This window comes from Paraburkholderia unamae (genome assembly GCF_003096875.1).
In the GTDB taxonomy this organism is placed as follows: Bacteria; Pseudomonadota; Gammaproteobacteria; order Burkholderiales; family Burkholderiaceae; genus Paraburkholderia; species Paraburkholderia unamae.
Genome location: NZ_QEOB01000007.1, coordinates 1 through 57,671 on the forward strand (window position 1 = coordinate 1; position 57,671 = coordinate 57,671).

Below are 57,671 nucleotides of genomic sequence, written 5' to 3' on the forward strand. Positions count from 1 at the left end.
CTGGTCGACGCCTCACGCGAGCGTGCGCGTCAACTAGGGCAGAAATCGGACATTTCTAATGAGCCAGAACCGGACATTTCAAAAAAGCCATAACACAAAAAAGTTCGCTAATTTGTCTTATGTTAAATACGAAAAATAGACATCGATAACCCGCCAAACCGGCCCGCGCCCCAACCAGCCGGCCTCGACCCGATTGTCGAGACCGGCTGTGCGCGCCACATTACCGCGGCGCCGTCACCACGACGTACTGAACCTCCGTGCCGACATACGTCGGCTGATACTACGTCGATCCACACTGCTCATACGCCACGCCGTCGATCACGACCGTCGCGCACGACGGCGGCAACGTCGCGACCATGGAACCGACCACGGCAGCCGTCACGCCCACGGTCACGGCGGCTGCCACCGGGTCGACATACCAACCTCCGCCCCAATAGCCTGGTGGCGGCGGAGGCGGCCCGGGTGGATGAGGACCGGGCGCGGGCGGCGGCCCCGGCGGCGGCCCCGGTGGATGCGGTCCTGGCGCCGGCCCAGGGCCCGGCGGACGCGGACCGGGCGTCGGCCCAGGTGGCGGCCCGCCATGAAACTGCTCGCCGCCGCCGTTGAATCCGGGGCGTCCGTGAAACCCTCCGCCGCCAAATCCTCCCCCCATCGGATGAATGCTCGTGCGCGCCATGCCGCGAAACGCGAGCGCCTCGGGCGCTGCCGCGGCCAACGCCACGACGATGCCGGCCGCAATGACTTGCTGCGTGCGCTTGATCGTCATTGAGCCTCCTCGAACGAAGGCCGCGCGGCCGCCGGCTTGAGCTCGATCTGCTTCGCGCCGGCTTGCGGATGAAACACGAACGTCGACGCCCCGAAGGCCGGAGCCAGATTCCAGTGGTAGGTCACCTCATGACGCGGCCGCGTAGGCTGGGTCGTATCGGTGATCACCATGTGGCACGGCAGCGGGCGCTTGCCCTGCTCGATCCACAGTTCCCAGTCGGCGCCCGGCTGCTGATACGCGTAATGCGTGCACCAGCGCGTATCCACCTTCTCCACGCCGAGCACCTGCGCCGAGGTAATCGCCGCGTTGTCGTCCTTGCCGTTGCCCCAATAGAACAGATCCGCGAGCGGTGCTTCGATGTGCCAGGTATTCGCGAGTTCGCGCACGAGGCCATCGAGCGTTGGCGGCGCGTCGTTGCGTGTGTAGTAGCCCTTCTTCTGGTTGAAGATCGTGAAATGACGCCCGTCGTAGACGAGGCCGCGCACATTGCCGTTGCCCGTCACCTCGGCGCGCATGCGGTCGGGCCGCTTGACCTTGAGCACCGTGTGGCGCAGCAGCGCGGCATTCTGGCCGTTGTCGAGCACGACGTCGGTCGAGGTGTCCGCGCTGACCTCGAATTGATGCAGCGTGCGCAGATAAGCACCCATGGCGTCGAGCGCGTCGGTGGCCTGTGCATCGACGGCCGGTGGCGCACTCGCGGCCGCCGCCCCGCTCGCGCCACTGTCGAGATCGGCGAGCGGCGACGGGACGTTCGATTGCACGGGCGCATGCCCGGCATTTTGCGGATGCGCGCAGCCGGCGAGCACGGCGGCTGCGCAGACCGACACGGCGAGCGTGGCGGGAATGACTCCAGGAAAGACTCTTTTCTTCACGGCGTCTCCTTGGCGAACACGGACGGCTCGATCGAGCTTATCAGCGATGCGGCCCCGCATGCCGCGAACCCGCCCTTCCTCGCTGCGCGGGCTCAGTAAAAGCCCTGGTCGGTTCGCGCATCGCCACACAGTATCATCGAGCCATTATTTTAGAACGACGTTCTGTTAGATAGAACGTCGAAGAACAACAAACCTCAGCCAAACAGAGAGTCCAGGAGAGTCCGATGTCCAGCCTGCCAGTCGAAGCGACAAGCGAGTCGCTCCGGGGTTATGCCGCCGCCAACGCCAGCGCGGCCGAGATCAACGCGCGCATCGACCGCCTGCCGGCCACGCGCACCATCTGGACGCTCGTGCTCCTGCTCGCCATGGGCGGCTGGTTCGAGTTCTACGATCTGTTCTTCACGGCTTATGTGGGGCCGGGTCTCGTCAAAAGCGGTCTCTACTCGACCACCACGGCCTCGTTCTTCGGTTTTTCCGGGCTGGGCGCTTTCGTGGCGGCCTCGTTTGCGGGGCTTTTCATCGGCACGTTCTGCCTGACCGGACTTGCCGACCGCTACGGCCGACGCACGATGTTTACGGCCTCGCTGCTCTGGTATTCGGTCGCCACCTGCATCATGGCCTTGCAGACGAGCGCGCCCTCCATCAACCTGTGGCGGCTCATCGCGGGCATTGGCGTGGGGGTCGAACTCGTCACCATCGATACCTACGTGAGCGAGCTCGTGCCCAAGCACATGCGCGGGCGCGCATTCGCGTTCGTGCATCTCGTGCAATACACGGCCGTGCCCGCTGTCGCGCTGCTCGCCTGGTGGTTCGTGCCGCGCGCGCCGCTCGGCTTCGACGGCTGGCGCTGGGTCGTGATGTTCGGCGCGTTGGGCGCGCTCATCGCGTGGGCCATTCGCCGCCGCGTGCCCGAAAGCGCACGCTGGCTTGCCCAGCGCGGGCGTACCGAAGAAGCCGCGGGCGTGCTCGCGAAACTCGAAGCGAAGATCGAGGCGCAGTACGGCCGCCCTCTGCCCGCGCCCGCCGTGGAGCCCGCCGCGCCGCAAGCCACGACCAAGGCGCGTTTCGCCGAAATCTGGCAGCCGCCTTACCGCCGCCGCACGATCACGCTGCTCGTGTTCAACCTCTTTCAGGCCATCGGCTTCTATGGCTTCGCCTCGTGGGTGCCGACCCTGCTCGTTTCGAAGGGCGTCACGGTCACGCACAGCCTGCTCTACTCGTTCGTGATCGCCGCGTCCAATCCGTTCGGCCCGCTCCTCGGCATGGTCATTGCCGATCGCATCGAACGCAAGACGCTCGTCGTGCTCTCCGCGCTCGCCATCGCCGTGTGCGGCACGCTGTTCGCCATGCAGACCACGGCCGCCATGCTCATGTTCCTCGGCGTGCTCATCACGCTTGGCGGCACGCTGCTTTCGGTCGGCTATCACGCGTATCAGGTCGAGCTTTTCCCCACGCGCATGCGCGCCACGGCCGTGGGCTTCGTCTACTCGATGTCGCGCCTCTCCGCCATGTTCTCGGGCTTCATGATTGCGTTCGCCCTGCGTCACTTCGGTGTGCCAGGCGTCTTCGCACTCATCACCGGCGCAATGATCGTGGTGATGGCGGCCATCGGCATCTTCGGGCCGCGCACGAAAAATCGCGCGCTCGACGATATCTCCCGTTAATCCTTTATTTTCGAGGCTGCAAACATGCTCCCGTTAGCCGGCGTGCGCGTCCTGGATCTGTCGAATGTGCTCGCGGGTCCGTTCTGCGCCTATCAACTTGCGCTCTTCGGCGCCGAAGTCACCAAGGTCGAGCATCCTGAAGGCGGCGATCTCGCGCGGCGTCTCGGCGCAGACAAGGACGCCGCCGCGCGCAACATGGGCGCATCGTTCGTGGCCGTGAACGCGGGCAAGCGCTCGGTCACGCTGAACCTGAAAGAGCCGCGCGGCAAAGCCATTCTGCTCGATCTCGTTCGCGACGCCGACGTACTCGTCGAGAACTTCCGGCCCGGCGTGATGGATCGCCTCGGCCTTGGCTACGATCAGCTATCCGAAGTGAATCCGGCGCTCGTCTACTGCGCGATTTCCGGCTTCGGCGACGAAGGCGAGCTTTCGAGCCGTCCCGCCTATGACCAGATCATCCAGGGCATGTCGGGCGTGATGAGCGTGACGGGCGACGCGCTGAGCGCGCCGCTGCGCGTGGGCTATCCCGTCTCCGATACAGTGGGCGGACTCACCGCCGCGTTCGGCATTTGCGCAGCGCTCGTCGATGCGCGCACGAGCGGGCGCGGCCGGCGGCTCGACGTGTCGATGCTCGAAGCCACGCTCGCGACCATGGGCTGGGTCGTGTCGAATTACCTGAACGCGGGTGTCGAGCCCGCGCCGATGGGCAACGAAAACTTCACGGCCGCGCCCTCCGGCACCTTCCGCACCGGCTCGGGCCTGCTCAACATCGCCGCGAACGAAACGCGCCAGTTCGACAGTCTGTGCGACGTGATCGGCCGCCCCGACCTGCCCCGCGACGAACGCTTCGCCGCGCGCCATACGCGCAAGCAGTATCGCGCCGAACTCAAGGCCGAGATCGAGACGGCGCTCGCACAAGACAGTGCGGCGAACTGGGAGGCACGCCTGCTCGCGCGCGGGGTGCCCGTTGGCCGCGTGCTCTCGGTGCCGGAAATTCTCGCGCACCCGCATCTCGCCGAACGGCGCTTCGTGCGCGAGTTCGACGCCGCGCACGGCGAAGCGGCTCAGCGCGTGACACGCGCGGGACTGCGTCTGGCCGACGCCGACGCGGCCCCCGCCACACCCGCGCCCACGCTCGGCGCCCACACGCGCGAGACACTCGCCCAACTCGGCTTCGACGCCGCCCAAATCGACACGCTGCACCACGACGGAGTGATCTGACATGCCGACGACGAACCCCGCCACCGCCGCTCCCGCAGCTCCCGATCTGGCCGCCCTGTGCGCCGACTACTGGAGCACGTCGATCATCGACATCCATCCGGGCTCCATCAAGGTGCGGGGCTATCCGATCCAGGAACTGATCGGCAATGTGAGCTTCCCGCAGATGATCTGGCTGATGCTGCGCGGCGAGCTACCCGGCGACGACGAGGCCACGCTGCTCGAAGCGGCGCTCGTGGCCTCGGTGGACCACGGCCCGCACGCGCCTTCGATTGCGATTTCGCGCATGGCCACGAGTTGCGGACTGCCGATCAACGGGGCGATGGCCTCGGCGCTCAACGCGCTCGACGACGTGCACGGCGGCGCGGGCCAGCAGGCAGTCGAGCTTTACGCCGACATCGCGGCGCGCATCGTGGCGGGCAGCACGCTCGAGGCCGCCGTGGAAGCCGGCGTCGATGAGTTCATCGCCGTGCACGGCAAGTATCTGCCCGGCTTCGGTCATCGCTTTCATCCCGTCGATCCGCGCGCCGGGCGGCTGCTCGCGCTCGTCGACGCACGCGTGGCGTCCGGCACGATCAAGGGCCGCTACGCGGCGATCGCGCGCGGTATCGAAGCGCTGCTGAAAAAACGCAAGGACCGGCCCGTGCCGATGAACATCGACGGCGTGACGGCTGTTATTTACGCGGAACTGGGCTTCGCGCCGGAACTGGCGCGCGGGGTGTTCTGTCTCGCTCGCGCCGTGGGCATACTCGCGCACGCGTGGGAGCAGCGCGGACGCGGCGAGCGCAACAAGGGGCCGATGCCGCGGCAGATTGCCTACGCTTATACCGGTGCGCAGGAGCGCCATCTCGACGAGTCTTGAGCGCCGCGCCGTGAAGGCACCCGCGTGCAAGCGCCGCCCGGCCCTCCCCGCCGCGCGCGGCCTCAGGCGTCTTGCCGGGCGCGCGCAGCGTGGGCGCGTTGAGCGGCGCGCAATGCGCGCGAGTCGCCGCCGAGCGCGTCCGTAGCGCGCACCGCGCAGTCGAACAACGCGTCGAGGTGGCGCTCGACGAAGGCGCCGTCGATACGCGAACTCGGCCCCGCGAGCGTGAACACGCCGCGCAGCGTCTCGTGCACGCCGAACACGGGCATGGAAACGCCGGCGGTCTCGCGATCGCGCTCGCCAATGGAGATGCAGTAGAAGTCGCGCCGGATGCCCTCGAAGGGCTCGCCCGGCGCGCCGCCGAACGCCAGCAGCGCGCGCCCGCCCGAGCCGCTTTCGAGCGGCAGCACATCGCCTTCGCGCACGTGGTGGCGCACCACGTGCAGCGAATCGACGCGATGCAGGCATACGCGCACGGCGTTGTCGCGCACGTAGAACGAAACGCTCTCCCCGCTCGTCGCGGCCAGTTCGCGCATGAGCGGCAACAGGATGTCGCCCAGATTCAGGCTGCGCTGATAGAGCGCGCCCAGCGCGAACGTCGCGGGGCCGAGCTGATAGCGCCCGTCGTCGAGGCGCAGCAGCAGGCGATGCTGGATCAACGCGCCGGCGAGGCGCAGCAAGGTGCTCTTGTAGAGCCCGGTGCGCGCCGCAAGCTCCGCGAGCGTGAGCGCGTTGTCGTCCGGGCGGAACGCAAACAGGATCGCACACGCACGGTCGATGACAGCGACGCCCTCTTCTTTCTTGACCGGAGTGAGCGGATCTTGCGCGGGCATGGGCATGAATGGCGGGGTTGGGAACGACTCAGATTTTACGCGATCTCGCCGGGCTGCCGCGCGCCGTTCGCAGCCCCCGCACGCCGCCTTACTTCGCCCGCACCACCGACGCGCGCATCGTCACGGTCACGGGAAAGCTGCGCTCGATCGGCCATTGCGTGCCATAGCATTGATTGGTCAGCCAGCGCACCGCATTGCGCGTGAGTTCCGCCGTGGGAATATGCACCGAGGTGAGCGCGGGCGCCATATAAGCGGCCGAATAGTCGTCGTCATAGCCGATCACCGAAACGTCGTGCGGCACGCGCAAGCCCGCTTGCTGAAGTCGCGCGAGCGCGCTCATGGCCATCGTGTCGTTCGCGCAGAAGAGGCCAGTGAAACGTCGCCCTTGCTCAACGAGCGCGCCGGCCGCCGCATAGCCGCCTTCGGGCGAGAAGTCCGAGACGATGTGCGGCACCGACTTGCGATCGATGCCGTGGCGCCCCAGTTCCGCGAAGAAGCCGTGCAGACGCGCCGCATTGTCCGACGACGTGGACGGCCCGCCGATCACCGCAAGTTCGCGATGACCGTGCTCGATGAGCGTGCGCGCGGCGAGCTCGCCGCCGTGAAAGTGCTCGGCGCAGAACGATGCTTCGGGCAACTGATCGAATGCGCGGTTCAGGAACGCCATGCGCGGGTGCATGGCGTGCAGCATTTGCAGGTCGTCGTCGTAGAGATCGTGGCTGATCACCACCACGCCATCGCAGTCGCGGCCGATCAGAAAGCGCACCGCCTCGATGGCCTGCTCGCGCGGCGAAGCCTCGCCGCAGCCGGTCGCCACCACCACGTGACGGCGCACGGCGCGCAATTGCGTATCGGTTTCCTTGAGGATGGTGCCGTAGTACGAGCCGAAAAAAGTCGGCACGAAGATGCCGATGATGCCGAGCGACTTGGTGGCCATCGCGCGGCCGATCGACGAAGGCCGGAAGTTCAGTTGCTCGATGGCGGCCTGTACGCGCGCGGCCGCCTCCGCCGACACCGGTCCGTTGCCCGAGATCGCGCGCGAAGCCGTCGAGAGGCCCACGCCGGCCAGCGCCGCCACATCTTTCAGGGTCGCCACGATTCGTTCCTTGTTGTCGATGGGAGGTGTCATCAAAGTCTGTCGCCCGTCGCTTCGTCGAAGAGGGAAATATGCGCGCCGTCGATCGCGAACGGCACCGTCGCGTCCGTGGTGAGCGGCGTCTTGTCCTGATCGATCGAGGCGATCTGCACGCCCGCGTGATCGATCCACAGCACGCGGTGATTGCCCATGGGTTCGACGAGCGTCACGCGCCCCTGCCATACCGTTTCGTGCGCGCGCGCCGTGCCGCCTGCATGCACGTCCTCCGGGCGCACGCCAAGCACGCAGGCGCGCGTCGGGTCGGGCGCGGCCTTGAACGGGTAGCCCGAGACATCGACGTCGAGACCCGGCCCGCGAAAGCGCAGGCGGCCTTCGTCGGCTTCGAGCCTGCCGTGCAGCAGGTTCATGGGCGGCGCGCCGAGGAAGGTCGCGACGAACAGGTTCTCGGGGCGCGCGTAGACTTCGGCGGGCGTGCCGAACTGCTGGATTGCCCCGCCCTTCATCACCGCCATGCGGGTAGCGAGCGTCATGGCTTCGACCTGATCGTGCGTCACGTAAATCATCGTCGCGCCCAGTTGCTGGTGCAACTGCTTGAGCTCGCGGCGCAGTTCCGTGCGCAGTTTGGCGTCGAGGTTCGACAGCGGCTCGTCGAACAGGAACACGTCGGCCTCGCGCACGATCGCGCGCCCGATCGCCACGCGCTGGCGCTGGCCGCCCGAGAGCTGCGCGGGCTTTCGCGAGAGCAGCGGCCCGAGTTGCAGCATGTCGGCGGCGCGCTTCACGCGGCGCTCGATCTCCGGCTTCGGCGTGCCGTTGATTCGCAGTGCGAACGAAAGATTGCGCTCCACGTTCATGGTCGGATAGAGCGCGTACGACTGGAACACGAGCGCCACGCCCCGGTCCTTCGGATCGGCCCAGGTCATGTCCTCGCCGCCGATCTCGATGCTGCCGTCGGTCACATCCACTAGGCCCGCGATGCTGTGCAGCAAGGTGGACTTGCCGCAGCCCGAAGGCCCGAGCAGCACCACGAACTCGCCCGCGCGCACGTCGAGGTCGAGTTCGTCGATGATCGTGTTGGCGCCGAGATCGATGCGCAGGTTGCGCACCGCAACGTTGGTCAGATTGCCCATGCCATGGCTCCTAGCCTTTCACCGCGCCCGAGGCGATGCCGCGCACGAACCAACGCCCCGAGACGAAATAGATCGCGAGCGGCACGAGCGAGGTGAGGATCGTGGCCGCCATGTTGACGTTGTAGAGCCGCTCGCCCGTGGTCGTGTTGATGATGTTGTTGAGCTGCACTGTCATCGGCAGGTTTTTGGTGCCCGCGAACACGAGGCCGAGAATGTAGTCGTTCCAGATGCCCGTGACCTGCATGATGATGGCCACAACGATGATGGGCACCGACATGGGCAGCATGAGCTGCGTAAAGATGCGCCAGAAGCCGCCGCCGTCGATGCGCGCCGCCTTGAACAACTCCTGCGGCAGAGATGCATAGTAGTTGCGGAACAGCAGCGTCATCACCGGCATGCCGAAGATCGTGTGGATCACGACGATGCCCGCCAACGAACTGAAAAGATGCACGAAGGCGAGCACGCGCACGAGCGGATACACCATCACCTGCACGGGAATGAACGCGCCCGCGAGCAGGATGCCGAACAGCACGCCCGCGCCGCGAGGCCGCCAGAACGAGAGCGCATAGCCGTTCACGGCGCCCACCGCGATCGAGAAGAGCGTGCTGGGCACGACGATGCGCACCGAGTTCCAGAAGCCCACGCGGATGCCCGCGCAATCGAGGCCCGTGCACGCCGAAGCCCACGCGTCGCGCCACGGTGCGAGCGTGAAATGCACGGGCAGCGCGAGCAGATGCCCGAGGCGGATCTCTTCCATCGGCTTGACCGACGTCACGAGCATCACATAGAGCGGCAGCAGGAAGAACAGCGCAGCGGTGAAGAGAAACGCATACACGCCAAGGCGTGCGGGCGTGAAAAGGCGGCGCGGCTTGCGCCCTCTTCGCGCGGGACGCGCGCGTTCGGGCGCGCGGTGCAGCGAATCGGCCAGTGGCGTGCTCATGCCCGGTCTCCCTTGAGCGCCGCGCGGCTGCGCGCATAAAAGAACGGCACGAGGATCGCGAGCACGGTGGCGAGCAGCACGATCGACGCCGCCGACGCCAGCCCGATATTCGCGCGGTTGAACAGATAGTCCATGATGAATTTCGCGGGCACCTCGCTCGCGGTGCCGGGGCCGCCCTGGGTCATGGCGACGACGGCGTCGTAGAGCTTCACGACCATCACGAAGAGCAGCACGAACGCCGTGGAAAGCGACGTCTTGAGCATCGGCACGACGATGCTCGCATACACGCGCCAGCGCGGAATGCCGTCGAGACGCGCGGCTTTCCAGATCTCGTCGTCCACGCCGCGCAGGCCCGCGAGCATCAGTGCCATCACGAGGCCCGAGGCCTGCCACACCGTCGCGATCACGAGCGTATAGATCGCGAAGCGCTGCGTGACGATCCAGTCGAAGCGCGCATGCGTGAAGCCCATGTGCCGCAGCACCGCCTGCACGCCGAGCTCGGGGTTGAGGATCCACTGCCACACGAGCCCGGTCGCGACGAACGACATCGCATAGGGATAGAGGAACACTGTGCGCAGCGCGCCCTCGGCCGCAACGCGCTGGTCGATGAAGATCGCGAGCAAAAGCCCGATCGCGAGGCACGCGAGGATGAAACACGCCCCGTAGATCACGAGATTTTGCAGCGAAAGGATCCAGCGGTCGTTCTGGAACAGCCGCACGTACTGCGTCGCGCCCGCGAAGGTGTTCGTGGGCAGCGAGCGCGAGTAGCTCAGCGAGACGCGCGCTGTCCACAGCATCGTGCCCAGGTACGCGAACACGACCGTGGCCGCCATGGGCGCGAGCGCGATCCATGCCGCGAGCGAGAGCCGCTTGCGCATGGGGCGCGCGCTGCGCGCTTGCGCCGCCTGACGTTTGGCCGGATGCAGCTTGAGGGCGTACATGGCGCGGCTCAGCTCTTGATGGCGGTGGCGAAGGCCTTCTGGGCTTCCTCGATCGGCTGGTTCTTGTTCCAGAAGTTCGTGATGACGTCCTGGAGCGCGCCCTGCACGTCGGGCGGAATCAGCATTTCGGGGTTCGGCAGTTGCCTCGACTTGTCCTTCATGATCGCCATGCCCTCTTTCGCGCAAATGTCGAAGCTCGAGGTGTCCACGTCCGGGCGGATCGGGATCGAGCCCTTGCGCAGGTTGAACGCGACCTGCGCGGACGGCGACGTCATCACCGTGGCGAGCAGTTGCTGCGCCTTGACCTGCTGCGCGTTGTCGGTCTTCGGAAACACGAACACGTCACCCGCGATCATGTACGGCGACTTGGGGAAGCCGGGGAAGCATCCGAAGTCCTTGCCCGCGACCTGGTGGGCGGCCGAGAACTCGCCCTTGGCCCAGTCGCCCATGATCTGCATGCCCGCCTTGCCGGAAATCACGAGCGCCGTGGCGTCGTTCCAGTTGCGGCCCGGCGAGCCCGGGTCGACATAATTATGCAACCGCTTGAAGGTCGTGAGCACGTTGCGAAACGCCGGCGAATTCACGGCGTTCGCATCGCGGTCGCGGTAGACCTTCATGTAGAGATCGCGGTCCATGTCGGCGAAAATCGCGTCGAAGGTGATCTTCTCCTGCCACGCCTGGCCGCCCAGCGCGAGCGGAATCAGGCCCGCGGCCTTGAGCCTGTCGAGATCGGCGAAGAGTTCGTCGAAATTCTGCGGCTCTGCCTTGATGCCCGCCTTCGCGAAAGCGGGCTTCGAATAGAAGAACCAGTCCTGCATGTGAATGTTCACGGGCGCCGCGTAGTAGTGCCCGTTGACCTTGATGGCGGTGAGAATCGACTCGGGGAAGATGGCGCTCCAGTTCTCCTTGTTTGCAACCGAATCGACGTTATTCAGGAGTCCCTGGTCGATCAGATCGTGAAACTGTTTGGACGTATTGAACTGGGCGGCCGTGGGCGGATCGCCACCCACGATGCGGTTGATTGCCGTGGCGCGCGCCTGGTCCGCACCCGCGATCGCGTTGTCGACCCACTGGCCCCCTGCCTGATCGTAGGCCTGCGCGAACTGCTTGATCGCGGCCGACTCGCCGCCCGAGGTCCACCAGTGAATCACGTTGGCCTTGAGCGGTTCGGCGGCGTGGGCGGCCAATGCGCCGGCCAGCGCTAGCGCGGCCGCGATGCCGCGCAGAACGGGTGCGTTGTGCTTCATTGCGTCTCCTGTCGATCTGAAGTCGGCGCTTCAGTTGTCGGCCGGTGTCAGGCGCTCAGGCACTGACTCCGGCCCATGCGGAGCGTTGGCGGCCCCGGGTTGATTTGCACATGCGCTGCAAAAGCACTGCAAAAGCATCAGCGGCTTGCGTCAGGCACCGTCGAGCGCGCGCCGCCGCGCGAGGAAGCGCGCAATGAGTTCCGCGCTGCGTTTGGGCGTGCGCACCTGGGTGTCGTAATCGACGTGCACGACGCCAAAGCGCCGCTCGTAGCCAAAGGCCCACTCGAAGTTGTCGAGCAGGGACCACACGAAATAACCGCGCACATCCACGCCCGCCGCGATCGCCGCATCGACCGCCGCGAGATGGCGCTTGAGGAAGGCAATGCGTTGCGCGTCGTCCACCTGGCCGTCGCGCACGCGGTCGTCCGAGGCCATGCCGTTTTCCGTGATGTAGACCGGCGGCAGGTTTTCATACGTGCGTGAAAAGCCGATCAGCAGATCGCGCAGGCCGTCGGGGTGAACCTCCCAGCCCATCTGCGTGCGCTCGACGCCTTCGAGCGGCACCTCGATGAAACCATTCGCGCCGTCGCTCTTCACGTTGGTGCGGAAATAGTAGTTGATGCCGAGAAAGTCGAGCGGCGCGGCAATCGTCTCCATGTCGCCTTCCAGCACCAACGGCTCGGCGCCGGGCCAGAGCGCGAACAGTTCCTCGGGATACTCGCCCTTGAGGAGCGGGTCGAGAATCCACGCGTTGTGCTGCACCTCGAAGCGGCGCGCGGCTCGCACGTCGGCTTCGGACGGCGAATCGGGCGTGCCGCGCCCTACGTTCGCGACAATGCCCTTGGCGGAAGCCGGATCGTTTGCGCGCAGCGCCGAGGTCGCGAGGCCGTGACCGAGCAGCAGATGGTGCATGGCTTGCGTGGCGTAGCGGCCATTGGCGAGGCCCGGCGCATGGTGGCCGTTGCCGTAGCCGAGATACGCTGAGCACCACGGCTCGTTGAGCGTCATCCATGCGTCGACGAGGCCCGACAGCTCGCGGCTCATCAGGTCCGCGTAGTCGGCGAAGCGGTAAGCGGTGTCGCGGTTGAGCCAGCCGCCACGGTCCTCCAGATGCTGTGGCAGGTCCCAGTGGTAGAGCGTCGCGAAGGTGCGGATGCCCTTCTCCTTCAGACGCTCCAGCAAGCGCTTGTAGAACGCAATGCCTTTTGCGTTGGGCCGCCCCGCCTCGTCCATCACGCGCGGCCACGCGATCGAAAAGCGGTACGCCTCGAAGTTCAGGCGCGTGAGCAGGTCGAGGTCGGCTTCCCAGCGGTGATAGTGGTCGCAGGCCACGGCGCCCGTGTCGCCCGCGAGCACCTTGCCAGGCGTTGCGCTGAAGGTGTCCCAGATCGACGGCAGCCGGCCGTCTTCGTTGACCGCACCCTCGATCTGATACGAGGCCGTGGCCGCGCCGAGCAGGAAATCCCGCCGCCAGAGTGCGGAGCCGGCGGGCGGCGTGAAGGGGTCGTCGGCTATGGCTGCGAATTCGGCAACATCAGCGTCTGCGGTGGCGTGCGGCAAAGTAACGGTGTCCTGAGTCACGAAACCTCCTGCGCGGGAACGCCGGCGCGCGTCCTGCGCGCAGCCGGTTCCGGGTGAAGTGGAAGCGCTTCCACAGCGCTCCAGCGCACGATATCAGCGGCTAATTCGACCGGGCAATCGGGGTTTTTCTGGACATTATTATGTAGTCGCTACACATGCCACAGACCGCTCAAAACGACTACATTTGTATTATTGCTACACGCGCATCAATCTTCCGTGCGCGTGCCCAGTTCGGGCCGCACCGCTGCGAGCGCCTCATGTAACGTAGGATAGATGTTCGCCACGCCGATCACGGGCGTGATGCCATGCCGGTCCATGTCCGCATGCAAATAGCGGTTCACGCGCCCGAAAATCACCTTTACGCCGCGCTCGGCAAGCGCCGAGCAGAGGTCGATCACCGCCCGCCCCGCCGAATAATCGAGGTCGGTGATCGCCGCCGCGTCGACGACGACGCAACGCACCGGCGACGGCGCCCTGTCGATCAGCAACCGCAGTTCGTCCACGAACAGATGGTCGTTTGCATAGAACAGGTCCGCGCCGAAGCGATAAACGATCAATCCGGGCGCGGTGATCTGGCCGGCCTGCGCGGGTTCGGGCAGCCAGTGGCCCTCCTCGTTCGGCACGAGCACCATGGTGTGCGGGCGATAGCTGTGGCGCACATGGCGCAGCAGCGACAGGCCGATTGCGATGAGGATGCCGTTCTCCACGCCGATCACGACCACGGCGAGCGCCGTCGTCACTGCGAGCCGGAATTCGCCGGGACTCTCGCGGCGGATATCGACCAACTGGCGAATGTTCACGAGCCCCACGGCGATCGTAAACACGATCGCGGCCAGCACGCAGTGCGGCAGGTATTGCAGCAGACGGCTGAAAAACAGCAACACCACGAGCACCACGCCCGCGAACACGAGTTGCGCGAACTGGCTGCGCGCGCCGGCCTGGTCGGCCATGGCGGTTTGCGTGAGGCTGCCGTTCACGACAAAGGCGCCGCTCATCGAGGCCGCGACGTTCGCGGCAGCGAGGCCGAGGATGTTCGCGTCCTCGTCGGTGCGCTCGCCGTAGCGCTCGGCAAACGCGCGGCTCGTGGCGGCGCTCTGCGCGACGATGATGACGAAGCACGAGGCCGCCACCTGCAAGAGGTCGATCATCTGGAACCAGCCCACGGCGGGAAAGCTCAGTCGCGGCATGCCGCCCTGCACCGGACCGATCACCGAGATGCCGTGGCCCGCGAAGTTCATCGCGGCGCTCAAGGCAATGCTGCCCGCCACGGCGACGAGCGGCACCGGCCAGCGCGGCCGGTAGCGCTTGAAGATCAGAATGGCGGCGACGACGGTCACGGCGATGCCAAGCGTGGGCCAATGGATGACGGACAACTGCATGACGATCTGCTTGACCTGAAGCACCGTGCGCCGCGAATTGACGGTAAGGCCGAGCATGTCGCCGAGCATTGCCACGCCCACCTGCACGCCTACGCCCGTGAGAAAACCCGCAAGCACGGTGCGCGAGAGAAAGTCGGCGAGAAAGCCCAGCCGGAACACGCGAGCGATCAGCAGCATGATCGCGGTGAGCAAGGCGGTCATGCCCGCGAGCGCGACATATTCCGCGCTCGAAGGCGTGGCCATGGTCGTCAGGCGGCTCGCGAAAATGGTGGCCGTGGCCGAATCGGCGGCCACCACGAGATGCCGCGATGCACCGAAAAGTGCGAACGCAACGAGTGGCAAAAAGCCGGTATAGAGGCCGGTGACGGCAGGCATGCCCGCGATGCGCGCATAGCCGAGCAGTTGCGGCACGTTCATCGAGGCGAGCTGCACGCCGGCCAGCGCGTCGCGTATTGCCGAGGCGCGCGAAAGCGGCCGTACACCACGAAACAGTTCAAACGCCATTACGCCATCCTTTCGAATTCCACATCTGCGTGCGGTCCTTTTTCTGCGGGTTCAGTGGCGCAGTATGTTAGCGCGTGGGGGCGTTGCGGCGCCTGTTCGATTGCAGCGTCGTTGCACGCGCATCAATGAAAAGAGGCCAGCCCGCAGGCTGGCCTCGTGACTTACACGCTCAATCCGGCGACGGAGGCAGGCGGCTATACCCGCACCGGCGGCGGCATGTAACGGCATTCATAGCGCTTTCTCACCGTGCCGTTCTCGTCCACGCTTTCGAGGAACACGTCGAACTGCCAAAGACGCGCCATGTGGCGCAGCACTTCGTCGGAGTCGCTCGACAGGTGGCGATTGTCGCTCATGAAGTGACGCAGCGTGAGACTGCGATCGCCGCGCGTGTTCACCGACCACACCTGGATGTTCGGCTCGCGGTGATGCATGTCGTACTGCCGCGAGAGCGCCTGGCGCACGTACTGGTAGCCGCTTTCGTCGTGAATGGCTGAGACTTCGAGCGCGTCGCGCATGTCGTCGTCGAGCACCGAGAAGAGGCGCATTTCGCGGATCAGATGCGGCGACAGATACTGCGCAATGAAGCTCTCGTCCTTGAAGTTGCGCATGGCATAGTGCATCGCCTTGAGCCACGGGCTGCCCGCCAGTTCGGGGAACCACTTGCGGTCCTCCTCCGTGGGGTTTTCACAGATGCGGCGAATGTCGCTCATCATCGAAAACCCGAGCGCATACGGATTGATGCCGCTGTAATACGGCTTCGTCACCGGCGGCTGATAGATCACGTTGCTGTGCGAGTGCAGGAACTCCATCATGAAGCCGTCTTCGAGCTTACCCTGCGCATAGAGCGTATTGAGCAGCGTGTAATGCCAGAACGTGGCCCAGCCTTCGTTCATGACCTGGGTCTGCCGCTGCGGATAGAAGTACTGACCGATCTTGCGCACGATGCGAATGACTTCGCGCTCCCACGGTTCGAGCAGCGGCGAATTCTTCTCGGCGAAGTACAGCAGGTTCTCCTGCGGCTCGGGCGGAAAGCGCTCGTCGATTTCCTCGGCAATCGGCATTTGCTGCTTGGGCAGCGTGCGCCACAGTTCGTTGACCTGCGACTGAAGGTAAGCCTCGCGTTCGCGCCGCATGGCGGCTTCGCGTTCCAGCGAAAGCTTTTGCGGACGTTTGTAGCGGTCCACGCCATAGTTCATGAGCGCGTGGCACGAGTCGAGCAACTCCTCCACGCGGTCCAGACCAAAACGCTCCTCGCATTCGGCGATGTAGTTCTTCGCGTAGACGAGGTAATCGATGATGGCGTGCGCGTCCGTCCACAAGCGGAACAGGTAGTTGCCCTTGAAGAACGAGTTGTGCCCGTACGCGGCGTGCGCGATCACGAGCGCCTGCATCGTCATGGTGTTCTCTTCCATGAGGTACGCGATGCAGGGGTTGGAGTTGATGACGATCTCGTACGCGAGACCCATCTGGCCGCGGCGGTAGCTTTTCTCGGTCGAGAGAAAATGCTTGCCGAACGACCAGTGGCGATAGTTCACCGGCATGCCGACGGACGCATACGCGTCCATCATCTGCTCGGCGCTGATCAATTCGAGCTGAATGGGGTAGACATCCAGTTCATATTGCTCTGCAACATGCGAGATATGTGTGTCGTACTCCTCGATGAGTTCGAAGGTCCAGTCAGATGGGCACGGCAACGGCCGTCGGTCGGCTACGTTCATTTGCACTTCCCTTTGCTGGGCGAGCCCATGCTCCTTGTGGCGAGCAGCCCCGGCGGCATGTCCGGGCGCTTCGGCGTCTTCGCGATGGCCGGGCGTGTGCCCGGCATCGTGATCGCCATGATGCCCTTTTTCGTGGCCGCTCGTTTTGCGGCGCTCCGGCTCGTAGCCGCGCGCCTCGTTGTGCAGGTGGCGTGTCGTCATGAGTGCTCCACCTGTTTTTCAAACAGCTCCCGGAACACCGGGTAGATGTCCGCCGCGGTGTCGACCTTCTTCATCGCCAGATGCGGTTCGGTGAGGGCCAGTTGAGCATATTCGAGCCAGAGGTTCTGCTCTTCCGGCGTAACCTGAATATACGCAAAATAGCGCACCTGAGGCAGGATGTCATCCGCGAGGATCTTCCGGCACTTGGGCGAATCGTCTGTCCAATTGTCGCCGTCCGAAGCCTGTGCGCCGTAGATGTTCCAGTCGCTCGGCGAATAACGCTCCTCGATCACTTTTTTCATCAGCTCCAGCGCGCTCGACACGACCGTGCCGCCGCTTTCGGTGGAATGGAAAAACGTGTCCTCGTCCACTTCCTCGGCGCGCGTATGGTGGCGGATGAAGACCACCTCGATCTTCTCGTAGTTGCGCTTGAGGAAGAGATACAGAAGGATGAAGAAGCGTTTGGAAAGGTCCTTGCGCTGCTCGTCCATCGAGCCCGAGACATCCATCAGACAGAACATCACGGCCTGGCTCGACGGCTGCGGCTGCTTCACACGGTTCACGTAACGCAGGTCGAACGGATCGATAAACGGAATGCGCCAGATGCGCCCGCGCAGATGGTGGATCTGCTCCTCCAGCAACGCGATCTCTTCGCGCCGGTCGGCCGGATCGGCCTTGAGCACTTCGAGCTGCTCTTCGAGCACGTGCAGCTCGTTGACGAGCGGCGCGCCGAGCGCGATACGCCGCCCGAGCGCGCTGCGCAGCGAACGTACGACGTCGATGTTGTTGGGCGTGCCTTCGGCGGCCCAGCCCGCGCGGATGCTCTTCCACGTGGGCACGGCCATGAGATGCGTCTTGACGAGGCGCGGCAGTTCGAGGTCGTCGAAGAAGTACTGCATGAACTCTTCGCGCGAGAGTTCGAACACGAAGTCGTCCTGACCTTCGCCTTCGTTGCTCGCCTGGCTGCCGCCCCCGCCCCCGCCGCCTTGCGGCCGCGGAATGCGGTCGCCGCGCACGTAGTCCTCGTTGCCGGGATGAACCATTTCGCGCTTGCCGCCGGGGCCGTGACGGAACGACGGCTCGGCAATGTCCTTGCGCGGAATTGTGATGCTCTGGTTACTCTGTATGTCCTTGATGCTGCGGTCACGCACCGCTTCCGAGACGGCGTGACGAATATAGTTCTTCACGCGGCGCAAAAAGCGCTCGCGGTTAGCAATGCTCTTGTTCTTGCCGGCTAGCCTGCGGTCGATGATTTGATGAAGCACATCCAGTCTCCCGCTCCAGTTTCGAATGGGCGAGGTGCGCAGTGTTTGCTTGCCGCGTATGCCATCGTGCGTGCCGCGTTCACCCGCTCACGGCCACGCGGCCTGCGCCCCGCCGGAGGTCCTGGCGCGCCGCCGCGTTCGCCTATGCGGCGCGGCGGCGCACCTGGACGGTAAAGCCTCTTCGTTCACGACGACTTGCGCACGCGCAGATACCAGTCGCAGAGCAACCGGACCTGCTTCGGCGTGTAGCCCTTCGCCACCATGCGATTGACGAAGTCTTCGTGCTTGCGCTGCTCTTCCGCCGATCCTTTCGCATTGAACGAGATGACCGGCAAAAGTTCTTCCGTATTCGAGAACATTTTCTTCTCGATCACCACGCGCAGTTTCTCGTAGCTGATCCAGGCCGGGTTCTTGCCGGCGTTGGCCGCTCGCGCGCGCAGCACGAAGTTCACGATCTCGTTGCGGAAGTCCTTCGGATTACTGATGCCCGCGGGCTTCTCGATCTTCTCCAGCTCCGCATTCAACGCGGCGCGATCGAAGCTTTCGCCGGTGTCATGGTCGCGGAACTCCTGGTCCTGAATCCAGAAGTCGGCGTACGTGACATAGCGGTCGAAAATGTTCTGCCCGTATTCGGAATACGATTCGAGGTAAGCGGTCTGAATCTCCTTGCCGATGAACTCGGCGTAACGCGACGCCAGCACGTCCTTCACGAACGAGAGATACTTCTGCTCGGTTTCCGGCGGGAACTGCTCGCGCTCGATCTGCTGTTCGAGCACGTACATGAGGTGGACCGGATTCGCGGCGACTTCGGTCGAATCGAAGTTGAACACGCGCGAGAGGATCTTGAACGCGAAACGCGTGGAGACCCCGTTCATGCCTTCGTCCACGCCGGCGAAGTCGCGATACTCCTGGTATGACTTCGCTTTTGGATCGGTGTCCTTGAGGTTCTCGCCGTCGTACACCTGCATCTTCGAGAAGAGACTCGAATTCTCGGGTTCCGCGAGGCGCGTGAGCACCGAGAACTGCGACATCATCTTGAGCGTGCCCGGCGCGCATACGGCCTCGGCCAGCGACGAATTGCGCAGCAGCTTCTCGTAGATCTTCATCTCTTCCGAGTAGCGCAGGCAGTACGGCACCTTCACCACGAAGATACGATCGAGCAGTGCCTCGTTGTTGCGGTTGTTGCGGAACGCCTTCCACTCCGACTCGTTCGAGTGCGCGAGGATGATGCCGTTGAACGGGATCGCGCCGAATCCTTCGGTGCCCTTGAAGTTGCCTTCCTGGGTGGCGGTGAGCAGCGGGTGCAACACCTTGATCGGTGCCTTGAACATTTCCACGAATTCGAGCAAGCCCTGATTCGCGAGACACAGGCCGCCGGAGTAGCTATACGCGTCCGCGTCGTCCTGGGCGTATTGCTCGAGCTTGCGGATGTCGACCTTGCCGACGAGCGAGGAGATGTCCTGATTGTTCTCGTCGCCAGGCTCGGTCTTCGCGATGCCGATCTGGCGCAGGATGGAAGGATAGCGGCGCACCACGCGGAACTTGCGGATGTCACCGTTGTACTCGTGCAGGCGCTTGACCGCCCACGGGCTCAGGATGCTCTTCAGGTAACGGCGCGGAATCCCGTACTGCTCTTCGAGTATGGGACCGTCCTCGTCGTAATCGAAGAGACCGAGCGGCGACTCGTTCACGGGCGAGCCCTTGATCGAGTAGAACGGCACGCGCTCCATGAGCTGCTTCAGACGCTCGGCAATGGAGGACTTGCCGCCGCCCACCGGACCAAGCAAATAGAGAATCTGCTTCTTTTCTTCGAGTCCTTGCGCCGCATGGCGGAAGTACGCGACGACCTGCTCGATCACGTCTTCCATGCCATAGAACTCGCGGAATGCGGGATACACCTTGATGACCTTGTTCGCAAAAATACGCGACAGGCGCGGATCGTTACGAGTGTCGATCTGTTCGGGTTCGCCGATTGCCGTCAGCATGCGTTCGCCAGCCGTGGCGTACGCATTGGGATCTTCCTTGCAGAGCGCGAGATACTCCTCGAGCGAGAACTCCTCCTCTCGCGTTTTTTCGAAGCGGGTCGCGAAGCTGCTGTAGATATCCATGCTACCTCCTCGCCGAGATCTGCGACCGATGTCGTGCGCGGCGCGCTATTCGGAAACGACATCGCTCAAATTCATCCTAAACCCTTTTGAAATTTTTCGCACCGTAAAATCGCGCCGGATGTGCCCTTCAAAGCTAAGCATTTTTGAGCGCTTGGAGGTCGTCATAGTACGCCTTACAATGATCTTCCCCACTGGTGCAAATTTCAGACCGGGCTCGCTTTCCCTCACTCCCGCCGCGACAAAACGGCTTGCCTGGCCTCTTCGCCGCAACACACCATTTCGCCTTGCTCCGCACACCTTTCGGCGCGACGGCATACGCAGCGCTTCTTCCTCAAACGCATCAGCACAGCGTCGGTGCACAACGACCCGTAACGTTTTGTTCGTTACCTCGCGCAGCGCGCGGCGGCATGGCTGTTGTGAGTACGCGTCAATGCGATTTTTTTCCCTTTTTACGCGTCGATTTCGCCAGGGTCGGTGAGTTGGCGCGCATTGCGCGTCGTGTTCCGATAAGCGCGAACGGGACGTCATGACTTCGGCAAACAATCCCTTTCGGCCGTAGTGGTTTTCCCGCTGCCATGAGTTTGCTGTGATAGCAGCCAAAGACAAATGCGCCGTCAAAATGACGCGCGTGACAGATTGCGCAAGCGCCCGTTCGCGAGGCGTGTAACACGCAGAAAAAAAGGCCGCCACGCAGTGCGCATGGCGGCCTTTCATTACAGCGATTGTGACAGGCGCGACGCGTATCTGTTACACACCGCGCACCCGCTTATCAGCTAGATAAATTCGATTTCGACTTCCCCGAGCCCGTCGATATGGCCGTGCAGGAGGCCCGGCTTGTCGATGCGATGCGCACCGACATAGGTGCCCGTCGTAACGGTCCATTCGGGCTCGATCGTGATGCCCATCGCCGCGCAGTGATTGACGAACCAGACGAGCAACTCGCGCGGGTCGCCCGCCGGGTTGCCCGGCGCCTCGGGCACGAGCGAGGCGCCGTCGAACGTCAGTTCGAGTTCGGGCGCGACGAAGTCGAGCGAGCGCGCCAGCGCCGGATACGGCAGCGCATGGCCCGTGATCAGCGCGCCATTGTTCTGCGCGTCGGCGAGCTGCGCGAGCGGCGCGACGTTGGGCCACTGGGCGAAACGGCTGTCAACGACCTCGATGGCCGGCAGGATCTGGCCCACGCGCGCCAGCACCTCGTCGCGCACGTAAGCTTCGGCGCGCGGCGCGATCGGTTCCGAAAAGCGAAAGGCGATCTCCAGCTCCACCAGCACGCGGAAGAACGAATGGCGCTCGAGGCGCGCGGGCGAGGCGTGCACGAGCGGCGCCGGGATCGGCGCGCCGGAGGCGGGGCCGCCCGGCGCGCGTGCGCCGATTTTCCATCCACCCGTGGTGGTGTCGAGCCCGGCGATCACCGCCTGCTGGATCGCATAAGCCGTTGCTGCGTCCGGCGGCACCCGCTCGGGCTCCAGGGTCTCGATCAGATGATGATGCCGGCGCGCTTGCACGAGGCGTTGCGCGAGATCGTCGTGCGTCATGTCTGGTTCCTTGTTTGTGCTGTCGTGCGACGCCGGCGCTCGAAGCCGGCGCAATCCATCCTGCCTGGCGCAGTGCGCCCTCCCATGCCCGGCGGCCCGGACCGTCGTCCGCCCCGCGCCGCCTGCCCCGTACGGCCCGCACTCGTCCCGGCGCGGGACAACTCCCGCCCTGGGCCCTCGCGAGCGCCGCAGTGTAGCGCGTTCACCCGGCCACGCGAATGACACGGCTGACAATGTACCGTAACCGCGCGCGCGTGGCGCATCGCGGGGCCGCTTGCCAGGGGCAAAGTCTCAAAAAAAAAAGCCGCTGCATTGCAGCGGCCGGAGGTTGTGTCGCGCGTGGCGGCGCATGACTGTCATGCCCGCGCCGTGGGTCAAGCTCAGAACGTCTCCCAGTCGCCGTTCGATCCGGCAGCGGCCGGCGCCGCACTCACGCCCGCCGCTGCCGTCGCGGCGGCCGGGCGAGCGGTCGGGGCAGCGGCGCGCGCCGGCCGCGCCTTCGCAGGAGCGCTGGCCGCAACGGGCCGCGCCGCAGCCCGCGCCGGCGGCTTGGGCGCCGCCGCACCTGCCCCCTCGTCGAGGCTGAACACTGCCACGGCTTCGCGCAGCCGCCCCGCCTGGTCTTCGAGCGACTGCGCCGCGGCGGCCGCCTGTTCGACGAGCGCCGCGTTCTGCTGGGTCACCTCGTCCATCTGCGTCACGGCGCGCGCGACCTGCTCGATGCCACCCGACTGCTCCTGCGACGCCGCCGCGATCTCGCCCATGATGTCGGTCACGCGCCGCACCGCGCCGATGATCTCGGTCATCGTGCGGCCCGCCTCGTCGACGAGCGCCGAGCCCGCCTGCACCCGCTCGACCGAGGTGTCGATGAGCCCCTTGATTTCCTTGGCCGCCGCCGACGAGCGCTGCGCGAGGCTGCGCACCTCGCCCGCCACCACGGCGAAACCGCGCCCTTCCTCGCCCGCGCGCGCCGCCTCGACGGCCGCGTTCAGGGCCAGGATATTGGTCTGGAACGCGATGCCTTCGATGATGCTGATGATCTCCGCGATCTTCGCCGAGCTCTCGTTGATGTCGCCCATCGTGCCGACCACCTGGTTGACGACGGCGTTGCCCTTGTTGGCGATCTCCGAGGCGTTGGCGGCAAGCGCGCTCGCCTGGCGCGCGTTGTCGGCGTTCTGCTTCACGGTGCCCGTGAGCTGCTCCATGCTGGAGGCGGTCTGCTGGAGCGCCGTGGCCTGCTCCTCGGTGCGCGACGACAGGTCGATATTGCCCGCCGCGATCTCGCGCGTGGCTGTCGCGATCGAGTCCGTGCCCGTTCGCACCGAGCGCACGGTTTCGGTCAGGCTGCGCTGCATCTGCGCGACGCCGCCGAGCAGTTCGCCCATCTCGTCGTTGCGGCGCACGACCACGGGCCGGCGCAGGTCGCCCGCGGCGATGGCCTGGAAGGCGCCGAGCGCTTCGCCAAGCGGCTGGGCGATGGCGCGGCGCAGCGAGAAGAACGAATAGGCGGCCGCGCCGATGCCCACCAGCAGTGCGGCGATGCACACTATGCGCAGTTCCGAGAAAGCAGCCTGGGCGTTGTCGAAGCCCTGTTGCGCCTGCGTCATCTGGTACTTGTCGAGCACGGCGTCAGCTTTGGAGAGCCCGTCGTAGGCTTCCTTGAGCGCCTTGGCGCCCGCCACCACCTTGACCTGGTCGCCCGACTGGACGGTGCTCACGAACTGGTCCGCGATCTGGTGCAGGGCGTCGCGCCGGGCCGCCACGTCCTGGGCGAGCCGGGCTTCGTCCTCATCGCGCGGCAGCGCCATGTACTTCTTCCAGAAGTCGTCCGACACGCCACGCAGCATGCGCGCGCGTTCGATCGTCGCGGCGGCGTCCGGCGTGCCTAGCTCGAATGCGGCGCGGTCGAGCGCGAGACGCTCGCGTGCGGCATAGATTTCGGCGAGATTCACCGCGTGCGAACTCGGCATCTGGTCCGTGAACGTCTCGCGGTACGCGTCGTTCGAGCGCGTGAGGCCGAGCAGCCCCACCGCGCTGATGGCGACGATCAACGCCGCCAGAAAGCCCATCGTGATGCCGATGCGCGCCTTGATGCTGATGCCCTTGCCCATGACTCCCCCAATAGATTTGTCGTGTGCTCGGGCGCTGGCGCCCGAAGGTGAGACGTCTCCTCAAGGCAAGTTAACGGCAGGGGCTTTCGTGGTCTTGAAATATGTATATGGTATGAAGGATGGACGGCTTGCGCGCGGTCAATATTGCAAATGGCCGACAGCGAGGTCGGCCATTGCTGCGGCTTTTGCGGTAACTTTTGCCGCTCCGCCCCGCTCAGCGGGGCACTTCGGCGAGCGTCGGAATCGACGGCTGGGCACCCGCGCGCGTGACGGAGATCGACGCCGCGCGCAGCGCGAAAGCGATTGCCTCCAGCGCGGGTTCGCCGGCGGCCAGCCGCGCCGCCAGGCCACCGATGAACGTGTCGCCGGCCGCCGTGGTGTCCACGGCGCTCACGCGCGGCGCGGGCAAATGCGCGGGCGCGTCGCCGTCGAGCAGCGCGCACACCCCCTGCGCCCCGAGCGTCACCAGCACGTTGCGCGCCCCCGCCTCGCGCAAAGCCAGCGCGGCGCGCGCCGCGTCTTCCGGTGTGCTCGCGGGCAGCCCGGTGAGCGCCGCCGCCTCCAGTTCGTTCGGCACGAGATAGTCGACGAGCGCCAGCCACTGGGCGGGCAACGGCCCGGTGGCCGGCGCCGGATTGAGGATGGTGATCTTGCCCAGGCGCCGCGCGGCGGCGAGCGCGGCCGCCACGGCGTCGGTGGGCGTTTCTAGCTGGCAAACCACGACATCGGCTTGTGCGAGCACCGCCTCATGGCGCACGAGCGTGTCGGGCGTGACCTCGCCGTTGCTGCCCGCCACGATGACGATGGCGTTCTGGCTCGCGTCATCCACCACGATGAGCGCCACGCCCGTTGGCGCGTGCGGCGCCGTTTCCAGCGCGCCGCAATCGATGCCCTCGGCCAAAAGCCCCGCGCGCAGGATTTCGCCGTTCGCGTCGGCGCCCACGCAGCCGATCATCGCCACCTGCGCGCCCAGACGTGCCGCCGCCACCGCCTGGTTGCCGCCCTTGCCGCCCGCCACCTGGGCGAACGCGCTGCCCGCGAGCGTCTCGCCGGGGTTCGGCAAACGCGGCGCGCGCGCGACGAGATCCATGTTCAGGCTACCGACCACGGCGACCCTGGCGTGGGCGCCGGCCGGCTTTGCTGCATCAGTCGTCACAATGGCTCCTTGAGATCCTCGACACCCTTGCGGTCGCCCGGCCCGCTCCCGGCTCAGGCCGCGAGCGGCGCGAAATCTTCCGAGCCCACCCACGGTCCCGTCGATTCGCGCGCGAACAGCGTGGGCGGCATCACCCGGCGGCGCACGGTGACCCCTCCGGCGCGCGCGTTCGCAATGCGCTCGATCAGCGTGAGCGCGGCCATTTCGCCGAGCGCACGCGCGGGCTGGCCGACCGTTGAAAGCGCGGGCCAGGTGAAGTTGCCAAGCTCGATATCGTCGAAGCCGATGATCGAGCAGTCGCCCGGCACGCGCAAGCCGCGCTCGGCCGCCGCGCGCAACGCACCGATGCCCATCATGTCGTTGCCCGCGAAGATCGCGGTGGGCCGCACGGTGTCGAACAACTGCGCCGCCGCCCGGTACCCGCCCGACCCCGAAAAATCGCTTTCGACGATCGCACCCGGCGCGATCTCGACGCCGCGCTCGGACATGGCGCGCAGGAAGCCGTGCATGCGCATCGCGCTGACCGCGGTTGCGACCGGCCCCGTGATGCAGCCAATGCGCGAGTGCCCCAGTTCCAGCAAATGACGCGTGGCAAGCCAGGCGCCGCGCTCGTGGTCGATCTGCACGAGATCGGCGTCGAGCCCCTCGATGTTGCGGTCGATCACGACGAGCGGCTCGCGCGCGTCGGCGAGCGTCGCGGCCAGCACGGCGTCGTCGCCGGCCGAGGCCACGATCAACCCGTCGATGCGCTTTTCCTGCAAGACGCGCAGGTAGTTTCGCTGCTTGACCGGGTCGTCGTCGGAGTTGCAGAAGAACACGCAGTAGCCCTTGCGCGCGCACGCGTCCTCGACGCCGCGCGCGAGCTCGGCGAAGTACGGGTTGGTGCCGTTCGGCACAAGCAGCCCCACGGTCGCCGTGGCGCGCGCCTTGAGCGAGCGCGCCACCGCCGACGGCACGTAGTTCAGGTCGCGGATCGCGCGTTCGACCTTGGCCCGCACGTCCGCCGACACCGGACGCGAGTTGTTCACCACATGCGACACCGTCGTGAAAGACACCCCCGCCACGGCGGCCACATCCTTGATCGTCGCCATATTTATGTTGCTCCTGCCTTTTTTCCTGCCTGTTGCTGCCGGCTCTCAGTGCGCCCGTTGTTGGAATAGTCAGGCGCCGCATTCCCGGTCATTTCCTGCGGCCCGCGTTGCACTGCGGACCGCGCCCTCGTCAAAATTGTTATGCGCTGCTACGTCTGCTGCTTCGCCGGCTGCGGTATGTGTCGAGCACGACCGCAACCACGATCACCGAACCGGTGATGATGCGTTTGGTGGGCTCGTTCGCGCCGATCTGCGCGAGTCCGGCGGCCAGCACCGAGATGATCAACACGCCGAAGAACGTGCTGATCACCGAACCGCGCCCGCCCATCAGGCTCGTGCCGCCGATCACCACGGCCGCGATCACCTGGAGTTCGAGGCCCACGCCTGCGTTCGGATCGGCGGCTTCGAGGCGCGATATCTGAAAGAGCGCCGCGAGCCCCGAAAGCGCGCCCATCAGCGCGAACACGATCACCTTGTACGGCCGCGGATCGACGCCCGCGAGGCGCACCGCCTCCTCGTTGGTACCGATACCAACCAGGTAGCGGCCGAATACCGTGCGCGTGAGCGTGAGCTGTGCGATCACCATCACCGCCACCGCGATCAGGAAGGCCGGCGAAATGCCGAACGCGATCGGGTTGGAGAGGAAATCGAACGCGTCGCCGATATACGCGGTGCGCGAATTCGTCATCTGGTACGCCAGCCCCCGCGCCGCTTCGAGCACGCCGAGCGAGACGATGAACGAAGGGATGCGCCAGCCCACCGTCACCGCGCCGGTGAGCGTGCCCGTGGCCGCCGCGGCCACGAGGCCGAGCAGCGCGGCCGGCAACGCGCCCCAGCCCCACTTGAGCGACGCCACGCTCACTACCGAAGCGCCGAGCGCGAGCACCGAGCCCACCGAAAGATCGATGCCCGCGATGATGAGCACGAATGTCATGCCCACGGCCATCACCACGAGATCGGGTATCTGGTTCGCAATCGTACTGAACGTATCGTAAGTGAGAAAGTGCGAACTGAGCAGCGAGAACAGCACGATCATCGCCACGAGCGCGAGCGCGAGGCCCAGATAGTTCGAGAAGCCGAAGCGCGTGCCCACGGGCTTCGCACTTGCGGGCGACACGGGCGCATGGGTGGGCGAACCGGTTCGTCCACCGCTGTCATCGCCTTGGGCCACCGGTTGCCCGCGCAACGGGTCGTTCGTCATGAAGCGCTCCCTCGTGGGTCGTCGTTTGCTTGCTGCTTCGGTTGCGCTGCCGCGCCTGGCGGGACACCGGCGGGGACGCCTGCCGCGTCGGGCAGATCAGCCGCGTCGCAGACGAGCGCGTCCTCGGCGCGCAGGCCCGCGAACGCGGCGGCGAGCAGCTTGTCCTGGCTCCACTCGTCACGCGCGTACACCGCCGTCATCTTCCCGGCCGACATCACGCCGATGCGGTCGCAAATCAGCATCAGCTCGCGCAGGTCGCTCGACACCACCACGAGCGCACGGCCTTCGCGCGCGAGCGCGCCCATCAGCGCGTAGATGTCGAACTTCGCTCCGACGTCGATGCCGCGCGTCGGCTCGTCGAACAGCACCACGCGCAACGGCTGCGTGAGGTCGCGCGCGAGCCAGCGGCCAATCACGACCTTTTGCTGGTTGCCGCCCGAAAGCTCGCCCACCGGCTGGGCGGGCCCGGCCGTGCGGATACGCAGCGCGTCGATCTGCGTACGCGCCAGCGTGTTCTCGCGCGCCGCGTCCACCACGCCGTAACGCGACACCGCGCCCACGTTGCCGAGCGTCACGTTCGCGGCAAGCGGTTGCGGCAGCAACAGCCCCTCGCCCTTGCGATCCTCGGTGATGAGCGCAATGCCGAGGCGCACCGCGTCGGCGGGCGAGCCGATCTGCACCGGCTCGGGCGCCGCGCCCGGCGTGCTCGCCAGCGCCACGACGCCGCGCTCCATGCGGTCCGCGCCGTAGATCAGCCGCATCAGTTCGGTTCTGCCCGCGCCGATCAGCCCGGAGATGCCGAAAATCTCGCCCGCGCGCACGTCGAACGACACGTCGCGCACGGCCTTCGCGCGCGTGAGCCCCTCGACCCTCAGGAGCGGCGCGCCGATGCGCCGCTGCCCCAGGTCGATGCGCTCGCCAAGCTCGCGCCCGACCATCAGCGCGACGATGCGCTCGGGCGTGAGGTTGGCCATGTCGTCCACGCGCACGAGCTTGCCGTCGCGCAGCACCGCGACGCGCTGCGCGATGCGCTCGAGCTCCTCGAGCCGGTGCGAGATGTAGACGAGCGCGACGCCCCGCGCCTTGAGCCGCGCGATCTGCTCGAACAGCAGCTCGACCTCTCGGCCCGTGAGCATGGCCGTGGGCTCGTCGAGGATCAGCACGCGCATGTCGCCCGGACCGTCGCCGCCATCGCTGGCATTGCCACCATCGCCCCCGCTGCCGATCAGGTTGCGCGCGATCTCCACGAGCTGCTGATGGCCGATGCCCAGCTCGCCCACCGGCGTGTCCGGATCGATTGCCTCCAGGCCGACCTGCGCCATCGCCGCGCGTGCGTTGGCGCGCAGCCGCTTGCGATCGATCCAGCCGAAGCGCAGCGGCCCCGACTGCGGCAGCCGGTCCAGAAAAAGATTCTCGGCGACGGTGAGCGTGGGCAGCAGGTTCAGCTCCTGCATGACCATGCGCACGCCGAGCGCCTCGGCCTCGCGGCGGCTCGCCGGCGCGTAGGGCCGACCCATCAGTTGCATGCTGCCCGCGCTCGGCGCGGTGAGGCCGCTCACGATCTTCGAGAGCGTGCTCTTGCCCGCGCCGTTTTCTCCCGTGAGCGCAAGCACTTCGCCGGCGTGCAGCGCTAGGCTGACGTCGGCGAGCACCGGCTGCTCGTAGGTCTTGCCCACGCCCGAGACCGCAAGCACGGCAGGCGCAGTTGACGCTACGTCGGGAGCAATTGCATCCATCACGATCCTGTAGTCGCGAGCCGCGCCGCCGGGGATGAACCGGTCCACGCGCCGCCCGGATACCGCGGGTCCGCGCCGCCGCCGCACGCTCCGGTAGAGCGGCGGCGAACGGCGCACCGCGCAGCGTTTTGCCGCGCAGCGCGGACGGCCACCCATGCGGCCATCCCGGTACAAATAACGGCTGCGCGGTGGGATTCTTGAGCGTTTATTGATTTGCGCGCACAAATACCGCCGCGGCGCGCGCGTCTCGCCAACCGTGGCTCAGGCGCCCCACGCGCACCGTACTCACTTCGTGACGAGCACCACCGGCGTTTCGACGATGCCCGACAGCTCCGACTGTTTCTTGTGCTCCTTGAGCGCCTTCAAGGCCGTGTCGATGCCGAACACGGCTTGCTTGGCCGCGAACTGGTCGGCGGTCGCGAGCACGCGGCCGTCCTTGAGCATCGGCTTGATGGCGTCGATGTTGTCGTAGCCGACCACGTACACCTTGCCCTGCTTGCCCGCCGCGCGCACGGCCGACACGGCGCCGATCGCCATGTTGTCGTTGCCGCACAGGAGCGCCTTGAGGTCCGGATATTCGTTGAGCATGGCCGACGCCACGGCGTTGCCCTTGTCGATCTCCCACTCGCCCGACTGCGTCGAGACGATCTTCGCGCCCACGGCCTGCATCGCGTCCTTGAAGCCCGCGGTGCGCTGCTGCGCGTTGGTCGTGGTGGAGACGCCTTCGACGATGCCCACCTGGTCGCCCGACTTCAGCCGCTTGGCGAGGTAGTCGCCCACGAGCCGCGCGCCCTTGCGGTTGTCCGGGCCGACGAACGGCACGTTCAGGTCCTTGGACTTGAGCACGTCGGCATCGAGCTTGTTGTCGATGTTCACGACGATGATGCCCGCGTCCACGGCTTTCTTCACCACGGGCACGAGCGCCTTCGAGTCGGCGGGCGCGAGCACGATGGCGTCGACCTTCGAGACGATCATCTGCTCGACGATCTGGATCTGCGCGGCGGTGTCGGTCTCGTTCTTGATGCCGTTGGTGATGAGGTCGAACTGGGAGGCGTTGTGCTTCTGATAGTCCTTCGCGCCGGTCTCCATGGTGAGGAAGAACTCGTTGGCGAGCGACTTCATGACGAGCGCGACTTTCGGCTTGCCGCCCGTCTGGGCACGGGCGGCAAGCGGCAAGGCGCCGGTCACGGCGGTCGTGGCGAGCGCGCTGGCGGCAAGGACGATGCGGCGGCGAATGCGGGAGTTCATCTTCGGTGTCTCCGGTTTGTCGGGCCCGGCCGGGCCACACTTTCTGGTTATGCGCAAACGTTTGCTGGCGGCCCATTCTCGGCGCTGGCGCTTCGCGGTGTCAATGCCGGCCATGCGGCATTGCAACAACGCGAACGGCGCCAGCTTCCGTTCAGAGCCAGTTGATACGGCGAAACAGGAAAAACAGGAAAAGGTCGAGCACGAGCATGGCGCCCAGACAGACCTGGTAGCCATACCTGAAATGTAGCTCGGGTATGTGCTCGAAGTTCATACCGTAGATACCCGCAATCATCGTCGGCACGGCGAACAGCGCCGCGAACGAGCCGAGCCGCTTGGTCACCTCGTTCTCGGCGAGCGAGATCATGCCGAGATTGACCTGGATGGCCGTGACGATCATTTCGCGGCGCGCGTCGATCATGTTGGACACGCGGATCAAGTGATCGTACACGTCGCGGTAATAAGCCTGCATGCCGGTGCAGATCTGCGGGATGCGCCCGCCCACGAGCTTGCCGACGGCGTCCACGAGCGGCGTGACGTGGTGAGCGAGGATCACGAGGCGGCGCTTGAGCGAATAGAGATCCTCGATGATCGCGCGCGAGCCCGCCAGGTCGTGTTTCTCGAAGATCCGGTCCTCCAGCTCCTCGATCTCGCCCGACAGCGTTTCGAGCACCGGCGCGTAGCGATCGACCACGCTGTCCATGAGCGCGTAGAGCACGAAACCGGAGCCTTCGCGCAGCAGGTCGGGCTCGCGCTCGCAGCGCGCGCGCACGTCGCTGAAACCCTGCTGGGCGCGGTGGCGCACCGAGAGCACGAAATTGGGGCCGGCGAACACGTTCACCTGGCCCGTGATGATTTCGCCGTCGTCGTCGAGTTCGAGCGTGTGGAGCACACAAAAGAGCGTCTCGCCGTATTCCTCGATCTTCGGCCGCTGGTTGCCGTTCATGACGTCTTCGATCGCGAGCGCGTGCAGGCCGAACTCTTCTTTCATCGCCGCCATTTCGCCGGCGTCGGGGTCCTTGAGGGCGACCCACACGAAGCACTCGGGCCTTGCCAGATAGTCGCTGATGGCCTCGACGGTAATGTCGGCCAGTTTCTTGCCGCTTTGATACGCGACGCAATTGATGAGCATGTTCCTTTTCTTCCCGGCGGCGGGTCGCGCCCGCGCCGCTTCGAGTTGCACCGGTTGCCAAGTGTACGGGGTTCCACGCACCGGCGTCGCGCCGGCCGGGCTCCCGCGCCGCTGGCAGGCGCACGGGCCATGCCCCTTTCGCCCCTTTTGCGCCCGCCGCGCCCCGCGCCCTCGGTGCACGCAAGGAGTGCCCTACTGCGCGACGCGCCGGATGCCGATGCGATGATCCTTGTCGAATGTGACGCTCGCGCGGTTCGTATAGCGCGGGTCCACGACGAAGCGCAGTTCCACCACGGGATCGAACTGCGTGGTCACGCCGATGCGGTGCACGCCCGGCTTGAGGTAGAACGTGACGTGCTCGCCGTCCATGAGGTCGGTCACGGGCTCACCGTCGATGTAGACCGGCGCGTCGCGCAGTTTCACGATGACGTTGCGGGTGCGCTCGCGGCGCACGTCCACGGCGACGAGGCCTTCGCCCGGCTGGGTGTAGCCCGGCTTGAGAATGCGCTCGGCCGGCACCGGCTTGAACGGGAGCGGCTGCGCCGGCTCCTCGGCGCAGCCGCCAAGGGCGAGCGCCGTGACCGCGGCTGCGATGCACGCGGCGAACACACTGGACACGCGCGATGGCATGGGCGCTTTTCCTGTTCGGGTTGGCCTGGGTCGGGTGGCGTTTGGGTGAGTTTCGCGCTCGCGGCCATGCGGTCGTGATCGCCAGGGGCGCCACGGGCGGGCGAGCGCCATGCCCATCATCGATGTTATATGCTTCGGGGAATGCGCGGCAGCACGCGCAACCCGCACGTGAAGGGAGCAAAGACGATGTGGTACTTCTCGTGGATCCTCGGCATTGGCGTGGCGCTCGGCTTCGGCATCATCAACGTGATGTGGCTCGACGCCAACGGCAAGTTCCTGAATGGCCACGGCAGCGGCCCGAGCGCGCCCGAGGCGCAGCCTGGGGAGGCGCGCCGTCCGTGACAAGGCTGGTGTTTTTCTGCGGCCACGCCGGAACCGGCAAGACTTCGCTCGCGAAGCGCCTGTTCGCCCCGCTCGCGCGCGCAAGCGGCGAGCCGTTCTGCCTGCTGGACAAGGACACGCTCTACGGGAGCTACAGCTCGGCCGCGATGGGCGCGCTCGCGCACGACCCGTACGACCGCGACAGCCCCCTCTTCCTGCAACATCTGCGCGACCCCGAGTACCGGGGGTTGATCGACACCGCCCGCGAAAACCTCGAACTGGGCGTGAGCGCGCTCGTGGTCGGCCCGCTGTCGCGCGAAGTGCGCGATCGCAAGCTGTTCGATCACGCATGGCTTGGCGTCGGGCCGCAGGTCGCGCTCACCGTGGTCTGGGTGCATACCAGCGAGGAAACGGCGCACGCGCGCATTGTCGCGCGCGCCCATCCCATCGACGCCTACAAGCTCGCCCACTGGGACGAATACCGGCAGCGCCGTTTCATGCCGTCGGGCCCGCAGCTCGACGGTCTCCTCCTGTTCGACAACACCGCGCCCGCCGAGGCCGATTGCGACGCGCTCTTGCAGCGCATCCTCGCGGGCGGCTCGGCGCAGGCTCCCGCCTGAGCGCTCAGGCCGGCACCTTGGCGCGCGTGTCGAGCGTCGCGCCTTCGTACACCTGACCGAAGCGGTTGCCGAGGAACTGTTGCAGTTGCACCTGTTCCTGGCGCACGAAACCCGCTTGCGGCAGACGCTTTTCGCGGAACAGGTCGAGCACCGCGCACATCGCGCCGGCCGTGGTGATCTGGATCGCGCTCATGGGCACGCCGCACACCGTCTTCGCGAAGATCTTGCGCGTGAACACTTCCTGCACAAGCTTGCCGTCACGCATGCCGGTGACCGTCATGAAAATGAGCACGACGTCCTGCTCCGTGGCGGGCACCGAGCGGCGCATGATGGACTTGAGCGTGTCGCGGTCGCTCGAAAGGCGCAGGTCTTCGAGCAGGAACTGCATGAGCGCGCGGTGGCCCGGATAGCGCACCGACTTGTAATCGAGCGACTCCACCTTGCCCGAGAGCGTCTCGCAAAGCGTGCCCAAACCGCCCGACGTATTGAACGCCTCGTACTCCACGCCGTCGAGCGAAAAATGCTCAAGGCCTTCGAGCGGCTGCACCCACTGCGTGCGGCCTTCGCGAATGGCTTCGCACGGCTGGCAATACTCGTTGATGAGCCCGTCCACGCTCCAGGTGAGGTTGTACTTGAGCGCGTTGGTGGGGAACTGCGGCAGCGCGCCCACGCGCATCTTGACGTCGCGGATCTCGGTAAAGCGGCTCGCGAGCGCATGCGCGGCAATGCCGATGAAACCGGGTGCGAGACCGCATTGCGGCATGAACACGTGATCGGCGCCGTCGGCGAGCGCGCGGATCGCATGGGTCGCGCGCACGTCTTCGGTCAGGTCGAAGTAATGCACGCCCGCCCCCTTCGCCGCCGACGCGACGTTCACTGCGAGGTAATACGGCAGCGCATTGATGAGGACGTCATAGCCTTCGAGCGCGCCGCGCAGCGCGGCGGCGTCACCGGAGTCGACGCGTGCGGTGGGGATGCCTTGCGCGGCGAGCGGCTCGAGCGCCTTCGCATCGCGGTCGAAGGCCGCCACTTCATAGTCGCCGCTTTCGCGCAGCATGTGGGCAATGGTGTGGCCGATCAGACCGGCGCCTGCAATCGCGACTTTCATTTGTCATCTCCTTTGGTTTTCTATGCTTGGGGATGGGCAACGCCCGCTCAAGCACAGTCTAGGGAGAGGCAAATACGGATCATAGACGCAAAACGATGCGCTTCGACCGGGGTTTTCGTCATTCTGACGAAGCTTTTCGTCGAATCGTCGAAAAGCGTTCATTCGGGGGCCGCGAGACCGGGCGCTAAGCCCAGGTTCAGGCGCGCTCAGCCCGTCACCGAACCGCGATCGACCTTGCGGGCGAGCACGATCGACGTGGTCGTGCGCTCCACGCCCGGTATGCCGCCGATCTGGTCGAGCAGGTCATTGAGGCGGTCCGGCGAATCGGCGCGCAGCCACGCGACATAGTCGTACTCGCCGCTCACCGCGCACAGCAACTGCACCTCCGGCATCTTGCCGAGGCGCTTCTGCACATCGGGCCCGTGGCGCGGCGCGATGATGAGTCCGACCCACGCCTGGAGGCTCGCATCGAGCACGTCCTGGCCCAGACGCACGCCGTAGCCCGCGATTACCTGCGTGCGCTCGAGCCGCTCGATGCGCGCAAGCACGGTGGTGCGCGCGACGCCCAGGCGCCGCGCCAGGTTCGCCACGCTCTCGCGGGCGTTTTCCTGAAGCAGCGCAACGAGGTTGCGGTCGAGGTCGTCGAGTTGATCGAGGCGCGGAGGTCTCATCGGTGGTGGTCGTGATGGAGGGTCGTGATGGCGCCATTATCGCGCGCGGCGGGACTCGGCAGAAACGTGGCGCAAGCGTGGCGGAAACACCGCCACGTCCACGCGCAAGCCATGCGCGACGGGTATTTCCACGCGTTTCGTTTGTAAGCAAGTGTCGCAGCCGGGCCGTCTCGCGACGATAACGTGGTACTAATAACGGAAGCCGCCGTTATGGCCGTGCTACCCGCTACGAAACGATTCGAGGACTCACAATGAAGAAAGCTTTCGTCATCCTTGCCGCCACGCTCTCGATGAGCGGCGCGTTCGCGCAAAGCGCCGCGCCCGCCGCGTCGGCGCCGGCCGCCGTCGCCGCATCGAGCGCCGATGTGCGCGCCGCGCAGCATCAGCAGCGCGTCGAGGAGCGCATCACGTGGCTGCATACGCAACTCAAGATCACGCCCGAGCAGGAGCCCCAATGGAAAGCGTTCGCCGACGTCATGCGCAGCAACGGCCAGACCATGGGCGACCTCTACAAGCAACGCATGGAAGGCGAGAACACGCGTAACGCGCTCGACGACATGAAGCAGTACGCGCAGATCTCGCAGGCGCACGCCGAAGACATGCAAAAGCTCGTCACGGCGTTCGAGCCGCTCTATACCAGCCTCTCGCCGGAGCAAAAGAAGCTTGCCGACCAGACCTTCCGTCACGGCCATGAGCACGGCCCGTCGGGCAAGCCGGTGAAGCCGAAGCACAAGGGCAAGGCCAAGCCGTCCGCAAGCGCCGCAGCAAGCGAAGCCGAGCCGGCCAGCACGCCGGCCGCGCAGTAAGGCGCCGCCCCTGGATCGAGCCGCGCACGGGCACGACGCGCGTGCGCGGCGGCCCGATTCAGGGTAACCTTGCGGACCGCGCGACGGCCGGGCATTGCGCCCGGCCGTCGTTTCATTTGCCACACCGTGCAACACGATTTTTTGCGAGGCAGGTCCGCTGCTGCAACCATGATTGAACTGACCGAACTCGACTTGCGCGGCGACGCCGCGGCCCAACGCGTCGTCAAGGACGAAACCGTGAGCGTCGAATTCGCGGCGCAACCCGGCGAGCTGATGAGCCTCGAAGGCCCGAACCGCTACGCGCCGGGCGACGCCATCATCACCGGCTCGACGGGCGAGCGCTGGGTCGTCTCACGCGAGCGCTTCGACGCGAAGTATCTGCCGGCCAGCGACGCCCTCGCCCACGGCCAGTCCGGCGCCTATCGCAACCGCCAGGTCGTGGTGCTCGCCAAACGCATGGACGCGGCGTTCACGCTGCAACGCTCGGCCGGCGGCGACCGCCTGAGCGGCGTGGCCGGTGACTGGGTCATGCAATACGCGCCCGGCGACTATGGTGTCGTGCAAGCCGCGCGATTCGCCAAGGTCTATCGCCCCGTAGACTGATCCTGCTCGCGGGCGGCCCGGCGGCCGCCCATCAGCGTCTCAGCTCACTTCGGCCCGCTTCAGGCAAATTCCTCGTCTAGCGCGATCGTCACGTCGTGCGGCACGTCTTCGCCCTTCGCGTGCTGCTCCTCCAGCGACTCGATCGTCGCCTCCACGTACGCGCGCAGCACCGCGAAGCTGCGGCCGCGCAGCCTCGCCGGCAACGCGCGATAGCGCGCGAGCGCCGCGGGCGCGATGGCGACCGTCAGCGCCATGCGGCGCGCCTTCGAGCCGAAGCGCATCGCCACCCAGTGCACGACCAGTTGCGGCACGCCGTTTTCGTCGCGTTCTTCGGCAAAGCGCGTCTGCTCGGGGAACAGATCGGCGACAACGCGGGCGAGCTCGTCGAAATCGGGGCTCGCGCATTCAAACAGATAGGCTTCCATTGACGCCAGAAAAGAGAGTTGAGACTGCAAACGCGCGCGCTCACGCGGCGCGCGCGACGCGCCGCTCGTTGCGGCACGTTCTGTAGAGCACGACAGCGACCACGACGGCCGCCACCACATAGAAACCATCGACGGCGGCAAGCGGCGCGAGACGCGCCTGATACACCGCGGCGGGCACGTCGATCAGCGCATGCACCACGATCGCGAGCGGAACGATGCCCTTCCAGCCCGCGCGCACGCCACGCCACATCAGCACCGAAAGCGCGATCTGGAATACGAACGCAGCCGTGCGCTCGAGCGCGAACACGCCCGCGAAAAACGGCGAAAGGCTCGCGAGAATCAGATGCACGCGCAACACGGAGTCGAGCGTGAGATTGCTCAGGTGCGCCTCAAGATCGCCGCGATTCGCGAGGACCGCGAACACGATCCACTGAAGTTGCACGAGCACGCCGACGAACCACGCCTCCGCCCCGCCATGCCCGATGCCGTAGCCGAGCGCCGGGCCGTCCGCGAGCGCGCCGGACTTTTGCGCCACGCGGCGCGCGATGATGCGCATGGCGATGTAGCGCCCGATCTCCTCGCATAGGCCCGCAGCGAGCGCGCCATACAGAACGAAGAACGCCGGATTCGCGAGAACCTGCGCGAACGCGGCGTTTTGATGCAGAACGTAGTCGTTGAGCGCGCGCTCGATCACGGTCGCAAAGAATGCGAAAACGGCGACGCCCGCGATGGTATCGCGCCAGTCGAGCGCATACGGCGCGCGCAAGCGGCGATAGAGCCAAACGGGCAAGGCGGCGACGAACAGCGTCGCGAGCGAGAGGCAGACGAGCGTGATCGGGGCTACGGACATGGGCTTCCTTGTGACGGTCGGCGCGCGTGGGCGCGCGCCGCAGCCCGAATGATCGCAGATATCGGGCGTGGCGCGCAGCCCCGGCGGCGTGGCGACGCAGGAAAAGCGCGCGTGGCTCGCACCACGCTCGATGCGACGCGCCCCGTTCACCCCAGCGTCGAAGCCCGCACCACCAGTTCACCCTCGAACGCCGCCGCGCGCGCGGCGGGCGCCGCGCCTTCGATGCGCTCGTGCAGAAACTCCACCGCGCGATATCCGATCGCGCGCGTGGGCTGCCGGATCGTCGTGATGCCGGCGAGTTCGGCCCACTCGGGATCGTCGATGGCGATCAGCGCCACGCGCTGCTGCCACTGCGCCCCCAGCGCCGCCTTCAGATGCAGCGCGAGCCGCAGCGCAACCGGCGCGTTCGCCGCGAACAGCGCGCAGCGCGCCCCGCGCGCGGCGGCGCTGGTCACATGCGCGTCGAGCGCCGCGAGCGCGCTCTGCACGCCCGCCTCGTCATGGAGATCGAGCACGTGCGTCAAGCCGCGCGCCGCGCCCTTCGTCGCCTGCATCGAGGCGCGAAACGCCGCTTCGCGCTCGCGGCGCGAGCTCACATGCTCGAACGGCTGCACGACGAACACGATGTCGTCATAGCCGCGCGCGAGCAGGTGCTCCGCGCCCAGACGCACGGCGGCGGCGTTGTCGAGGCCGACCACGTCGGCGTCCAGACCGTCGACGGTGCGGTCGACCAGCACGGCCGGAATGCCGCCGCTGCCCACGGGCTTGAGCATCGACTCGCGCACGCCGAGCGCGTTGACGATCACGCCTTCCACGCGATAGGTCGTGAGCAGTTGCAGATAGCGGCGCTCCATGTCGACTTCGTTGGCGGCATGGCAGATGAGCGGCATATAGCCCAAAGCGTGGCACGCGGCCTCCACCCCTTGCAGCACTTCCACCGAATACGGGTTGGCCAGGTCCGCGAGCAACAGGCCGAGCAGACGGTTACGCCCGCGCTTGAGCCCGCGCGCCATCTGGTTGGGGCGGTAGTCGAGCCGCTCGATCGCCGCCTCGATGCGCGCGCGCAGGTCGGGCGAAAGGACGCCCAGCTCGCCGTTCAGATAGCGCGAGATGCTGGTCTTGCCGGTGCCCGCTTCGCGCGCCACGTCGCTGATCGTGGCGCGGCGCGGCGGCGTGGCCGCGCTCGCACCGGCGCTGTCCGTGCCGCCCGCAGCCGCGCTCATCGCGCGAGCACCTCGCGGTTGACGATGTTCACGTCGAGCGTGCCCGCGAGCGCCGCGACGATGTTCTCCGCCGCGCAGCGCGCCATGGCGTGGCGCGTCTCGTGCGTGGCCGAGCCAATGTGCGGCAGCGCCACCACGTTCGGCATGCGCAGCAGCGGCGAGGCGGGATCGATCGGCTCGCGCTCGAACACGTCGAGGCCCGCGCCGTGAATCGTGCCCGCTTCGAGCGCCGCGATCAGCGCCTGTTCGTCGACGGTCGCACCGCGCGAGGCATTGATGAGGATCGCGCTTTTCTTCATCTTCTTGAACTGCTCAGCGCCGATCATGTGGCGCGTGGCGTCGGTGAGCGGCACTTGCAGGCACACGAAGTCCGCTGTCGTGAGCAGTTCGTCGAGCTCCACGCGGCGCGCGCCGTAGTCGCGCTCGGCTGCTTCGTTCGGACTGCGGTTCGTGTAGAGCACCTTCATGTTGAAGCCGAGCGCCGCACGCCGCGCGACCGCGCCGCCGATGCGCCCGAGCCCCACGATGCCGAGCGTTTTGCCCTGCACGTCCACGCCGAATTGTGCCGGACCGATGCTGGCCTTCCAGTGGCCCGCCCTCACCCAGTCGGCCAGCTCGACCACGCGGCGCGCGCTCGCGAGAATCAGCGAGAACACGGTGTCGGCCGTCGATTCGGTCAGCACGTCGGGCGTGTGCGCGAGCACGATGCCGCGCTTCGTGAGATCGGGCACGTCGAACTGGTCGTAGCCCACCGAGATCGTGGAGAGCGCCTTCACGCGCGAGCCGTCCAGCATCTCGGGCGTGATCTTCACGCTCGCGCCGATCGCGCCGTCTGCGTTCTTGAGCGCGGCGGCCAGCTCGCCCGGCTTGTCCGCATCGGCGAATACGACTTCGGCATGCTCGCGCAGATAGTCGGTGACATCGGCGGGCAGGGTCTTGTAGGCAACGATTGTGTGCTTCATGAGTTTGCTTCTCGAGTGTGCGTTATTTTCCGTGAACCGGCGCGGCGTAGCCATGAGCGGTTTCGCGCTGCGGCTTCACGGCGAGCGTGAGGCCCACCGCGGCGACCAGCGCCGCGCTCATGAACGCATAGGATGCCGCAGGCGAGCCGGTTGCGCCATTCAGATAGCCGACGACGTAGGAGCCGACGAACGAGCCGAGTGCGCCCATGCTGTTGATGAGCGCCATTGCGCCGCCCGCGACGTTTTTCGGCAGCAGCTCGGGCACGATCGCGAAGAACGGGCCATACGGCGCGTACATTGCGGCGCCGGCCACCACCAGCAGCGCATACGACATCCAGAAGTGCGTCGAGCCGAGCGCATACGAACCCGCGAAGGCCAGTGCGCCGACCAGCAGGAACGGCCACACGAAGGCGCGGCGGTTATCGAGCTTGTCCGAGGCCCAGGAGGCCGCGAGCATCGCGATCGTCGCGGCGAGATACGGCAGCGCGGAGAGCCAGCCCGTCTCGACCATGCCGAGCGCCGATCCGTTCTTCACGATCGAAGGCAGCCACAGCACGAAGCCGTACACGCCGATGCTCCAGCAGAAGTACTGCGCCGAAAGCAGCATCACGGCAGGCGTGCGGAACGCTTCGGCGTAGTTGCGCACGGGCTTGATGGCGGCCTGCTCGGCGCGCATCGAAGCGTCGAGCGCGCGCTTTTCCTCGTCGGAGAGCCAGTTCACCTGCGCGGGCTTGTCGCGCACGAGGAACCACCAGCACACGGCCCACAAGACGGCCGGCGCGCCTTCCGCGATGAACATGTGACGCCAGCCGAACGCGTGCACGAGATAGCCCGAGACGACCGACATCCACAGCACCGTGACCGGATTGCCGAGGATCAGGAAGGTGTTGGCGCGCGAGCGCTCGCTCTTCGTGAACCAGTTGCTGATGAAGATGAGCATGGCGGGCATCACGGCCGCCTCGACCACGCCGAGCACGAAGCGGATCGCCATGAGCGAAGGAATGTTCGTGACGACGCCCGTGAGCGCCGCGCAACCGCCCCAGAGCACGAGGCTCACGAATACGAGCGTACGCACGCTGCGGCGCTCGGCATAAACGGCGCCCGGCAACTGGAAGAAAAAGTAGCCGAGGAAAAACAGCGCGCCGATCAGCGAGGAAAGCCCCGGGCTGATGCCGAGGTCGCGGTTGATGCCTGCCGCCGAGGCGAAGCCGTAGTTGGCGCGATCGAGGTAGGCCAGGCTGTACGTGATGAACACGATCGGCATGATTGCCCACCAGCGGCGCGGTGCGAGCGAGGTTGAGGTCATCTGTGTCTCCAGTTGAACAGCGGCTTCGTCGTGCCGCCCTCTGGTCTCATGTCATTCGGCGCGCCACGTGCGAATTCACGCGTTGCGCCGCCTGTTTCTGCTTGTTGCGGTTTGTCTTGCTATGCGGTTATGCGGCCGTGCGCACTTGCGCGCTTTCGAGCGCGTCGAGCTGTGCACGCGTCGGCAAGCCTTCCGAATCGCCGATCACTTGCACGGCCAGCGCGCCGATTCGATTGCCCCGCGCGACCGCCTCGGGCAGTGCGCGCCCTTCGAGCAGCGCGCTCACCACGCCCACGGCGAAACCATCGCCGGCGCCCACGGTATCGACCACGCGCTCCACGCGCTGTGCCGCGACGCGGCCGCGCTCGCCGGCGGCGGTGGCGTACCAGGCGCCCTCCGCGCCCAGCTTGACGACCACACCGCGCGCGCCCCGCGCGAGGTAAAAGTTCGCGATGACTTCCGGGTCGTCCGAGCCGGTCAGCACGCGGCCCTCGCCCACGCCGGGCAGCACCCAGTCGGCGAAGCTCGCGAGTTCGTTGAGTGTCGCGACCATCTCGGCTTCGGAGCCCCAGAGCGTCGGGCGCAGGTTCGGGTCGAACGAGATCGTGCGGCCCGCGTCGCGCATCGCTTGCGCGAGCTTGAAGGCGAGTTCGCGCGACGACGGCGAAATCGCGGGCGCGACGCCGCTCAGGTGCAGATGGCGCGCGCCGAGCACGTAGGCGGCCTGATAGTCGTCGGTCGAGAGCTTGCTCGCCGCCGAGCCGCGGCGGAAATATTCGACGGCCGGGTCGCTGCCGTCATCGTTCTTCGACTTGAGCTGGAAGCCGGTCGGGTAGCGTGCATCGGTGCTCACGCAACGCGCGTCGATGCCTTCCTGCGCGAGCACGTCGCGCACGAACTGGCCGAACGAATCGGCGCCCACGCGGCTCATCCAGCCCACCTTGAAACCCAGGCGGGCGAGGCCGGTCGCGACGTTGAGCTCCGCGCCCGCCGCGCGCTTCGTGAAGTGCCCGACCTGGGCGAGCGGTCCAGGCTCGGTGGCGACAAACATCGCCATCGCTTCGCCGTAGGTGATGACATCGAGTGTGTCGGTCATGGGATGTGTTCCTGAATCGAATAGGGTGTCTGAGGCCGGGCTGCCGCTGCGCATCAGGCGGCGGCGAGCCACTCCACGTAATGAGCGGCTTCTGCCGCGACGCAGGCCGGATCGAAGGGAAACTCGATGCCGCGCGGCACGTGCGTGGGCAGCAGCGCAAGCGCGGCGCGGCACAGCGTGTCGTCGTCGCCAGGCGCAGCCGCGAAACGGCGCGCACCCTCACCCGCCACGGCCTTGCAGTGGATGTACTCGACGTGCGGCGCGAGCGCGGCGGCCGCGAGCAGCGGTGGCTCGCCCGGCCACTGCCAGTTGCCGATGTCGAACGTCATGCCGATCACGGCCGCTGCGCCTGCTTCGCGCAACGCAGTGAACAGGCCGACGAACTGGGCGAGCTTGCCGCCCTGCTCGAGTTGCCCGTTCTCGACCACGACGCGCGGGCCGTCACCCGCCTCGCCGGTGCGTGCGCCCAGTTCTTCGAGCAGGCTCGCGAGGCGCGCCGCGCAGGCTTCGCCCGCGAAGCCGCCCAATTGCAGTTTCACGAAGCGCGCGCCGAGCGCACGGCCCGCCGCGACGGCCGCGCACAGCGCCGCCTCGTCGAGCGCGCCGTCTTCCGTGTAGAGCGAGTCCGGCGTGGACCAGACGCGCCACAGACCCTCGCGCGCAAGCGCCGTTCCGAGCGCGTGCAGTGCCTCGGGCTGCGCGTCGGCGTCGTGCATCAGCTCGCGCCGGACCTCGAATGCCTGCGCGCCAGCGCGCCGCGCCGACACGCTCCATGCCGCATGTCCGTCACGCCAGATTGCCTGCGCACCAAACGCGCTCGCCACGATTGCTACTTCCGCCATTGCCTTGTTCCCTGTTGCTACCGGCGCACACCTTGTGTTCGTCGAATCCGCTTCGATTTGCCCTTTTGGAACCGGTTCCAAATCCGGTTCGAAAAAAGGCGCCTGTGCGCGCCGGATGATTAGGGCGGATAGTGCGCGCTCGTCGCGCGGCACGCCATTCTGGTATGCCCTGGGTCATGCGCCGGGAACATCGGCGAGACACAGCTCCAGAAAACGCTGTGCCACGCGCGACGCGGCGCCCGCATGCGGGACGAGAATCGAGAAGCGGCGCGCAAGCGGCTCGGGCCCGAAGCGGATCTGGCGCAACGCGCCGTTCTCGTGCCGCATTGACATGGCGGAGACGAAACCGATGCCCATGCCCGCGCGCACGGCCTCCTTCACGCCCTCCACGCCCGCGATCTCCAGCGCCACGCGCATGGGTACGCCCGCACGCGCGAATGCGCGCTCGACGACCTGGCGCACGCCCGAGCCGTCTTCGCGCAACACGAGTGGCCACTCGGCGAGCGCCTCCACCGTGATGGCCGGCTTCGGCTCCCCGGTCTCCCCGGTCTCCCCGTGCGGCTCCGGCAATTGCGCGGCCAGCGCGTGGCCGCGCGGCACGATGGCGACGATTTCGTCCTCGTGCCACGGGTGCACGGCCGTGTCCGGCGGCAACTGCTCGCCTACCGGCCCTTCGATCAGCGCGATATCGACCGCCCCGAGCATGCCGACGACGTCCGTCGTGTTGCCGCTCGACGTTTCGAGCTTGACCTGCGGATAGTGCCCGTGAAACTGCGCCACGAGATACGGCAGCCGGTAGCTCGCGGGCGTGGTCGTGGCGCCGATGCGCAGTGTGCCGCGCTCGAGGCCGCGCAGCGCGTCGCGGTAGGCGAGCGCGTCGCGCCAGGTGTCGCGCAGCCGCGCCGCGTAGCCCGCGAGTTGCTCGCCCGTGGGCGTGAGGCGCACGCCGCGGCCGTCGCGCTGGTAGAGCGGCTCGCCAAATTCCTCCTGCAAGAGCCGCAACTGGCCCGATACGGCGGGCTGCGACAAATGCAGGGAGAGCGCCGCTCGACTGATGTTGAGGTGCTCGGCGACGGCAGCGAAAGTTATCAGTTGTTCCGGGGTCATGGCGGAGAACCATCGTGTTGACCTATATATTACGTCACAAATCACGATTTTTCATATCGATATATCTAAATTAGGATTAGGCCATTCGATAGCGCTCTGTTCGCTACCCCATTTTTCAACCGGCTCGTCCGGGAGAGAGAGGCCTAGATGTCTACACCCACCCTTACGCATGCCCTGCCGTCCACCCGCGGGCAGCTCAACGGCGTGCTGTTCGTCGCCCTGTTCGCTGCGGCCGTCACCAGCATCGCGTCGCTGCCCGCCATCGCCGGGCTCGGCATGAGCCCGCTGATCGTCGGCATCGTGGCCGGCGCGATTTACGGCAATGCGCTGCGCGACGGCATGCCCGAAAGCTGGGCCGCCGGCGTCAACTTTTCCGCGCGCAAGCTGCTGCGCATCGCCGTGGCGTTCTTCGGGCTGCGCGTGAGCCTCCAGGAAATCGCCCAGGTCGGCGTGCCGGGGCTCGTCGAGTCGGTCGCGATCGTCGTGAGCACGCTCGTGATCGGCACCTGGGTCGGCATGAAGGTGCTCAAGCTCGACCGCGACACCGCCATCCTCACGGCCGCCGGCAGTGCGATCTGCGGCGCGGCAGCCGTGCTGGCCTTCGAATCCACGCTCCAGTCGAAGCCGCACAAGAGCGCCATGGCCGTGGGCAGCGTCGTGCTGTTCGGCACGCTCTCCATGTTCCTCTACCCGGTGGTCTATAACGCGGGCTGGCTGCATCTCGACACGCTGGGCGCGGGCCTCTTCTTCGGCGGCACGATTCACGAAGTCGCCCAGGTGGTGGGCGCGGCGAGCAACGTGAGCCCGGAAGCCACGCACATCGCCACCATCGTCAAGATGACCCGCGTGATGCTGCTCGTGCCGGTGCTGCTCGTGCTCGGCGTGTGGCTCAACCGTGCGGCGCGGAGCGCCGCGCACGAGGCGGGCCAGGCCGTTACGCGCAAGCTCGCGGTGCCCTGGTTCGCGCTCGGCTTCCTCGCGCTCGTGGTGGTGAATTCGCTCCACGTGCTGCCCGAAGCGGCCACCCACGCGGTCAACACGCTCGACACCTTCGCGCTGACCATGGCAATGACGGCGCTCGGCATCGAAACGCGCGTCTCGCAGATCCGCCAGGCCGGCCCGCGTGCGCTGACCGCCGGCTTCATCATCTACCTCTGGCTGGTTGGCGGCGGTCTCGCGATCACCTGGGCCGTGGAGCGCGTGTTCGCATGACCCCGCGCCCAAGGGCGGTGCGCTCCCCTGCGCCGCCCCGACCGATCCCCCGTGCGCCGCTTCTCGCGGCCACCGGCCCCGCCCGCGGCGGGGCTTTTTGCGTTTCTGCGCGCCGCCGCGTTGCGCCATCTCGTGTCGGCGCGGCACGCGCGCGCCAGGCGCGACGGTTGCGAGCGATACTGTCCGCTGCCGTCCGTCGCGTGGACGGCGGCCGCGCACGCCGTGGCGGGCACGGCGATCGACGCAAGGGGACGACCGATGGCATACGAGCTCTACTACTGGGACGGCCTGCAAGGCCGGGGCGAATTCGTGCGGCTGGCGCTGGAAGAAGCGCAGGCGCCTTACGTGGACGTGGCGCGCGGCGAGAAGAAGGACGGTCTCGGCATTGGCGCGATGATGAGCGAACTGGAGAGCGACGGACCGTATCCGCCCTATGCGCCGCCCTTCCTGAAGGACGGCGAATTCATCATTGCGCAGACGGCCAACATCCTGCTCTACCTCGGCCCGAAGCTCAAACTCGCGCCGCGCGACGAAGCCCTGCGCTTCGTGGCGAACGGCCTGCAACTCACGATCGCGGACCTCGTGGCCGAGGTGCACGACACGCATCATCCAATTGCAAGCGGTCTGTATTACGAGGACCAGAAGACCGAGGCGAAGGCGCGCTCGGCGGATTTCATCGCGCATCGCATTCCGAAGTTCATGAGCTACTTCGAGCGTGTGCTCGCGCAGAATCCCGACGGGCCGCGCCATATGGTGGGCAGCGCCCTCACCTACGTCGATCTGTCGATGTTTCAGATCGTCGAGGGGCTGCGCTATGCGTTTCCGAAAGCGACGAAGCATTTCGCGGACCACTATCCGCATGTCGTCGCGCTGCGCGACGCCGTGGCGAAGCGCCCGCATATCGCCGCCTATCTCGCTTCGGAGCGGCGGCTGCCGTTCAACGAAACCGGCATCTTCCGGCACTACCCCGAACTCGACAAAGCCGTGCGCTGAAGGCGCGCGGGCCGTCGGGTGTTTCCTTTGATGCCGCTGTGGTCGCGATCAACGCGCCCGCGCGGCTTTCTTTCACCCTTCACCTGACCCGCTCGCCGTGCTGTCATTCCTGCTGAAACTGCGCACTCGCGCCCGCGATCTCTTTCGCCTGTCCGACGCCCACACGATGCTGATCTGGTCGGTCATCGTCGGCGTGGCCGGTGCATTTGCGACCGTGCTCTTTCGCGAAGGCATCGCGCATCTGCAAATGCTCTTTACGGGCAGCGAGGGCAGTCTCGTTGAAATGGCCCGTCACCTGCCGTGGCAAACGCGCATCTGGATGCCCGCCTCGGGCGGCTTCGTCGCCGGGTGCCTGTTGCTGATCGCGCGGCGCAAGTCGCCGGGCAACGGCAACAAGGCGATGCACACCGATTACATCGAGGCCGTAGCGATCGGCGACGGCGTGATGCCCGTCGGCAAGAGCATCTGGCGCAGCCTGTCGTCGCTCTTCACGATCGCGAGCGGCGGCTCGATCGGCCGCGAAGGCCCGATGGTGCAACTCGCCGCGCTCGCCGCCTCGCTGATCGGGCGCTGGGTTCACTTCGACCCGTCGCGGCTGCGCCTGCTCGTCGCGTGCGGCGCGGCGGCCGGTATCACCTCGGCGTACAACGCGCCCATCGCGGGCGCCTTCTTCGTGACCGAGATCGTGCTCGGCTCGATCGTCATGGAGAGCTTCGGGCCGATCGTGGTCTCCTCCGTCGTCGCCAACATCACGATGCGCGAGTTCGCGGGTTACAAGCCGCCGTACGAGATGCCGGTGTTTCCGCCGGTGACGGGCGTCGAGGTGCTGCTGTTCGTGGCGCTCGGTCTCTTATGTGGCGCGCTCGCCCCGCAGTTCCTCGTGATGATGGACACCGCGAAGAAGGGCTTCGGCCGCCTCAACGCGCCGCTGCCCGTGCGGCTCGCCTTGGGCGGCCTCGTGGTCGGCGTGCTCTCGGTCTGGACGCCCGAGGTGTGGGGCAACGGCTATAGCGTCGTGAACTCCATCCTGCATTCGCCGTGGACCTGGACCGCGCTCGCCACCGTGCTCGTATTCAAGCTCGTCGCAACGGCCGCGACGGTGGGTTCCGGCGCCGTGGGCGGCGTGTTCACGCCCACGCTCTTCATGGGCGCCGTGCTCGGCTGCCTGTTCGGCCAGGGCATGCACGCGCTCTGGCCCGACGGCACCTCCGCGCCCTACGCCTATGCGATGGTGGGCATGGGCGCGTTCCTCGCGGGCGCGACCCAGGCGCCGCTCATGGCGATTCTCATGATCTTCGAGATGACGCTGAGCTACCAGGTGGTGCTGCCGCTCATGCTTTCGTGCGTGGTGGCGTACTTCGTCGCGCGCGCGATCGGCAAGGCCTCGATGTACGAAATCACGCTTCATCGCAACCGAGAGGAAGCCGAGCGCATGCGCCTGCGCATGACGCAGATGCGCGAGCTGATCCGCCCCGCCGAGACCGTCGTGCGCGCGAGCGCCACAGTGCAGGAAATGACGCGCGTGTTCCTCGAATATCCGGTGAAATATCTCTACGTGACCGACGATACCGGGCGCTTTCTCGGCGCGGTGGCGCTCGCCGACATCACCTCCGACCTGCTGCAAAAGCGCGACACCTCGAACAAGCACGCCTGCGACTACCTGAAGCCCACGTTCGACGTGCTCACGCCCGACATGCCGCTCGCCGTCGGCCTGCAACACTTCATGTCGTTCCAGGGCGAGCGCCTGCCCGTGGTCGCCAGCACCCGCGAGCCGACGCTCGCGGGCGTGGTGTACAAGACTTCGCTTCTCGACGCGTATCAGCGCATGAACGCGGAGCGCTAGGCGCTTCGCCGTTCGTGCCGCCCGCCGCGCATGGCAAAGCGCGGCGGATTTTCTAGAATTGAGGGCAAGACACGCTACGCGGCGCGCCGTGCGCCTGCGCACGGAAGCCCGCGCACGTAGCCGCCACAATCGACTCGGGGACCACCGGAGCGAAGATGAGCGAACCCTCACTCGAAGCCGTACGCCGCGACCATGCGGGCTGGATATTCGTGCACTTGCAGGGCGAGCCCTACGACCGGGGCGAGCAGCACGGCAAGTTGCTCGCCCACGAGATCCGCAACGCCATACGCACCGCGCGCTACCTCGCGAAGTGGGACACGGGCGAGGACTTCGATACGTTCATCAACGCCGCGATCGCGCAGTTCGCGCCGCGTCTGGACACCGAGTTCGCCGACGAGATCCAGGGCATCGCCGACGGCGCGGGCCTCAAGTTCGCCGAGGTGCTCGCCTGGAACGGCTACATGGACCTGCTGCAAAGCTGGTGGCCAACCCATGTGGCGGCGCGCCAGCCGCAGTCCGCGGTGCACCTGTGGCGCGGCCGGCGCGGCCACCATTGCAGCGCGTTCATTGCCACCGGAAGCGCGACGCGCGACGGCCGCATCGTCATGGCGCACAACTCGTGGGACCGCTACGCGGCCGGCGACGCCTTCAACATCGTGTTCGACATCGTGCCCGACTCGGGGCACCGCATTCTCATGCAGGGCCTGCCCGGCTGCATTTCGAGCCTCACCGACTTCTGGATCAACGGCGCGGGCCTGATGGTGACGGAAACGACGATTTCGAACTTCGTGGGTTATCGCCCGAGCGGCGCGCCCGAGTTCTATCGCTCGCGGCGCGCCACGCAGTATGCGTCGAGCATCGCGCAATGGTGCGAGATGTTCGCCCAGTCGAACAACGCCGGCTACGTGAACAGCTGGCTGCTGGGCGACACGAAAACGGGCGAGATCGCGCGCTACGAACTCGGCTTGCAGCACGCGGGTTTCGAGAGCACGAAGGACGGCTTCTACAGCGGCTTCAACGCGGCCACGGACCTCAAGATCCGCAACCAGGAATGCACCGGCGAAGCCGACGACTACACCGACGTGCGGCGCAACGGCGCGCGCCGCCTGCGCTTCATGCAGCTCGCGCAGGAGCATCGCGGCGCGATCGACGCCGAACTGGCCAAGACCATGATCGCGGACCATCACGACGTCTATCTGGAACGCAGCGACAACCCGTGTTCGCGCACGATCTGCGGCCATCTCGAACTCGACGATGCGCGCTTTGGCGGCGCCGATCACGGGCCGTTCAACCCATGGGGCGCGAACGACGGCAAGGTGGTCGACAGCGACATGGCGCGCGACATGGCGTTCTGGGCCCGCTGGGGCCATCCGTGCGGCCGGGCGTTCGACGCCCAGGCGTTCATGCAGCGCCACCCGCAGTGGAACTGGCTCAACGGCTATATGCGCGACCGGCCGTCTTGGCCGTGGGCGCGCTTCGAGGCGCTGCGGCCATAGCTTCTGCGGGCGAGCGCCCGTCCTTCTCCGCGCAAAAAAAGTACAAACGTTCGAGACGCGCCGGCGTATTTCCTGCCATCATGGAATATCCGTACACGCCTCGCGCGCACGGGCCGCAAGAGCGGCCCCCCGGCGCCCCGCGTGGCGGCGCGCCGGCTGCCCCGGCCGGCGCGGCTGCTCGCGTCGCCGCCACGGCTGGCGGACGCGGTACGGCGCTTGCTGCGACCTGTGGGCCGCATGAGAAAGGAGGTCGAGCGATGAAAACCTCGACACTGATGACCACCGTGCTGTTGTCGGCCTCGTGCTTTGCCGCTCCGGTACGCACCGCGCAGGACTCGCCGGTCGAACGCGCCGGCGCGCACCTGCCGCTCCAGACCGGTCAGTTCCGCGCCGACGACGCCCCGGTGGCGCCTCCTGCCCCCGACGTGCCCGTTTCCGTCACCGACGGTCCCCAGCATTGGGAATATCTCACCCTGCCCAAGTCGCACCGCCTCGACAAGACGCTGAGCCCGGACCTGCATCAGCAGACCTGAGCCGCGCCGGCCGTCAGGCGGGCAAGCAGGCGTGGCGAGCACGCGGCAAATGCGCGTCAGACGAGCGTCAGAAGCGCGGCGCGCGCGGTGAAGCCTGTGCACACGTGTCCACGGCGTGCGAGGCGGATTGTGTATGCTTGAGCCGCGCCGCTCACCGCGCGCCAGCCGAACAACGAACGAGACAACGACGCGAACCGCCCGCACAGGCCGACGCGCAAAGGACGCCACGCATGCCAGCCTCAAGCATTCCCGAAGAACCGATCGACCTGCAATTCTCCGACGTGCTGCGCGAAGTGCGCTGGCCCGCGAACAAGGACGAACTCGTGGACGCCGCGCGCACCGCGGGCGCAAGCAATGAAGTGCTGGGGATTCTCGACGGCATGCCCGAGCAGGATTACCCCAACGTCGATTCGGTCACGCAGCTGATCGGCAGCAACTACGGTCCGGGCATCGGCGCCTAGGTCAGGCCCGGTTCGCAGCCGGATCCCCCTCCATTGACGCCCGTGCGCGAGCGCGCGCGGGGCTCAGGCGTCGCGCCCGAACACGACCCGCGCGAGGAAGCTCGCGAGCACGGTTTCGACGACCGGCGGCGTGACGTGCTGCGGGTCGGCCGTGGCGAGAAACTGCACCCCGTCGCACAGCCCCATCAGGCCAACCGCGAGCAACTGCGGCTCGATCGGCAGGGGGGTGCCCACGCGCCTCGAAAACTCCTCGATATACGCGGCAAGACTGTCGCGCTTCTCCTGCATGAAAGCGTTAAAGCGCACGCGAAAGCGCGCGTCGCGCGCGGCCAGCAGCTTGGCCTCCACCCACAGGAGGAAAACCTTGTTGTCCTGCGGCATGCGGCTGTAATACGTGAGCACACGCGCTTCCATCTGCTCGCGCGACACCTCGGTTTCGAAGATCGCGCGCAGGTCCGTCTGCATGGCCTCGTGATCGCGCCGCAGCAATTCCACGAGCAGGTCCGACTTGCCGGAAAAATTCGAGTAGAACGCGCCGCGCGTGTAGCCCGCGGCATGCGCGATGTCCTCCACGCTCGCCGCCACGAACCCTTTTTTCATGAACATGGCCTGCGCCGCGTCGAGCAGGCGCTCGCGCGTCTGATCGCGGCTTTGCTCACGGGTGAGTCGGATGCGCTTCATGGCGTGGGGCTTCGTGATGAGGTGATGTCTGGTGGGTTGGCGGGAGTCTAGCACTGAAACATTCTTCGGATTCAACTTCGCACTCAGATACAACGTTGTATTAGAATCCGGCTCATCATCCCAAACCGGGGGCGTGTGCGCGAGGCCGCGCGGCGCCCGCGGTTCAACGGCGGCGCAACTGGCCCGGCGGTTTGCGGTCTGCGTGCGCGCAAGGCGTATCGAGGTCCAAGTGAATCGTTGCGGTCGTGGCGCGTCGAGCAGGATGCGCGGAGGTTCCAGTCAGCATTCCAGTCAAGGTTCCGGTGAATCCCGCCACGCGGGGCCTTGTGCGTCGCGGCATGCGCCGTGGCGGCAGGCCGCGCGCATTCTGCTCGTGGCGGGCGTATTCGCACTCGCCGCCTGCGGCAAGCAAAAGGAAGCGCCGCCGCAGCCGCGCCCGGTCGTTTCGATGACCGTGCATCCCGACGGCGGCGCGGTGAGCCCCGCCTACCCCGGCGACATCGAGGCGCGCAACGCCACGCCGCTGTCGTTTCGCGTGAACGGCAAGATCATCGAGCGCGTCGTGCGCCTTGGCGACAGCGTCAAACCCGGACAAACGCTCGCGCGCCTCGACCCCGCCGACTCCGAGAAGAACACCGCGAGCGCGCAGGCCCAATTCGACGCCGCGCAGCACCGCTTCGTGTTCGCCAAACAGCAGCTCGATCGCGACACGGCCCAGTCGCAGGCCAATCTCATCGCCCGCGCGCAACTCGAACAGACCCAGGATGCGTACGCTTCCGCCGTGGCGCAGCGCGACCAGGCGCAGCAGCAGCTCGCTCTCGCGAAAAACCAGTTGCGCTATACGCAGCTCGTGGCGGACCACGCGGGCGTCATCACCGCCGAAAACGCCGACACCGGCCAGAACGTGCAGGCGGGTCAACCCGTCTACCAGCTCGCGTGGACCGGCGACGTTGATGTGGTGTGCGATCTGCCCGAGCGCGCCATTGCGGCCCTGCACACGGGCGACGCGGCGCAGGTCACGCTCGGCGCGCTGCCCGGCCGCCGTTACACGGCGCGCCTGCGCGAACTCGCGGCGGCGGCCGACCCGCAAAGCCGCACATGGCGCGCGAAGCTCACGCTCGAACACCCCGACGCCGACGTGCGTCTCGGCATGACGGCCAACGTGGCGTTCGCGTCTCCGGCCGAGGCAGGCGCCGCGCCCAGCTTCACCGTGCCGGCCACCGCCCTCTTCCACGACGGCGACGCGCCCGCCCTCTGGATCGTGCACGCGCCCGACAACGTGCTCCAGTTGCGGCGCGTGAGCGTCACGCGCTACGACGCGCGCACCATCACCGTGGCGAGCGGCTTGCAGGACGGCGAACGCATCGTGATTCAAGGCGTGCACACGGTTCACGCGGGCGAGCAGGTGCGTCCGGTCGCGCCGCTGCATGCCGAGGACCTCGCGTCATGAGTCAGGTTCCTGGCTCGAGCCCGGGCGCCGATCACGAAGAGGGGCGCTTCAATCTCTCGGCGTGGGCGCTACGGCATCGCGCGCTCGTCACTTTCGTCGTCGTGCTCGCCACGATTTTCGGCGCACTCGCCTATACACGCCTTGCGCAGTCGGAGGATCCGCCCTTCACGTTCCGCGTGATGGTGATCCAGACCTTCTGGCCCGGCGCGACCGCGCGCCAGGTCGAGGACCAGGTGACGAACCGCATCGGGCGCAAGCTCCAGGAAACGCCCTATATCGACTTTCTGCGCAGCTATTCGCGGCCCGGCGAGTCACTGGTGTTCTTCACGATGAAGGATTCCGCGCCCGTGAGCGAGGTGCGCGAGACGTGGTACCAGGTCCGCAAGAAGGTCGGCGATATTGCCTATACGCTGCCGCCGGGCGTGCAGGGGCCGTTCTTCAACGACGAGTTCGGCGACGTCTACACGAACATCTACACGCTCGAAGGCGATGGTTTCTCGCCCGCGCAACTGCACGACTACGCGGACAAGTTGCGCGAACAACTTCTGCGCGTGCCCGACGTGGGCAAGGTGGATTACTTCGGCGACCCGCAGCAGCGCATCTACATTGAGATCCCGAACACGCAGCTCACGCGTCTGGGCATCACGCCCACGCAGCTAGGCCAGGTGATCGGCGCGCAGAACAGCGTGGCGGCCGCGGGCACCCTCACGACCGCCGACGACCGCGTGTACGTGCGCCCGAGCGGCCAGTACGACGACCTCAAGGCGATTGCCGACACGCTGATCCGCGTGAACGACCGCACCTTCCGCCTGGGCGACATCGCCACGATCCGGCGCGGCTACGACGAGCCGCTCGCCACGCAGATGCGCTTCCAGAACCAGGCGGTGCTCGGCATCGGCCTCACGATGCAGCCCGGCGGCGACGTGATCCGGCTTGGCAAGGCGCTCGACGCGCGCGTCGAGCAGTTGCGCGCGCAACTTCCTGCGGGCCTGAAGCTCGTGGAGGTGTCGAGCATGCCCGATGCCGTTTCGCGCTCGGTCGACGACTTCGTCGAAGCCGTGGCCGAGGCCGTGGGCATCGTGCTGCTCGTGAGCCTCGTTTCGCTCGGCGTGCGCACCGGCATGGTGGTCGTCATCACGATTCCGATCGTGCTCGCCGTCACCTCGCTCACGATGTATCTGTTCGGCATCGGCCTGCACAAGGTCTCGCTCGGCACGCTCGTGCTCGCGCTCGGCCTGCTGGTGGACGACGCCATCATTTCCGTCGAGATGATGGCCGTGAAGCTCGCCCAGGGCTGGAACCGCACGCGCGCCGCCGCGTTCGCCTATACGAGCACCGCATTCCCCATGCTCACCGGCACGCTCGTGACCGTCTCGGGCTTTCTGCCCATCGTGCTTGCGCGCTCGAGCACGGGCGAATACACGCGCTCGATCTTCCAGGTGTCCGCCATTGCGCTGATCGCCTCGTGGTTCGCGGCCGTGGTGCTCATCCCCCTGCTCGGCTATCGGCTGCTCCCCGAGCGCAAGCCCGACCCCAACGCGACGCATGGCGAGGACCACGAGCACGAGATCTACGACACGCGTTTCTATCGCCGCCTGCGCGGCTGGATCGGCTGGTGCATCGAGCGGCATCTCGTCGTGCTCGCGTTCACCATCGTGCTCTTCGTGGCGGCGCTCGCGGGCTTCACGCTCGTGCCGCAGCAGTTCTTCCCGAGCTCCGACCGACCCGAGCTGCTCGCGGACGTGCGCCTGCCCGAAGGCGCCTCGTTCGAGGCGACGCTGCGCGAGGCGAAGCGCCTCGAAGCGGCGCTCAAGGGCCGCCCCGAGATCGACCATTTCATCGACTTCGTGGGCACGGGCGCGCCGCGCTTCTATCTGCCGCTCGACCAGCAGCTTCAGCAGCCCAACTTCGCGCAGTTCGTGATCACGGCGAAGTCCGTCGAGGACCGCGAGAAGCTCGCAAGCTGGCTCGAACCGATGCTGCGCGACAAATTCCCGGCCATCCGCACGCGCCTCTCGCGGCTCGAGAACGGACCGCCCGTGGGCTACCCCGTGCAGTTCCGCGTGAGCGGCGACGACATCCCGACCGTGCGCGACATCGCCAACAAGGTGGCGGCGACGCTGCGCGCCGATGCGCGCACCGAGAACGTCAACTTCGACTGGGACGAGCCGGCCGAGCGCTCCTTGCACTTCCAGATCGACCAGCAAAAGGCGCGCGCGCTCAACGTCTCGTCGCAGGACATCGCCAACTTTCTGCAAATGACGTATTCGGGCTATACCGTTACGCAGTTTCGCGAGCGCGACAAGCTCATCAGCGTGGATCTGCGCGCACCGGGCACGGAGCGCGTCGATCCCGCGCACCTGCTCACGCTCGCCATGCCCACGCCCAACGGCCCAGTGCCGCTCGGCGCGCTCGGGCATCTCGCCAACGATCTGGAGTACGGCGTGATCTGGTCGCGCGACCGTCAGCCGACCATCACCGTGCAGTCGGACGTGCGCGCCGGCGCGCAAGGCATCGACGTCACGCATGCGCTCGACAAGCAACTGGAGTCGATCAAGCGCGCGCTGCCGCCCGGCTATCACATCGAGGTGGGCGGCTCAGTCGAGGAAAGCGCGAAGGGCCAGGCGTCCATCTTCGCGCAGTTGCCCGTGCTCGCCATCGCCGTGCTCATGCTGCTCATGATCCAGTTGCAAAGCCTCGCGCGCGTGATGATGGTCGTGCTGACCGCACCTCTCGGGCTGATCGGCGTGGTGATCGCGCTGCTCCTGTTCCGGCAGCCGTTCGGCTTCGTGGCGATGCTCGGCGTGATCGCGATGTTCGGCATCATCATGCGCAATTCGGTGATCCTCGTGGATCAGATCGAGACGGACATCCGCGCGGGGCACAAACGTTTCGACGCCGTGGTGGGCGCAACGGTGCGACGCTTCCGCCCGATCATGCTGACCGCCGCGGCCGCCGTGCTCGCGCTCATCCCGCTGTTGCGCTCGAACTTCTTCGGGCCGATGGCGACTGCGCTCATGGGCGGCATCACGATTGCGACCGTGCTCACGCTGTTTTTCCTGCCCGCGGCCTACGCCGCCGCGTTCCGCGTGCGCAGCAGCGAGACTGACGAGACCGGCCGCGCGCCGGAACAGGCATCATGAAGACTTTATTGCCGACTCAGGCGTTGGCGGCGCGCTCGCACGCCCCCCGCCTTCCACGCGCGCTCGGCGCCCTTGCAGCCTGCTCGGCGTTTGCGCTCGCCGGCTGCGCGATGGGCCCGACGGGCGAGCCGCCCGCGATGCCGCAGCCCGAGCATTACGGCGCGCAGGCCCAACCCGCGCAAACGGTCGCCGCCCAGGGCGTCGCGCAGCAGTTCGTGACGGGCGCGGAGCCGGTGCCCCAATGGTGGACGCTCTACGGCTCCGACACGCTCGATGCGCTCGTCAACGAAGGCCTCGCCAACAGCCCGGACCTCGCCGCCGCCGATCACAGCCTGCAAGCCGCGCGCGAACAACTGCGCGGTCAGATCGGCAGCTCGCTCCTGCCGACCGTGGATGCGATCGGCATCGCGCAACGCCAGCAGGCGCCCGCCATTCCGCAGTTCGGCATCGACCAGTTGCAATACGCGCTGTTCGCGGGCCTGATCGACGTGCGCTATACCTTCGACGTGTTCGGCGCGACGCGGCTGAACAACGCGGCGCTCGCCTCGCGCGTGAACGTGCAGGCGTTCCAGTTCGAGGCCGCGCGCCGTGCGCTCGCGGCGAACATCGTGGCGAGCGCGCTTGGCGCGGCGACGCTGCACGCACAGATCGACACGACCGAGCAACTCATCGCACTCGCCAATGCCCAGGCCGACGACGTGCAAAAGCGCTACGCGCTCGGCTCCGCCTCGCGCACCGACCTGCTCAACGCCCAGCAAAGCGCGGCCTCGCTCGCGGCGAATCTGCCGGGGCTGCGCCAGCAATGGGCCGCGCAGCGCCACGCGCTCGCCGTGCTGATCGGACGCACACCCGACCAGGCGCCGCCCGATCTCGACCTGGCGAGCCTTGCCGTGCCGCCGCAGGTGCCCGTGGTCGTGCCTTCAGAACTCCTGAAGACCCGGCCCGACATCGAGGCGGCAACGGCCACGCTCACGGCCGCCGCCGCCGAGGTGGGCGCCGCGACCGCGCAGATGTATCCGAGCATCACGCTTTCGGCGGCGCTCGGCCAGGGCGGCTTTAGCTGGCCCGTCGTGACGTCCGGTGCGGGCGCGCTCTGGGCGATCGGCGCTTCGCTTTCGCAACCCATCTTTCATGGCGGCGCGCTCCTCGCGCAGCGGCGTGCGGCGTTGCAGTCGTACGATGCGGCCAACGACACGTACAAGCAAACGGTGCTCACGGCGTTCCGCGACGTCGCCGACCGCCTCGCCGCGCTCGAGCACGACGCGCAGGCGCTGGACGCGGCCAGCACCTCGGCGCGAACGGCCCAGGGCGTGTACGAGGACACGAATGCGCGCTACAAACTCGGTGCCGTGCCCTGGTACGCCGTGCGCCAGAGCGAACAACAGTGGCGCAATGCGCGCCTCGACGAAATCCGCTATCGCGGCACGCGGCTCGCCGACACGGCCGCGCTCTTCCAGGCGATGGGCAATCCGCCGACGAATCCCGCGACGCTCGGCAGCGGGCATGAGGCACAGACTGCCGCCATTGCGACGTCGGATGCCGGGACGGCGCAGGGCAAATAGCGCTCACGTCGTTTGGTGCGTTCCGTACGTGTAGCGAGTCGCCTCGCGGTAGCATGAAGGGCAACGCGCCGCGCGAGACGGCGCGCCTTCGCCAAGGACACGACATCATGCCCCCGCCCTCACTCGACTTCTGGTTCGATCTTTCGAGCAATTACAGCTACTTGAGCGTGATGCGCATCGAAGCGCTTGCGGCAC

At 66.7% G+C, this 57,671-nt stretch carries 51 protein-coding genes (1 of these 51 running past the window's edge); 17 read left to right on the top strand and 34 right to left on the bottom strand.

The genetic code is table 11. From position 1 onward, the window contains the following. Positions 1–280 precede the first annotated feature (280 nt). Both C7402_RS15755 and C7402_RS15760 read right to left on the bottom strand, forming a co-directional pair. On the bottom strand, positions 281–766 hold the full coding sequence (locus C7402_RS15755) for a hypothetical protein (RefSeq protein WP_116611253.1): 486 nt from the start codon (positions 764–766) through the stop codon (positions 281–283). Beyond that, positions 763–1,638, bottom strand: a complete 876-nt coding sequence (locus C7402_RS15760) for a DUF2092 domain-containing protein (RefSeq protein ID WP_165841901.1) — start codon at positions 1,636–1,638, stop codon at positions 763–765. Before C7402_RS15760 ends, C7402_RS15755 begins: the two co-directional genes overlap by 4 nt. Positions 1,639–1,862: 224 nt before the next feature. Here C7402_RS15760 and C7402_RS15765 point away from each other — a divergent pair, with 224 nt between their 5' ends. From C7402_RS15765 to C7402_RS15775, 3 genes are read left to right on the top strand one after another with little or no spacing between them, the layout of a single operon-like run. Continuing rightward, the gene (locus tag C7402_RS15765) at positions 1,863–3,302 is read left to right on the top strand and encodes an MFS transporter (protein ID WP_112172692.1); all 1,440 of its coding nucleotides are present in this window, start codon (positions 1,863–1,865) and stop codon (positions 3,300–3,302) included. Positions 3,303–3,326: 24 nt separating this feature from the next. Next, positions 3,327–4,523 (top strand): CaiB/BaiF CoA transferase family protein, encoded by a 1,197-nt coding sequence (locus C7402_RS15770; RefSeq protein WP_116611255.1) that lies wholly within the window; start codon positions 3,327–3,329, stop codon positions 4,521–4,523. Between the two features lies 1 nt (position 4,524). Beyond that, positions 4,525–5,382 carry a citryl-CoA lyase gene (locus C7402_RS15775; protein ID WP_116611256.1) on the top strand — a complete coding sequence of 286 codons (858 nt, stop codon included), beginning with the start codon at positions 4,525–4,527 and terminating at the stop codon, positions 5,380–5,382. Positions 5,383–5,444: 62 nt separating this feature from the next. Here the strand turns inward: C7402_RS15775 and C7402_RS15780 are convergent, their stop codons facing one another. The 21 genes from C7402_RS15780 to C7402_RS15880 all read right to left on the bottom strand — a co-directional run bounded on the left by C7402_RS15780 (position 5,445) and on the right by C7402_RS15880 (position 32,162). Next, positions 5,445–6,215 carry an IclR family transcriptional regulator gene (locus C7402_RS15780; RefSeq protein ID WP_208948943.1) on the bottom strand — a complete coding sequence of 257 codons (771 nt, stop codon included), beginning with the start codon at positions 6,213–6,215 and terminating at the stop codon, positions 5,445–5,447. A gap of 88 nt (positions 6,216–6,303) precedes the next feature. After that, entirely contained in the window at positions 6,304–7,311 is a 1,008-nt protein-coding gene (locus C7402_RS15785; protein WP_208948944.1) for a substrate-binding domain-containing protein, read from the bottom strand. Between the two features lie 32 nt (positions 7,312–7,343). Next, on the bottom strand, positions 7,344–8,441 hold the full coding sequence (locus tag C7402_RS15790; RefSeq protein WP_116611258.1) for an ABC transporter ATP-binding protein: 1,098 nt from the start codon (positions 8,439–8,441) through the stop codon (positions 7,344–7,346). A 10-nt stretch (positions 8,442–8,451) separates the two neighbouring features. Continuing rightward, on the bottom strand, positions 8,452–9,381 hold the full coding sequence (locus C7402_RS15795) for a carbohydrate ABC transporter permease (RefSeq protein WP_112172698.1): 930 nt from the start codon (positions 9,379–9,381) through the stop codon (positions 8,452–8,454). Further along, positions 9,378–10,322 carry a carbohydrate ABC transporter permease gene (locus tag C7402_RS15800; protein ID WP_116611259.1) on the bottom strand — a complete coding sequence of 315 codons (945 nt, stop codon included), beginning with the start codon at positions 10,320–10,322 and terminating at the stop codon, positions 9,378–9,380. The genes C7402_RS15795 and C7402_RS15800 overlap by 4 nt, the downstream gene beginning before the upstream one ends. An 8-nt stretch (positions 10,323–10,330) precedes the next feature. Beyond that, on the bottom strand, positions 10,331–11,569 hold the full coding sequence (locus C7402_RS15805) for an ABC transporter substrate-binding protein (protein ID WP_116611260.1): 1,239 nt from the start codon (positions 11,567–11,569) through the stop codon (positions 10,331–10,333). Between the two features lie 150 nt (positions 11,570–11,719). Then, positions 11,720–13,129, bottom strand: coding sequence for a GH1 family beta-glucosidase (locus C7402_RS15810; RefSeq protein ID WP_116611261.1), 1,410 nt, complete (start codon positions 13,127–13,129; stop codon positions 11,720–11,722). Between the two features lie 227 nt (positions 13,130–13,356). Further along, positions 13,357–15,033: a SulP family inorganic anion transporter gene (locus C7402_RS15815; protein ID WP_116611262.1), complete on the bottom strand. Its 1,677-nt coding sequence runs from the start codon at positions 15,031–15,033 to the stop codon at positions 13,357–13,359. A gap of 194 nt (positions 15,034–15,227) precedes the next feature. Further along, complete coding sequence (locus tag C7402_RS15820) at positions 15,228–16,952, bottom strand: SpoVR family protein (protein ID WP_112172703.1); 1,725 nt, start codon at positions 16,950–16,952, stop codon at positions 15,228–15,230. After that, positions 16,949–18,217: a YeaH/YhbH family protein gene (locus C7402_RS15825; RefSeq protein ID WP_112172704.1), complete on the bottom strand. Its 1,269-nt coding sequence runs from the start codon at positions 18,215–18,217 to the stop codon at positions 16,949–16,951. The genes C7402_RS15820 and C7402_RS15825 overlap by 4 nt, the downstream gene beginning before the upstream one ends. A 185-nt stretch (positions 18,218–18,402) precedes the next feature. Beyond that, positions 18,403–20,325, bottom strand: a complete 1,923-nt coding sequence (locus C7402_RS15830) for a PrkA family serine protein kinase (protein ID WP_112172705.1) — start codon at positions 20,323–20,325, stop codon at positions 18,403–18,405. A gap of 45 nt (positions 20,326–20,370) precedes the next feature. Continuing rightward, entirely contained in the window at positions 20,371–21,039 is a 669-nt protein-coding gene (locus C7402_RS46955; protein WP_165841900.1) for a hypothetical protein, read from the bottom strand. A gap of 59 nt (positions 21,040–21,098) precedes the next feature. Next, positions 21,099–21,860, bottom strand: a complete 762-nt coding sequence (locus C7402_RS15840) for a 2-keto-4-pentenoate hydratase (protein ID WP_112172707.1) — start codon at positions 21,858–21,860, stop codon at positions 21,099–21,101. Positions 21,861–22,240: 380 nt separating this feature from the next. Then, positions 22,241–23,971, bottom strand: coding sequence for a methyl-accepting chemotaxis protein (locus tag C7402_RS15845; RefSeq protein ID WP_116611263.1), 1,731 nt, complete (start codon positions 23,969–23,971; stop codon positions 22,241–22,243). 214 nt (positions 23,972–24,185) lie between these two features. After that, a complete protein-coding gene (gene rbsK, locus C7402_RS15850) occupies positions 24,186–25,127 on the bottom strand; it encodes a ribokinase (RefSeq protein WP_279635559.1) in 942 nt (313 codons plus the stop codon). A gap of 53 nt (positions 25,128–25,180) precedes the next feature. Next, positions 25,181–26,218, bottom strand: coding sequence for a LacI family DNA-binding transcriptional regulator (locus tag C7402_RS15855; protein WP_112172710.1), 1,038 nt, complete (start codon positions 26,216–26,218; stop codon positions 25,181–25,183). A 139-nt stretch (positions 26,219–26,357) separates the two neighbouring features. Next, the gene (locus tag C7402_RS15860) at positions 26,358–27,419 is read right to left on the bottom strand and encodes an ABC transporter permease (RefSeq protein WP_112172711.1); all 1,062 of its coding nucleotides are present in this window, start codon (positions 27,417–27,419) and stop codon (positions 26,358–26,360) included. Beyond that, complete coding sequence (locus C7402_RS15865) at positions 27,416–29,155, bottom strand: sugar ABC transporter ATP-binding protein (protein ID WP_116611265.1); 1,740 nt, start codon at positions 29,153–29,155, stop codon at positions 27,416–27,418. Before C7402_RS15865 ends, C7402_RS15860 begins: the two co-directional genes overlap by 4 nt. A 285-nt stretch (positions 29,156–29,440) precedes the next feature. Next, the gene (locus C7402_RS15870) at positions 29,441–30,403 is read right to left on the bottom strand and encodes a sugar ABC transporter substrate-binding protein (protein WP_112172713.1); all 963 of its coding nucleotides are present in this window, start codon (positions 30,401–30,403) and stop codon (positions 29,441–29,443) included. Positions 30,404–30,554: 151 nt separating this feature from the next. Beyond that, positions 30,555–31,532: a magnesium/cobalt transporter CorA gene (gene corA / locus C7402_RS15875; protein WP_112172714.1), complete on the bottom strand. Its 978-nt coding sequence runs from the start codon at positions 31,530–31,532 to the stop codon at positions 30,555–30,557. Positions 31,533–31,724: 192 nt separating this feature from the next. Then, a complete protein-coding gene (locus C7402_RS15880) occupies positions 31,725–32,162 on the bottom strand; it encodes a hypothetical protein (protein WP_116611266.1) in 438 nt (145 codons plus the stop codon). A 186-nt stretch (positions 32,163–32,348) separates the two neighbouring features. Here C7402_RS15880 and cydX point away from each other — a divergent pair, with 186 nt between their 5' ends. Together cydX and C7402_RS15890 are read left to right on the top strand one after the other, a co-directional pair. Next, positions 32,349–32,504: a cytochrome bd-I oxidase subunit CydX gene (cydX, locus tag C7402_RS47700; RefSeq protein WP_224041966.1), complete on the top strand. Its 156-nt coding sequence runs from the start codon at positions 32,349–32,351 to the stop codon at positions 32,502–32,504. Next, positions 32,501–33,103: a P-loop nucleotide/nucleoside kinase family protein gene (locus C7402_RS15890; RefSeq protein ID WP_116611267.1), complete on the top strand. Its 603-nt coding sequence runs from the start codon at positions 32,501–32,503 to the stop codon at positions 33,101–33,103. The genes cydX and C7402_RS15890 overlap by 4 nt, the downstream gene beginning before the upstream one ends. 4 nt (positions 33,104–33,107) lie before the next feature. On the opposite strand, the gene C7402_RS15895 is transcribed toward C7402_RS15890, so the two are convergent. Next, positions 33,108–34,211, bottom strand: coding sequence for a saccharopine dehydrogenase family protein (locus C7402_RS15895; protein ID WP_112172717.1), 1,104 nt, complete (start codon positions 34,209–34,211; stop codon positions 33,108–33,110). A gap of 206 nt (positions 34,212–34,417) precedes the next feature. Continuing rightward, on the bottom strand, positions 34,418–34,882 hold the full coding sequence (locus C7402_RS15900; protein ID WP_112172718.1) for an Lrp/AsnC family transcriptional regulator: 465 nt from the start codon (positions 34,880–34,882) through the stop codon (positions 34,418–34,420). A gap of 251 nt (positions 34,883–35,133) precedes the next feature. On the opposite strand from C7402_RS15900, the gene C7402_RS15905 reads away from it, so the two are divergent. Both C7402_RS15905 and C7402_RS15910 read left to right on the top strand, forming a co-directional pair. Next, on the top strand, positions 35,134–35,688 hold the full coding sequence (locus C7402_RS15905; RefSeq protein ID WP_116611268.1) for a Spy/CpxP family protein refolding chaperone: 555 nt from the start codon (positions 35,134–35,136) through the stop codon (positions 35,686–35,688). A gap of 168 nt (positions 35,689–35,856) precedes the next feature. Further along, positions 35,857–36,291: a PGDYG domain-containing protein gene (locus C7402_RS15910; protein WP_112172720.1), complete on the top strand. Its 435-nt coding sequence runs from the start codon at positions 35,857–35,859 to the stop codon at positions 36,289–36,291. A 59-nt stretch (positions 36,292–36,350) separates the two neighbouring features. On the opposite strand, the gene C7402_RS15915 is transcribed toward C7402_RS15910, so the two are convergent. The 8 genes from C7402_RS15915 to C7402_RS15950 all read right to left on the bottom strand — a co-directional run bounded on the left by C7402_RS15915 (position 36,351) and on the right by C7402_RS15950 (position 44,102). Then, the gene (locus C7402_RS15915; RefSeq protein WP_112172721.1) at positions 36,351–36,716 is read right to left on the bottom strand and encodes a DUF3022 domain-containing protein; all 366 of its coding nucleotides are present in this window, start codon (positions 36,714–36,716) and stop codon (positions 36,351–36,353) included. Positions 36,717–36,756: 40 nt separating this feature from the next. Further along, entirely contained in the window at positions 36,757–37,566 is an 810-nt protein-coding gene (locus tag C7402_RS15920) for a YhfC family intramembrane metalloprotease (protein ID WP_116611436.1), read from the bottom strand. A gap of 146 nt (positions 37,567–37,712) precedes the next feature. Next, positions 37,713–38,789 (bottom strand): LacI family DNA-binding transcriptional regulator, encoded by a 1,077-nt coding sequence (locus tag C7402_RS15925; protein WP_116611269.1) that lies wholly within the window; start codon positions 38,787–38,789, stop codon positions 37,713–37,715. Continuing rightward, the gene (locus tag C7402_RS15930) at positions 38,786–39,751 is read right to left on the bottom strand and encodes a 2-hydroxyacid dehydrogenase (protein WP_116611270.1); all 966 of its coding nucleotides are present in this window, start codon (positions 39,749–39,751) and stop codon (positions 38,786–38,788) included. Before C7402_RS15930 ends, C7402_RS15925 begins: the two co-directional genes overlap by 4 nt. 22 nt (positions 39,752–39,773) lie before the next feature. After that, on the bottom strand, positions 39,774–41,057 hold the full coding sequence (locus C7402_RS15935; RefSeq protein ID WP_112172726.1) for an MFS transporter: 1,284 nt from the start codon (positions 41,055–41,057) through the stop codon (positions 39,774–39,776). 127 nt (positions 41,058–41,184) lie between these two features. Then, entirely contained in the window at positions 41,185–42,153 is a 969-nt protein-coding gene (locus C7402_RS15940; RefSeq protein ID WP_116611271.1) for a sugar kinase, read from the bottom strand. Between the two features lie 53 nt (positions 42,154–42,206). Beyond that, entirely contained in the window at positions 42,207–42,995 is a 789-nt protein-coding gene (locus C7402_RS15945; protein ID WP_116611272.1) for a TIM barrel protein, read from the bottom strand. 174 nt (positions 42,996–43,169) lie between these two features. Next, positions 43,170–44,102: a LysR family transcriptional regulator gene (locus C7402_RS15950; RefSeq protein ID WP_116611273.1), complete on the bottom strand. Its 933-nt coding sequence runs from the start codon at positions 44,100–44,102 to the stop codon at positions 43,170–43,172. 147 nt (positions 44,103–44,249) lie between these two features. Here C7402_RS15950 and C7402_RS15955 point away from each other — a divergent pair, with 147 nt between their 5' ends. The 6 genes from C7402_RS15955 to C7402_RS15980 all read left to right on the top strand — a co-directional run bounded on the left by C7402_RS15955 (position 44,250) and on the right by C7402_RS15980 (position 50,640). Further along, positions 44,250–45,314, top strand: coding sequence for a YeiH family protein (locus C7402_RS15955; RefSeq protein WP_116611274.1), 1,065 nt, complete (start codon positions 44,250–44,252; stop codon positions 45,312–45,314). A 258-nt stretch (positions 45,315–45,572) separates the two neighbouring features. Beyond that, complete coding sequence (locus C7402_RS15960; RefSeq protein WP_116611437.1) at positions 45,573–46,307, top strand: glutathione S-transferase; 735 nt, start codon at positions 45,573–45,575, stop codon at positions 46,305–46,307. A 97-nt stretch (positions 46,308–46,404) separates the two neighbouring features. After that, entirely contained in the window at positions 46,405–48,150 is a 1,746-nt protein-coding gene (locus C7402_RS15965) for a ClcB-like voltage-gated chloride channel protein (protein ID WP_112172731.1), read from the top strand. 155 nt (positions 48,151–48,305) lie between these two features. Further along, complete coding sequence (locus C7402_RS15970; protein WP_116611275.1) at positions 48,306–49,646, top strand: C45 family autoproteolytic acyltransferase/hydrolase; 1,341 nt, start codon at positions 48,306–48,308, stop codon at positions 49,644–49,646. Positions 49,647–49,903: 257 nt separating this feature from the next. Beyond that, positions 49,904–50,179 carry a hypothetical protein gene (locus tag C7402_RS15975; RefSeq protein WP_116611276.1) on the top strand — a complete coding sequence of 92 codons (276 nt, stop codon included), beginning with the start codon at positions 49,904–49,906 and terminating at the stop codon, positions 50,177–50,179. 230 nt (positions 50,180–50,409) lie between these two features. Next, positions 50,410–50,640 carry a DUF2795 domain-containing protein gene (locus C7402_RS15980; protein ID WP_116611277.1) on the top strand — a complete coding sequence of 77 codons (231 nt, stop codon included), beginning with the start codon at positions 50,410–50,412 and terminating at the stop codon, positions 50,638–50,640. A gap of 63 nt (positions 50,641–50,703) precedes the next feature. Here C7402_RS15980 and C7402_RS15985 read toward each other — a convergent pair whose 3' ends face one another. Further along, positions 50,704–51,321: a TetR/AcrR family transcriptional regulator gene (locus C7402_RS15985; protein ID WP_116611278.1), complete on the bottom strand. Its 618-nt coding sequence runs from the start codon at positions 51,319–51,321 to the stop codon at positions 50,704–50,706. Between the two features lie 373 nt (positions 51,322–51,694). Here C7402_RS15985 and C7402_RS15990 point away from each other — a divergent pair, with 373 nt between their 5' ends. The 4 genes from C7402_RS15990 to C7402_RS16005 all read left to right on the top strand — a co-directional run. Next, on the top strand, positions 51,695–52,771 hold the full coding sequence (locus C7402_RS15990; RefSeq protein WP_341869245.1) for an efflux RND transporter periplasmic adaptor subunit: 1,077 nt from the start codon (positions 51,695–51,697) through the stop codon (positions 52,769–52,771). Next, positions 52,768–55,914, top strand: a complete 3,147-nt coding sequence (locus tag C7402_RS15995) for an efflux RND transporter permease subunit (protein WP_116611280.1) — start codon at positions 52,768–52,770, stop codon at positions 55,912–55,914. Before C7402_RS15990 ends, C7402_RS15995 begins: the two co-directional genes overlap by 4 nt. Continuing rightward, complete coding sequence (locus C7402_RS16000) at positions 55,911–57,476, top strand: efflux transporter outer membrane subunit (RefSeq protein ID WP_116611281.1); 1,566 nt, start codon at positions 55,911–55,913, stop codon at positions 57,474–57,476. The genes C7402_RS15995 and C7402_RS16000 overlap by 4 nt, the downstream gene beginning before the upstream one ends. 107 nt (positions 57,477–57,583) lie before the next feature. Further along, the coding region annotated (locus C7402_RS16005) for a 2-hydroxychromene-2-carboxylate isomerase (RefSeq protein ID WP_208948945.1) crosses the window boundary (this coding region is incomplete at its 3' end): on the top strand, positions 57,584–57,671 show 88 of its 383 nt. The annotated region continues 295 nt past the right edge of the window.

Excerpts from the sequence above, each read along its gene's own strand:
- C7402_RS15905 (WP_116611268.1), top strand. The coding sequence starts at position 35,134 with ATGAAGAAAGCTTTCGTCATCCTTGCCGCCACGCTCTCGATGAGCGGC.
- C7402_RS15755 (WP_116611253.1), bottom strand. The coding sequence starts at position 766 with ATGACGATCAAGCGCACGCAGCAAGTCATTGCGGCCGGCATCGTCGTG.
- C7402_RS15925 (WP_116611269.1), bottom strand. The coding sequence starts at position 38,789 with ATGAGCGCGGCTGCGGGCGGCACGGACAGCGCCGGTGCGAGCGCGGCC.
- C7402_RS15950 (WP_116611273.1), bottom strand. The coding sequence starts at position 44,102 with ATGACCCCGGAACAACTGATAACTTTCGCTGCCGTCGCCGAGCACCTC.
- C7402_RS16000 (WP_116611281.1), top strand. The coding sequence starts at position 55,911 with ATGAAGACTTTATTGCCGACTCAGGCGTTGGCGGCGCGCTCGCACGCC.
- C7402_RS15770 (WP_116611255.1), top strand. The coding sequence starts at position 3,327 with ATGCTCCCGTTAGCCGGCGTGCGCGTCCTGGATCTGTCGAATGTGCTC.
- C7402_RS15775 (WP_116611256.1), top strand. The coding sequence starts at position 4,525 with ATGCCGACGACGAACCCCGCCACCGCCGCTCCCGCAGCTCCCGATCTG.
- C7402_RS15870 (WP_112172713.1), bottom strand. The coding sequence starts at position 30,403 with ATGAACTCCCGCATTCGCCGCCGCATCGTCCTTGCCGCCAGCGCGCTC.
- C7402_RS15940 (WP_116611271.1), bottom strand. The coding sequence starts at position 42,153 with ATGACCGACACACTCGATGTCATCACCTACGGCGAAGCGATGGCGATG.
- C7402_RS15895 (WP_112172717.1), bottom strand. The coding sequence starts at position 34,211 with ATGAAAGTCGCGATTGCAGGCGCCGGTCTGATCGGCCACACCATTGCC.
- C7402_RS15860 (WP_112172711.1), bottom strand. The coding sequence starts at position 27,419 with ATGACGAACGACCCGTTGCGCGGGCAACCGGTGGCCCAAGGCGATGAC.
- C7402_RS15815 (WP_116611262.1), bottom strand. The coding sequence starts at position 15,033 with ATGGCGTTTGAACTGTTTCGTGGTGTACGGCCGCTTTCGCGCGCCTCG.
- C7402_RS15910 (WP_112172720.1), top strand. The coding sequence starts at position 35,857 with ATGATTGAACTGACCGAACTCGACTTGCGCGGCGACGCCGCGGCCCAA.
- C7402_RS15935 (WP_112172726.1), bottom strand. The coding sequence starts at position 41,057 with ATGACCTCAACCTCGCTCGCACCGCGCCGCTGGTGGGCAATCATGCCG.
- corA (WP_112172714.1), bottom strand. The coding sequence starts at position 31,532 with ATGCTCATCAATTGCGTCGCGTATCAAAGCGGCAAGAAACTGGCCGAC.
- C7402_RS15820 (WP_112172703.1), bottom strand. The coding sequence starts at position 16,952 with ATGACGACACGCCACCTGCACAACGAGGCGCGCGGCTACGAGCCGGAG.
- C7402_RS15800 (WP_116611259.1), bottom strand. The coding sequence starts at position 10,322 with ATGTACGCCCTCAAGCTGCATCCGGCCAAACGTCAGGCGGCGCAAGCG.
- C7402_RS15945 (WP_116611272.1), bottom strand. The coding sequence starts at position 42,995 with ATGGCGGAAGTAGCAATCGTGGCGAGCGCGTTTGGTGCGCAGGCAATC.
- C7402_RS15975 (WP_116611276.1), top strand. The coding sequence starts at position 49,904 with ATGAAAACCTCGACACTGATGACCACCGTGCTGTTGTCGGCCTCGTGC.
- C7402_RS15930 (WP_116611270.1), bottom strand. The coding sequence starts at position 39,751 with ATGAAGCACACAATCGTTGCCTACAAGACCCTGCCCGCCGATGTCACC.
- C7402_RS15900 (WP_112172718.1), bottom strand. The coding sequence starts at position 34,882 with ATGAGACCTCCGCGCCTCGATCAACTCGACGACCTCGACCGCAACCTC.
- C7402_RS15855 (WP_112172710.1), bottom strand. The coding sequence starts at position 26,218 with ATGGCGACGATCAAGGATGTGGCCGCCGTGGCGGGGGTGTCTTTCACG.
- C7402_RS15805 (WP_116611260.1), bottom strand. The coding sequence starts at position 11,569 with ATGAAGCACAACGCACCCGTTCTGCGCGGCATCGCGGCCGCGCTAGCG.
- C7402_RS15790 (WP_116611258.1), bottom strand. The coding sequence starts at position 8,441 with ATGGGCAATCTGACCAACGTTGCGGTGCGCAACCTGCGCATCGATCTC.
- C7402_RS15920 (WP_116611436.1), bottom strand. The coding sequence starts at position 37,566 with ATGTCCGTAGCCCCGATCACGCTCGTCTGCCTCTCGCTCGCGACGCTG.
- C7402_RS15845 (WP_116611263.1), bottom strand. The coding sequence starts at position 23,971 with ATGGGCAAGGGCATCAGCATCAAGGCGCGCATCGGCATCACGATGGGC.
- C7402_RS15840 (WP_112172707.1), bottom strand. The coding sequence starts at position 21,860 with ATGACGCACGACGATCTCGCGCAACGCCTCGTGCAAGCGCGCCGGCAT.
- C7402_RS15995 (WP_116611280.1), top strand. The coding sequence starts at position 52,768 with ATGAGTCAGGTTCCTGGCTCGAGCCCGGGCGCCGATCACGAAGAGGGG.
- C7402_RS15865 (WP_116611265.1), bottom strand. The coding sequence starts at position 29,155 with ATGGATGCAATTGCTCCCGACGTAGCGTCAACTGCGCCTGCCGTGCTT.
- C7402_RS15980 (WP_116611277.1), top strand. The coding sequence starts at position 50,410 with ATGCCAGCCTCAAGCATTCCCGAAGAACCGATCGACCTGCAATTCTCC.
- C7402_RS15955 (WP_116611274.1), top strand. The coding sequence starts at position 44,250 with ATGTCTACACCCACCCTTACGCATGCCCTGCCGTCCACCCGCGGGCAG.
- C7402_RS15880 (WP_116611266.1), bottom strand. The coding sequence starts at position 32,162 with ATGCCATCGCGCGTGTCCAGTGTGTTCGCCGCGTGCATCGCAGCCGCG.
- C7402_RS15970 (WP_116611275.1), top strand. The coding sequence starts at position 48,306 with ATGAGCGAACCCTCACTCGAAGCCGTACGCCGCGACCATGCGGGCTGG.
- C7402_RS15915 (WP_112172721.1), bottom strand. The coding sequence starts at position 36,716 with ATGGAAGCCTATCTGTTTGAATGCGCGAGCCCCGATTTCGACGAGCTC.
- C7402_RS15780 (WP_208948943.1), bottom strand. The coding sequence starts at position 6,215 with ATGCCCGCGCAAGATCCGCTCACTCCGGTCAAGAAAGAAGAGGGCGTC.
- cydX (WP_224041966.1), top strand. The coding sequence starts at position 32,349 with ATGTGGTACTTCTCGTGGATCCTCGGCATTGGCGTGGCGCTCGGCTTC.
- C7402_RS15795 (WP_112172698.1), bottom strand. The coding sequence starts at position 9,381 with ATGAGCACGCCACTGGCCGATTCGCTGCACCGCGCGCCCGAACGCGCG.
- C7402_RS15830 (WP_112172705.1), bottom strand. The coding sequence starts at position 20,325 with ATGGATATCTACAGCAGCTTCGCGACCCGCTTCGAAAAAACGCGAGAG.
- C7402_RS15985 (WP_116611278.1), bottom strand. The coding sequence starts at position 51,321 with ATGAAGCGCATCCGACTCACCCGTGAGCAAAGCCGCGATCAGACGCGC.
- C7402_RS46955 (WP_165841900.1), bottom strand. The coding sequence starts at position 21,039 with ATGAAAGGCCGCCATGCGCACTGCGTGGCGGCCTTTTTTTCTGCGTGT.
- C7402_RS15960 (WP_116611437.1), top strand. The coding sequence starts at position 45,573 with ATGGCATACGAGCTCTACTACTGGGACGGCCTGCAAGGCCGGGGCGAA.
- C7402_RS15765 (WP_112172692.1), top strand. The coding sequence starts at position 1,863 with ATGTCCAGCCTGCCAGTCGAAGCGACAAGCGAGTCGCTCCGGGGTTAT.